We start from the raw sequence: 57,237 nt of genomic DNA on the forward strand, positions 1-57,237 counted from the left end.
AGAGGTGCAGTCCCTTTGCCATCAGCCCACCGGGCGCTTCAGTAACAAAAGGTTACCAAGTGCTGGCCCATTGCAATTAGCTATCGATCAGGCCCGGCCTAGACTGGCTTGATCCCTTGCCCGAGTAGCCATCATGACCGCTTCGCCCTTGCTTACCGCCTTCCTGCCTTTGGCCCTGGGCATCATCATGCTAGGCCTTGGTTTGTCGCTGACAGTGGCCGACTTCGCGCGCGTGGTGAAATACCCCAAACCGGTGGTCATCGGCCTGGCCTGCCAGATTCTTCTGCTGCCGCTGGCCTGTTTCCTGATTGCCAACGGTTTCGGGCTGGAAGCGGCCCTGGCCGTGGGCCTGATGCTGCTCGCCGCCTCCCCCGGAGGCACCACCGCCAATCTGTTCAGCCACCTGGCTCATGGTGACGTGGCCCTGAACATTACCCTTACGGCGGTCAACTCGCTGATCGCCATCCTGACCATGCCGTTACTGGTCAACCTGTCACTGATGTGGTTCATGGCGTCGGACCAGGCCATCCCGCTGCAATTTGCCAAGGTCATGCAGGTATTTGCCATCGTTCTGCTGCCAGTCGCCTTGGGCATGATGATCCGCCGCTGGGCGCCAGGCTTTGCCGCTCGCATGGAAAAGCCCATGAAACTGGTGGCGGCGCTGTTCCTGGTCTTCACCATTGCGCTGGCCCTGGCCAAGGATTGGCAGACCGTGGTTGCCTACGCCCCGGTGGTCGGCCTGGCGGCACTGCTGTTCAACGTGATCAGCCTCGCCGTGGGCTACTGGGTGCCGCGCCTGTTGAGCATTCCCAAGCGCCAGGCCATAGCCATCGGCATGGAGATCGGTATCCATAACGGCACTCTGGCGATCGCCGTCGCCTTGAGCCCATCGCTGCTCAACAACGCCACCATGGCGGTGCCGGCGGCGCTCTATAGCTTGATCATGTTCTTCACGGCGGCGGGGTTTGGCTGGTGGGTGAGCCGTGGGCACCACACGGGGGAGGCCCAAGGCAAGGGCGAAACGGTGAATTGACGCCTCAGTCGCGCCGGCGTCGGGCCTGTAACTGGCGTTTGAGCACCTTGAGGGGAGGTGCGTAGAAAAAGCCGAACGACACACTGCCTGTACGCCCCTTTACCGCATGGTGCAGGCGATGGGCACGATCCAGGCGCTTGAGGTAGCGGTTGATCGGTCGCGGCTTGCGAGGCCAGTGCCGGTGGAAGAAGCCGTCGTGGGCCAGCACGTACAGTATTCCGTAACCCGCCACGCCGCCGCCCACCCACTGCAAGGGCGCATGGCCGGCCTTGCCCAGGGCCATCAAGACCGCTGCGATGATGCCCAGGGCCAGCAGATAAAAGTCGTTGGTCTCCAGCATGCCCAGATGGGGCTCATGGTGCGAACGGTGCAGCCACCAGCCCCAGCCATGCATGATGTACTTGTGGGCCAGCGTGCCGACACCTTCCATGGCCACCAGCGTGCCGATCAGCACAACAAAATTGAGCAGCATGTAACGGTCCGGGGGATGACAAAGAATGGCGCAAGGGTAACGAGTAACGGCGGGTTTTTCCATTCGGCCGTGGCTTGCTGTAGGGCATTTCCTTATGAAGCCATTGTCATGTTATCGCCCTTGACCCTACACACACTGCGGCGTATGTTCGCCCCGCAATTTCGCATCCCTGAACAGGAGTCCTGCATTGGACAGTAGCCCCAGTCGCTTGCGACAGGCCCACACGGCGAGCTAGTCCGGCAGCTTCCTGCCACTGTCTCGCTATTGGCCAGACGGTGGATTTCTCAGCCTCTGCGGCTTGAGCCCTCCTCTTTCCTCCTCTCGTGGTCCTGCGCATTCCTGGTTTTTCAACCACGCCATTTGCGATGGCGTTAGAGCGGGCATGTGCCCGCGCAAGAGGTTCGCTATGGATTGGAAAGTATTTTTGCTGCGTGTCAGCATCGCCCTGCTGCTCGGTGCCCTGATCGGTGCCGAGCGCCAGCTGCGCCAGCGCCTGACCGGGCTGCGCACCAATGCGCTGGTCAGCACGGGTGCCTGCCTTTTCGTGCTGATGACCCAGGCGGTGCCGGGCATGGCCCCTACCGATGCGTCTCGGGTTGCCGCCTATGTGGTCTCGGGCATTGGCTTTCTGGGGGGCGGTGTGATCATGCGCGACGGTTTCACGGTGCGCGGGCTGAACACTGCCGCCACCCTGTGGTGCACGGCAGCTGTCGGCGTGCTGTGCAGCCTCGGCCTGCTGCTGGAGGCGGCCCTGGGTAGCCTGGTGGTGCTGTGTGCCAACATACTGCTGCGCGACATCGCCCAACGTCTGGACGGCCAAGGCGTGGTGCCGGCCAGCGAGGCCGAACACCGTTTCGAGGTGCGAGTGGTGTGCCGTGCCGAAGATGAAATTCAGGTACGCAGCCTGATGCTGCAAAGCCTGAGCGACCCGCAACTGCGCCTGCAGTCGCTGCACAGCGAAGACTTGCCCACCCCCGCACGGCTGGAGGTGCGCGCAGAGTTGCTCGGTAACCCACAAGCACCGGCGCAGCTGGAGCGCCTGGTCAGCCGGGTAAGCCTGGAGAAAGGTGTCAGTTCGGTATGCTGGCAGCTACAGGCCTAATGACCGGCATTCATCGCCATGCCGCCAGCAACGACATAGCCATCGCGCCCTTGGCGTTTGGCCTGATACAACGCCCCGTCAGCCGCAGACATCAGGCTTTCCGGGCTGCTTGCGTCCACTGCCGGGTGCCCTACGGCGATGCCGGCACTGGCAGATACGCGGCCTAGCGGGCTGCCGGCATGCTCGATCATCAAGCGGCGCAACAGTTGCAGGATGTCATCGACGACCTGTTCGGCGCCCTGTACATCGGTGTCAGGGAGCAAAAGCGTGAACTCCTCCCCGCCATAGCGCACTGCCAAGTCCGCCGGGCGCTTCAACACCTGCTGCAGCAAGTCGGCAAAGCGGCGCAAGCATTCATCGCCCGCAGGGTGTCCATAGCGGTCGTTGTACAGTTTGAAAAAATCCAGATCGACCATCACCAGCGCCACGGCCTGCCCCTGTCGCCGCGCCCGGCGGATTTCCGCATCAAGCACCGCGTCCAGCCTGCGGCGGTTGCCCAGGCCCGTCAGGCTGTCGGTCAGGGCCAGCGACCTGAGGGTCTGGTGGGCCTGGTACAGCGACCTTTCGATAGCGATTCGCTCACGCAACTGGCGCAATACCACCCAGCCGAAGCCACTCAACCCCACCAGCAACAGCAGCAGGATCACGGCTGACTTGATCACGTCTTGCCGCCAGGGCGCAATGATCGACTCGCGCGACAAACCCGCCTCTACCACCAACGGGTATCGCGCCAAGGCGCGATAGGCGTACAGACGGGGCGTACCGTCAACCACCGCCACCGCTTCTACCAGCCCTTCGCTCGCATGGGGCAGGTGGTGGCGAAAGACTTCGCTATTTGCCAGGCTGCGGCCGACGACGTCCTCCACGAAGGGCCGGCGTACCAGGATCGTGCCGTCCCGCTTGGCCAGCACCAGAGCGCCCCGCTTGTCGATCTTGAAATCACCGTAGTAGCGCACGAACCAGTCCACCTTGATCGTGCCGAGCAGCACCCCGGCAAAGCTGCCATCGCGATTCTCCAGCCTGCGCGAGATTGGAATGATCAGGTCACCGGTGGAACGGCTACGTACCACCGAGCCAATATGCACGGCACGGTCGGTGTGGGTCTGGTGGTAAGCGAAGTAGTCACGGTCGGCATTGTTGGCCTTTGCCGGGATGGAAGCCTGGTCAGTGACGATCCACGTGCCATCGGGGCCGTACACGAACAAACCGTGCAGTTGCGGCATGATGGTTTTCTGTTGTGCCAACAGCGTGTGCAAGCGTGGGCGATCGAGATGATCGAAGCCATCTCCTTCAAGGCGCTCTGCCAGCACAGCCGTAATCGCGTCCACTTGGCGAATGGCGTCCTCGGCGTGCTGCGCCGTGGCCCTGGCCAGGTTGCTGACAGTGTTTTCGGCATTGACGAAAGCTTGCTTGTAATCGCGCCAGATCCGCCACCCTTCGATCGACACGAAGGTCAACATCACAACTGCCATGAACGACAGAACCAAGCGAAACAGCGCCACCGCGCGTACCTCGCTGGGTACGCTCAAGAGCCCGTCTTCGTCCTGTGTTCCGCCCGCCCTCATGGAAATCCTTGCCTTGACGCGTTTGCCGTCTGTCACTATAGATCACTGCCGTTTGCGCGCACCCAACTCGATCCATGCCGGTGCATGGTCGCTGGGCTTGGGCTCGTTGCGCACCCACGCATCTACGCCGCCGGCCTTGAGGTGCGAGGCGATATCCGGGCTGAGCAACAGGTGATCGATACGCAAGCCAGCGTTGCGCGCCCAGTGGTTACGGAAGTAGTCCCAGAAGGTGTAGATGCGCTCGTCGGGGTACAGATGACGAATGGCATCGGTCCAGCCCTGCTCGAGCAACGCCTGGTAGCAATTGCGCGACTCGGGTTGGAGCAAGGCATCCTTGAGCCAGGATTTGGGGTTGTAGATATCGAAGTCGGTCGGCACTACGTTGAAATCACCGGCCAGAACAGTCGGGTGGCCACTCCTGAGCAAGTCCCGCGCATGCTCGACCAGGCATTGGAACCAGCGCAGTTTGTAATCGAACTTCGGCCCCGGTTGCGGGTTGCCATTTGGCAGGTACAGGCAACCTATCAGCACACCCTGTACCGCAGCTTCCAGGTAGCGGCTCTGGTCGTCCTCCTCCATGCCTGGCAGGCCGCGCCGGACTTCCAGCGGCTGGCTGTCGCGCGCCAGGATGGCCACCCCGTTCCACGAAGGCTGCCCCCTATACAGGCAGCCATAGCCTGCAGCTTCCAGGGCTTCGCAGGGAAACTTCGCGTCAGCTGCCTTGAGTTCCTGAAGGCAGGCGACATCTGGCTTTTCCCGCTCCAGCCATGCCAGCAGCGCCGGTAGCCGGCTGCCGATGCCGTTGATATTGAAGGTGGCGATGCGCAAGGGCTTCATGTGCCAGGGTCATCCACGTGGCTCTGCACCGCCGCCTGCAGCGCACCCACATGGGCCTCGTCTGCCAGGGCCTTGAGGGCCAACCAGTCATCCCAGTCGATGGCGCCGTCATCACGCAGCGCTTCGGCGGTGCGCAGTAATTCGTGATGGTAGGCATCCGGGGATTCGCGACGGTAACTGTCATCATCGTATTGCGCGTACCAAGCCTCAAGTTCGGGAATGCTGCGCTCTATGCTCATGCCCTGCTCCTTCGCGGCAACCTTTGAATGTGTGAGCGCTAGCACTGCGTATCGTTCAACCGTGGCGCCGCGGTGCTGGCTCGCCCAGACAAAAACCTGAAAAAAATTTAAACCTATACCCACTTCCCCGGCTCAACCGTACGCGACACTGAGGTCGCGCCACCGATAGCAAGGAGTGAAACATGGGCAATCTGTTCATCAAGCGCGCAGGTTTGTCGCTGGTGCTGGGCATGGCGTCGCTGCAGGCACTGGCGGCTTCCTCCGATGACTTCGTCGATGCCGCTACCGAGGCTGGTATCGCCGAGGTGGTCACCGGCAATCTGGCTCTGGAAAAGAGCCAGAACCCTGACATCAAGACCTTCGCCCAGCATGTGGTCACCGATCACACCAAGGCCAACCAGAAGCTCGGCGACATCGCCCGCAAGCTGGACATCAGCGTGCCCGATGAGGCGGCGCTGACCGACAAAGTGAAGAAAATGATCCTTGAATGGCGCGAGGAGTCGTTCGACAAGTCCTACGTCAACAACCAGGTCGATGCCCACGAAAAAACCGTGGAGTTGTTCAAGAAAGAAGCCGCGTCATCTGACAAACCAGAGCTGAAGGCTTTCGCCAGCGAAACCCTGCCGACGCTCGAGAAACACCTGGAAGAGGCCAAGGCTCTTCAGGCCAAACATGGCAAGTGATCGGAGGACACACATGAGCAACGATACATTGCGCAGCGAAATCCTGACGCGCCTGCTGCACGCCCACCCACAGGGCTTGGGCAAGGAAGTGCTGGATAATTACCGTGGTGAAAATGCCGTTGCCGATGCGCTCAAGACGCTGCAGGAGCATGGGCTGATTCACGATGGCAGCGTAACGGTCGACAGCAATCAGCAGTTCAGCGTCAGCTATCCGATCAAGCTCTCGGCAGCGGGTGTCGAGGCTGCGAAGCGGGTGGAAGGCTAAGTCAGCCTTCCAGCCTTTCAATGGTGCGTTGCGGGGGCCGGCTTTCCGCCCCCCGCAACGTGCCCGTCACGGCTTGGCGCTCTCGCGCAGCGCCTTCAGCGCCTCGTCGCGCCTGAGCAGTTCAGCTTCCAGGAACTGCAACTGCCTGCCCTGCTCCGCACATTGCCCACGTTTTTCTTCCAGGGTTTGGCCTTGGGCCTGCCATTGCCTGCGCATCTCGTCACTGGCGCCCTGCGCTTGCGCCAGGATCGTGCGCAAGCCCTGAATCTGTGTATCACGCTGCTCCAGCAGTTCATCCAACGCCTTGCGCTCGCTGCTGGCCTGGCGATGCTCGCCAAGCAGGCGCTCGTTGTCCCGGTGCAGGCGCGTCAGTTCATCCTGCTTGACGATCATGCCTTGTTGAAGCTGGCGCAGTTCGAGCTGCAACTGTTGCACCTGTGCCTCGTGGCGCCGCTGGTCTTGGTCACGCTGTTCGCGGCTGGCGCTGCGGTAATGCTCCAAGGCATCCCTGGCATGCTGGTGTTTTTCTTCCAGCGAGCGCACCTGTTCGTCCTTGTCGGTTAAACGCAGCTGCAGCTCACCTAGCGCCTGGTTCAGGCTGGCGCCCCGCAGCTGCTCGGCTTGCAGCGTGCTCTGGGTGGCGCTGAGCCGCTCCGACTCGGCGGCCAGTGCCGCCGCCTGGATCTGCTGTTGCTGATGCGCTGCGGCCAAGGCCTCCTGCGCCAGTTTTAGCTGCCCTTGCAACTGCTCCTTTTGCTCGTTGTGGGCCGCTTCGATCTGCTCGATCCGCCCATCGGCCTCATCCTGCAGCTGTTCGGCCAACTGCGCCACCAGCTTGGCCAGCGTATCGCTCAGCGCTGGCGCGCCCTGAAGCGCCGCAGGTTTCTGGCCTTCCAGCTCTTTGAGATAACGGTGAATGGTGGTCTTCGAGCCCGTGTTGCCCAGTTCGATACGTACAGCATCGATGCTGGGGTACTCGCCCCGGGCAATCAGCACTTGCCTTGCCTGCTGCACTACCGCCTTGTTGATACCACCCCGGGCCATGTTTGCTCCTACGATTTCGTATCATGGTACGTACCATGTATTTACGTACTAATTCTGGCGGTTTTGATGCCTCAGCTCAAGCCATTTCTAAGGTGCAATAATCACGGCTTATCGCATGAGATGTCGGTATGAGCGGGATTCGAAGCGCCTGGCGTAGCACAAGCAGTACGAAAGGCCCTGAAAAGAGTTCTGGCCCATGCCTTGAAGTTGAATCGTGCTTGCGTCCACCATGGACAAAATGGCTACCCGCCCAATCAAGCACCTACCCCGGCTCAAGATGAACATCGAAAACTACAAGGCAATCGCCGATAGCATTGCGCTGCTGCTCTTTCCCCACGCCGAAGTGATCGTCCACGAGGTACAGAGTCAGACGGTCGTCCACATCGCCAACAACTTTTCCAGGCGCAAGGTTGGCGATGACTCGGCACTGGACCTGGAGCTTGGCGACTTCCGCAACGCCGCCAAGCTCGGCCCTTACGAGAAGCTCAACTGGGATGGTCAAAAGATCCGCTCCATTACCACGGTGCTGTACAACCAGGACGGTGAAGCCCAGTACCTGCTCTGCATCAACCTGAACTTCTCTGTGCTGGAACAGGCACGTGAAGCGCTGGATGCATTTTTCCAGGTCAGCCGCCTGGTACCGCAGCCCGATGCGCTGTTCAAGGATGACTGGCAGGAACGGATCAATACCTTCCTGCACGCTTGGCTCAAGGCGCGCAATTTGTCCCTGCGTACGCTGAAGATGAAAGACAAGCGCACGTTGGTGGAGGCCCTGCATGCCGAAGGGGCATTCGAGGGGCGCAGCGGGGCGGACTATGTGGCCAATGTACTGAGCATGGGCCGGGCGACCGTTTACAAGTACCTCAAGGAACTGAGGGGCCAGGCCGCTGAATGAATGACTAGCACTTGTGCAGCGTGGATATTGGGTCTATCGTGGACGTACAGTCCATATACGAACGGTAGCCACAATGCCTGTCGATGCCCCCAACCTGTCTTCCCTGTATCAAGCGATCGCAGATGCACACCAGGCACTTCGCCCTGAGGTGAGTGTCACCCCGCTCAACTTCAGCGCCGGGCTTTCGGCGATGACCGAATGCAGCGTGTATCTGAAATGCGAGCACCTGCAACACACAGGCTCGTTCAAATTCCGCGGTGCCAGTAACAAGCTTCGCCTGCTACCCGCCGAGCAGCGCGCACTGGGCGTCATCACGGCCTCCTCTGGCAACCATGGGCAAGCGCTCGCGCTTGCCGGCAAGGTGATGGGGGTGCCGGTCACCGTCTATACCACCACTTCGGCGTCTGCTTACAAGCTGGGTGCAATTCGCGCGCTCGGTGCTGAAGTGGTCAGCCTGGATCTGGACCCTTTGGGCGTGGAGCTTGAAGCGGGGCGTCAAGCAGCCCTGCAGGGCAAGCCGTTTGTCTCGCCCTACAACGACCTTGAAGTGATCGCCGGCCAAGGCACCATCGCGATGGAGCTGTTTGAACAGGCACCGGACCTGGACGCCGTATTCGTCGCAGTCGGCGGCGGCGGGATGATTTCGGGTATCGGCGCAGCACTGCGGGCGCTGAACCCAAGCATCGACATCATTGGCTGCTGGCCAGCGAATGCCCCTACCCTGCAGCGCTCGCTGGAAGCCGGGGAAATCATCGACATGCAAGAGCAGCAGACGATCTCCGACGGTACGGCAGGCGGGGTCGAGCCAGGCTGCGTGACTTTCCCGCTCTGCCAGGCGCTGCTGTCGCGTACCGTGCTGGTGAGCGAGGAGGAGATAAAGGCGGCGATGCGTGATGTGGCCGCACATGAGCGCTGGATCATCGAGGGTGCTGCCGGTGTCGCGGTGGCAGGCATGCAGAAGCTGGCCAAGGCATACCGCGGCAAGCGCGTCGCGGTCGTCATTTGCGGCCGCAACATCGTGCTGGATAAATTCCTCGAGGCCGTACGATGAACATTTTCAGCAAGCAACAGATCACCTCCCGGCTCGATGTGGAGCAGGCAGTGCAATGGCTGGAGCACGGTTTCATCGCCTTCTCCCAAGGCAAGGCCCAGGTGCCACCGGTACAGGCATTCACTTTTGCGCAGGCCAATGGCGACTGCTGCATCAAGGCTGCCTATATCGAGGGCAGCGACACGTTCACGGTCAAACTGTCGACTGGCTTTTACGACAATCCGTCAAAGGGCCTGCCAAGCAATGATGGCTTGATGCTGGTCGCCTCGGCCAGCACCGGGCAGCCGCTTGCCTTGTTGCAGGATGAGGGCTGGCTGACCTGCATCCGCACCGCGCTGGCCGGGCGCATCGTCGCCCGCCTGTTGGCACCAGCAAATGTGAGAGCGATCGGTATTCTGGGGACCGGCACCCAGGCGCGCATGCAGTTGCAGCAACTGGGTGCAGTTACGTCCTGCCGCAGCGTAGTGGTGTGGGGGCGCAGTGATGCGGAACTGGCAGCCTACAAAACCTTTGCCGAAGCCCTGGGCTATGAAGTGCGGATAACCCGTGACGCTGCAGAGGTTGCACACGCCGCCAACCTGATCGTCTGCACGACACCTTCCCGCGAGCCACTGCTGCAGCGTGAATGGGTGCAACCTGGCACCCATATCACCGCCGTTGGCGCCGATGCGCCGGGCAAGCAGGAGCTCGATACTGCGCTGGTGGCATGTGCCGACCGTATCATCGTCGACTCCCTCTACCAGTGCAGCCAGTACGGCGAAGTCTCCCATGCGCTGAAGGCCGGCCTGATCGGCGAACAGCAACTGGCCGAGCTTGGTGCCCTACTCGAGGGCCGCGCCACCGGCCGTGAGCATGACGCCCAGATCACGCTCGCCGACCTGACCGGGGTGGCCGTGCAGGACGCCCAGATCGCAAGCTGCGTGTTGGCATCGCTCACCGCCGGTTGACGGCCGCAGCCGCGCCCGGTCGATCAAGGCTCTGTCACCCGGGCTTTGCCGGGGGCCGGTTTGAACGAGGGTTTCTTTTCCTGCACCACGATGTAGAACTCCTCGCCGTGCTTGACCGCGCCGTACAGCACCGCTTTTTCGATCAGCTCGCTGCCGCGCAGATGGCGCAGCATCATCGGGTCCTTGCGCAGGTCGCGGTACAACGCCAGGCACAACAGCACCATCACCACCACAAATGGCAACGCCACGACAATGGTCAGGTTCTGCAGGCCGGTAAGCGCCTCCCCTGGGTTACCCGGGTCGCCCAACGCAAGCATGATGGCCGCGACTGTGCCAGTCAGTGCCCCCCAGAAGATCACTGTCGCACGCGAGGGTTGCGTGGTGCCGTGTTCGGACAAGGTACCCATCACGAGCGACGCCGCATCTGCCCCGGAGACGAAGAAGATCGCCACCAGGAGCATGACCAGCACCGAAGTCGCCGAGGCCCATGGGTAGCTGTCGAGCAACTGATACAGGGCATGGTTGCTGTTCACCGCACCGTCGATAAGGACGAAGCTGCCTTCGCGCAGGGCATCGATGCCGGCGCCGCCAAAAATGCTGAACCACACCAGGCTGACCAGCCCTGGCACCAGCAACACGCCGCTGACGAACTGGCGGATGCTGCGGCCGCGGCTGATGCGGGCGATGAACATGCCCACAAAAGGTGTCCAGGAAATCCACCAGGCCCAGTAGAACACGGTCCAGCCGGCCAGCCAGGCGTCCATCGCATCCCCCCCACTGGCGCTGGTGCGCGCCATCATCTCGGGCAACATCTTGATGTAGACACCGATCGACGTGGGCAACAGGTTGAGCATCAACAGCGTCGGCCCGACCAGGAAGACGAACAGCGCCAACGCCAATGCCAGCACCATATTGATATTGGACAGCCACTGGATCCCCTTACCGATGCCAGACACGGCCGAAGCAACGAAGGCGATGGTCAGCAAGGTGATGATGGCGATGTAGAACAGCTTGCCGGGGTGCTCGATCCAGCCGTTGTATTCCAACCCACCGGCAATCTGCAGGGCGCCGAGCCCTAGCGAGGCCGCTGAACCGAACAGGGTGGCGAAGATCGCCATCATGTCGATCATGCGGCCGACAGGGCCGTTGGCGTGCTTGCCGATCAAGGGCCGGAACGCGGTGGAAATCAACTGCGAACGGCCGCGGCGGAACGTGCCGTAGGCGATTGCCAGGCCGACGATGGCGTACATTGCCCAGGGGTGCAGCGACCAGTGAAACAGCGTGGTCGCCATCGCCACCTGCAGTGCTTCGTCGGATTGGCCTGCGGCAGTGCCGGGCGGTGGTGAAATGTAGTGCGACAGCGGCTCGGCGACCCCGAAGAACATCAGGCCGATGCCCATGCCCGCACTGAACATCATGGCAACCCAGGACACCGTGCGAAACTCCGGTGCTTCGCCATCGCGCCCCAGCGGGATTCTGCCGTAGCGGCTGGCGGCCAACCACAGCACGAAGATGACGAACACGGTGGAGGTCAGCACGAAGAACCAGCCAAAGTTGACGATGACCCAGGATTGCGCAGAGGTTGCGCTTGCAGCGAGGCTGGCCTGGTTGACGACACCCCAGGTGATGAAAGCGATTGCCAGCAGGCTGGTGACGCCGAACACCGCCCAGTCGAGCTTGCCTTCAAGGTGGCGGTCCTGCCTGGCCTCGGCAGTCTTGGACGGGTCGGTGACGCCTAGCGGCGGTGTTTCAACGTGCTCTTGCGTTGCCATCGATGGGCCCTTTTCAGTTTTGCTGCAGGCTTTTGTTGTTGTAATTGCTAGCGATGCCTGCGCAAAAACCGGGGGCGGCCGCGCTGGAGGCCCCGCGATTATCCTGTGAGCGAAACAGCAGCCCCTATTCCAGGACCGTCCTGGCCCATCCTCTGAACGACCAACCGGTCACATCGTGCAAACCCCGATGTAACCGGCACAGAACCTGAACGGGCTCAGGCAGCCACATCCAACCCCATTTGCCAGAAGTCCGCCTCCAGCCTCGACGCCTGGCCAAAAATCGCCGCCAGCTCCACGAACCGCTGCTCGGTCATGCTGCGTGCGGCCAGCTCATCGAGGTGCTTGCGTGCCGCAGAGGCCACGCTCTGGTAGCCCTCCCCGGCGTATTCGGCAATCCACTCTCGGTAAGGGTGAGCACTGAGGTCACCGATGTGCGCCGCGAGGGTGCGGCCGATCTCGGCATAGCCGATCACGCACGGTGCCAAGGCCACATGCAGTTCGAGCAGGTCGCCGGCAGCGCCGCAGTCGAGCACGTAACGGGTGTAGGCGACCGTGGCCTGGTGCTCCGGCGCGGCCTGGATATCGGCCTGCGACAAGCCCCAACGGGCGCACAGGCGCAAGTGCAGCTCGGTTTCGTCAAGGATTGCCGCCAGGCCAGCTTGTGCCGCGCGGATGTCGGCCGGCAGCCTGCTTTTATAAGCGGCAAGCGCCCAGGCACGGGCGAACTGGATGAGGAACAGGTAGTCCTGCACCAGGTAAGTCCGGAACGCTGCTTCGCTCAAGGTGCCCTCACCCATCTGCCGAACGAAATCGTGCTCCACATAGCTCGACCACTGGTGGGCGCTGGCCGCTTTCAGGCGCTCGAAGATATCCATGCTCAGGCCTCCTGGTCGTAGATGGCGTCGAAGAAGGCCAGTTCCAGCGCCACGGTGCGCTGGTAGAAGTCACTCGCCAGTGCCGGCTCCTGCGGGCCTACGCGGTCCAGTTCGGCCTGCAGGAAGGCGACAAAGTCTTGGAATGCCGCATTGTCATGCAGGGTGATCCACTCGGCATGGACGAAGTTTTCCGGCAAGGGTTTCGCTGCCTTGAGCGCCCAGTCCAGGTACAGGCCTTCGGCAACGTTGAGCACTGCCAGCGCCGCCGCATAGGAGCGGGTCGCGGCGGCTTCGCGCATGATGGCCTTGAAACCTTGGGTCGGCAGCGTGTCCCTGGGTTCGGTGCGTTGCTGCGGGCTCACGTCCAGCGCCTGGAAAGCGCGCAGGAAATAGGTGTTTTCATCGCTGCTGATCATCCCGGCAAAGCGGCCGAAACGCAGGCGCGCCTCGAAGGTGTCGGCTGTGGCGATGGCGGCGCCGAGCAAGGTCAGGAAACTGTCGAGAAAACGGTGGTCCTGCACCAGGTAGCGGACCATGATCGGGTCCGCCACGCTACCGTTGCACAGTTCAGTGACGAAGCGGTGGCCGACTGCAGCCGACCAGGTCGGTTCGTTCTGGCGGCGTAAGGCGTGGGTGAAAGGTTCGTTCATGGTGCTGCCCTCCCTAGGGTGACAGCGAGGCCTTGACGGTGGCGCATGGGGCGGCCTCGCAATGAGGCCGGCAAAAAGGCAGGTCGGCAGTCCCATCCCTTCGCCGGCATGATCCGGATCAGGTTCTAAGGGTCACCGCGCTGCAGTGCCAGCGGTTTCTCAGCCCGTTGCCGGGCTCCCCTTGGTGGCGTGAAGGTATACAGCACCTCCGGTGCCTTTGTCACGGAGCAGATCACCCCGAGCAGCCCGCGACAGCCGCACCTTCAAGGGCCTTGGCAGCAAAAGAGACAGCGTAGAAGCAAATAGCCACCAGTCATTAGCCTGTCATCTTATTGTCGTATTTTCCGGCCTTCACCCAGGGTCGGGAATACCAGCCGTGATACGCCGTTTTCTCTCGTCAGCAGGCCTGCTGCGCCTATTGATCCTGATGCTCTGTGCCGCCACCCTCACCTTCCTTTGGGGGGTGCACTTCAGCCAGAAGGCCGCCGCGCGTCAGGATGCGCTGATGGCCAAGGCAGCCGAGCACCAGAACCTCGCCCGCATCGTCGCTGAGAGCCTGCGTCAGCTGGTTGATCGTGCCCAGGCCGTGGGCCGCGTCACTCAGGACGACATGAAGGCGCTACCCCAAGGCAGCCTGAGCCTGGCGCGGCTGCTTGCCGAGGACCCGGTGTTCAAACGCATGGGCCTGTACGACCGTAATGGCAAGTTGTTGTCAGCCAGTCACGTCAACGAAGTGGCGGCGCTGCCGGACGGCTGGCTGCAGCAGTTGAAACTGCATGTCGCGCACTACGGTTTCAAACCCTTCATGCCGCGTGTGGAACCGGGCCTCAGCCCTTCGGCCCTGCCCACCTGGCGCTTGCCCTTCCTCTTGCCGCTGACCAGCCTGCCAGGCCGGGAGATCGACAAGATCCTGGTGGTGCAGCTCGATATCGGCTACCTCGCGGTGCTGTTCCAGCACATTGACCTGGGCACCACCGGCCTCATGCGCCTGCTGCAGGACGACGGCCAGGAGCGCCTGCGTATCGACACCCGCGGCGTGGTCATGGCCGATGTCGATTTCGAACCCGGTTTGCCGGCATCTGCCAGCGAGTCGGGGCTGCTCATCCAATATGCATCCGGCCAGCCCTACCAGAGCCTGTACCGGCGCATCGACGAGCGCGGTTTCAGCATCATCGTCAGCCAGCGCATCGACGAAATCCTCGCCCCCACTGCCCTGGCGTATTCACGTCAGTTCTGGTTGAACTGGAGCATGACGGTGATGATCCTTGCCAGCCTGGTCTGGACCTTGCGTCTGCTGCACAAGCGTCAGGAGGCTTTCAGCGCCCTTGAGCATGCGCAACAGGTCAACCAGCAACTGATCGGGCGCCTGGAAGATGCGCACCGGCGCAGCAGCCACGCCGCCGCCACCGACCACCTTAGTGGGCTGCACAACCGCCGCCAGTTCGTCGAGGTGGCGGGCCTTGCGCTGACCCGCCAACGCGGCAAGCGCCGGCTGATGGCGATCCTGTTCATCGACATGGACCGTTTCAAGTCGATCAATGATTCGCTCGGGCACAAGATCGGCGACTTGCTGCTGCAAGCCGTGGCCGGGCGCATTCAGCGCCTGCTTGAGCAAGGCGACGAAGCCTCGCGCTTCGGCGGTGATGAGTTCGTGGTACTGCTGGCCGGCGAACGCAGTGAAGAACAGATCGATACCTGGGTGCGCGAACTGGTGCAGAAACTTTCGGCCACTTACTCCCTCGACGGCCAGGAGGTCAATACCAGCCCTAGTGTGGGCATCAGCATCTGCCCACGCGACGGCCAGGACATCGACAGCCTGATCCGCTGCGCCGACGCAGCCATGTATTCGGCCAAGCAGGCCGGGCGTGCCCAGTACCGTTTCTTCGACCCCTCGCTGAATCTTTCCGACATCCACGCCTTCACCCTTGAACAAGCCTTTGGCAGTGCCCTGGCCGAACGTCAGTTCATACTGCACTACCAACCGCAAATCCGCCTGGATACCCAACGCGTGCTGGGCTATGAAGCCTTGGTGCGCTGGGACCACCCAGAATTCGGCCTGCTCTACCCCGACCGCTTCATCGGCCTGGCCGAGCGTAGCGGTTTCATCATCGAGCTGGGCTGGGAAGTGCTGCGCCTGGCCTGCGAGGAGCTGGCACGTTGGGATCTGCAGGGCCGCGACAACCGCCTGGCGGTGAATGTATCGGCATTGCAGCTGCGCCAGGCCGATTTCAGCACCCGCCTGCTGGCCAAGTTGCAGCTGTACGGCATCAGCCCGCAGCGGCTGGAGCTGGAAATCACCGAAACCACCATTCTGGACCCGGAAGGCACGGCGGTTGAGCATCTGCACCGCCTGCGCGCGGCCGGCCTGGGCATCAGCCTCGACGACTTCGGGCGTGGTTACGCCGGCTTCGCCCACTTACAGTCACTGCCGTTGAGCAAGCTCAAGATCGACCGGTCGCTGATCGCACCGCTGTGCAACAGCCACGACGACAGCCCGATCGTATCCTCGACCATCATCCTGGCCAAGCGCCTGGGGCTGGAGGTAGTGGCCGAAGGGGTCGAAACGCGCGAGCAGGTGGTGTGCCTGAAACTTGCCGGCTGCGATATTGCCCAGGGCTACCACTTCAGCCGCCCCTTGTCGCCGGCGCAACTGCGTGAATACCCGCCCTTCAACGGCATCGAGGAAAAGCCATGCGTGCTCTGAAGCCTTGGGCGGGCGCCCCCGTCAAAGAGCCGGGACAGACCAGACGTTAGGGTTTATTGTGGTGGCAACACACGCTGACACCACCCTCACATGACCGACATAGAGCGCTACGTCCGCGCCGCCACCCGTGACAACACCCGGCGCAGTTACCAGGCTGCCATCGAGCATTTCGAAGCCCACTGGGGCGGGTTCCTCCCGGCCACTGCCGACAGCATTGCCCGCTACCTGGCCGATCACGCCGGGCAGCATGCGGTCAGCACCCTGCGCCAACGCCTTGCGGCCCTCAGCCAATGGCACATCAGCCAAGGCTTCCCCGACCCGACCAAGGCCCCGCTGGTGCGCCAGGTGCTGCGCGGCATCCGCACCTTGCACCCGACACCGCCGAAGCAGGCCGCCCCGCTGCTGTTGCAGCACCTGCAAACGGCGGTCGAGCGTTTTGAACAAGAGGCCAGGCTGGCCCGCGAGCAGCATGACCTGCCAGCACTGCGCCGCGCCCGGCGTGACACTGCACTGTTGCTGCTGGGCTTCTGGCGTGGGTTTCGTGGTGACGAACTGGCGCGCCTGCGGGTGGAACACATCCAGGCCGAAGCCGGCGTGGGGATCAGCCTGTTCCTACCACGCAGCAAAGGTGACCGTGAAGCGCTAGGCGTACAACACCGCACCCCGGCCCTGAAGGCGCTGTGCCCTGTCGCAGCCTACCTGCAGTGGCTCGAAGTGGCGGGCATCGCCCACGGCCCGGTGTTTCGCAAGCTGGACCGCTGGGGCAACCTGGGCGACACAGCGCTCAACAGCAACAGCCTGGTCGGCCTGTTGCGGCGCATGCTCGAACGAGCCGGCGTGCCGGCGGCGCTGTACACCGGCCATTCCCTGCGCCGTGGTTTTGCCACCTGGGCCACGGCCAACGGCTGGGAGCTGAAGTCGCTGATGAGTTACGTGGGCTGGAAGGATGCCAAATCGGCGTTGCGCTATATCGACTCGGGCCAGCGTTTTGGCGAACTGGCCGTATTACCGGCCAGCCAGGGGCAAGCGCTCATTCCGTGAACGTGTAGCGGGCAACACCGCCCACTTCCGGGCGAATCGCATACAGGTCGCCAGCGTCCGGGTAATGCCGCAGCTCGGTCGGCGACATGCCGACCCGGGCCGTGGTGATGTACAGCGTGCTCATGCCTTCGCCACCGAAACAGCAACTGGTCGGGCGCGGCACTGGCATCACCACCTGTTCGGTCAAATGGCCGTCGCGGTCATAGCGCAGCAGGCAGCTGCCATTGAACTGACACACCCACAACCCACCTTCACGATCCAGCGCGATGCCGTCAGGGCGCCCCAGTTCGGCAGGCGTCTCGGCAAACAGGCTGACCTGCTCCAGGCGCCCTTCAGGCAGATACGCGGCGCGGTAGATCGAGCGAGCAGCGGAGTCGACGAAGAAAACGGTATTGCCATCGGCGGACCAGGTAATGCCATTGGGCAACGCCATGCCGTCATGGATCACCACATCGTGCAGTTCCCCGTCAAAGCGCAGCAGCGCGCCGGTCTTGCCGCTCGGGCCCTCGTCCATCAGGCCGGTGACGAAGCGCCCTTGCGGGTCGCAGGCGCCGTCGTTGAAGCGGTAGCTCGGGCGGTGATGCACAGGCGCCGAGTACTGGCGCACCTTGCAAGAGGACATATCCAGAATGGCAACGCTGGCATCTTCGGTGAATATCAGGTTGCCTTGGTCGGTCAGTGCCAAGGCACCGATACGGGCAGCCGATTCATAGAGGGTCTCGACTTCGCCATCCGCTAGCAGCCGGTGAATCCGCCCGCCGGTGATATCGACGAAATACAACGCGCCGGTGCGCGCATCCCACACAGGGCTCTCACCCAGGTCGGCCCGGGTGTTGGCGACCTTGGTCGGCACGTAGTGGCATTCCTTGATGAGGCTCCAGCGTTCGGCCACTTCGCCCAGGCTGGAAGCCTCGACGCGCGCCAGGTCACGCGGGTAGCTCACGCCGCTGTTCTCGCTGAAACGCGTGGCGGTGAACTGGCCATTGCTGGCCCGCAGGATGTACCCGGTATCCCGGCAAAGCGGGCTGGCCAGGTACAGAACGCCCGGTGTGACCCATTGCGGCTTGAGTTCTTCCGGTGGCTGGGTCACGCCCCACATCCTGGTTTTGGCCACCGGCGAGACCGCATTGACCAGGATGCCGTGTTCCAGCCCTTCCATGCTCAATGCGTTCATGATGCCCACCTGGGCCATCTTGCCCGCCGAGTAGGCGACCAGGCCTGGCTGGGCATAGCGCTGGTACATGGCGCGGTCCGAGGTCGTGAGCACTATGCGCGGTGCCTCGGCTTGCTTGAGGTGCTTCCAGGCATGCTTGGCCAGCCATACCGGGGCGTGCACGCTGATGCCCAGTGCGCGGTCGAGAAACGCCTGCTCCTGGGTCTCGATGCCTTGGTAATCGACCCAACCGGCGTTGTGAATGAGGATATCCAGCGCGCCGAAATGCGTGATGGCCAGTTCCACCAGTTCGCGGCAATCGTCTTCGTTTTCCAGGTGGCCGGCATGAGCGACCACCTCGAAACCCTGCCCCCGCAGCGTTTCGAGCGCGACGCTGACCGCCGCCGGGTTCTGCCCTTCACCTGAGCGGTCAGTGCCCAGGTCGCTGATGACTACCCGCGCTCCCCGCGCGGCCAGCGCCATGGCGTAATCCAGGCCCAGGCCCTGGGCGGCACCGGTGACGATGGCGACTTTATCTTTGAATGGGTCTGTGCTTGGCATTGTAGCGCCCTTCCGATTCTCCTTTTTTACGATAACAATAAAAAAATCAATGACTTAATATTAAAAGCATGCAACTTTGATATCTGCTGGATATCACCTGAGACCTGCCCTCTTCCGATGCACCCCGACCTGCAACCTCAGGCCCCCGGATCAGCCGTTTGCAGCAGAGGCTTTGTCGCCGCGATGCCACGCACTATCATGGCCGCCTTGCAGGGTCGGCCGCCGGTGAACGCTTTCCCGGCCCCCGTTCGACTCGATGAAGGAACGTAGAATGATCGAGACACGTTTGCTCAGGCAGTTCATTGCCGTGGCCGAGGAGCTGCACTTTCACAAGGCAGCCATCCGCCTGCACATGGCACAGCCGCCCCTGAGCCAGGCGATCAACCGACTCGAAGAGAAGCTGGGCTTCAGCCTGTTCCTGCGCAACAAGCGCGGGGTCAAGCTCACCGCCGCAGGCATGGCCTTCCTGGAAACCGCCTACCGTACCCTCAAGGAGCTGGAGCAAGGCATCGAATACGCCCGTAACGTGTCCGAGGGCATCTGCGGCAAGCTGACCATCACCGCCATCTCCATCGCTTACTACGAGTCGCTGCTCAATACCCTGAAGAAATTTCGCGAAACCTACCCGAACGTGCGGCTTACCATTCGCGAAATGCCGTCAGCCTCCCAGGCCAAGGCGTTGATGGCCGGTGAAGCGGACATCGGTTTCATGCGCAAGCTGCCGATGCCCCCAGACACCATCGAATCCAGATTGCTGCTCAATGAGCAGATCGTCATGGCGCTGCCCGCCAGCCACGCCAAGGTGCATCAGCCTGTGGTCGACCTGCGCGATTTTGCCGAAGAGGATTTCGTCTTCACCCCGCAAGCGCTTGGCAGCGGCTACCACAGCCAGCTGATCGCGCTGTGCGAATCGGCCGGTTTCTACCCTAAAGTGGTGCAGGAAGCGGCGCAGATCCACACCCTGATCGGGCTGGTGGCGTGCGGTTTCGGGGTTGCCCTGGTGCCTGAATCGATCGCCTACTCGACGCTGCGCGAGCGCGTGCAGTTTCGCCCTATCCGGCCGATCAAGGACCAGCCCACGCCGACCATGGGGCTGTACATGAACTGGAACATCCAGAACGCCTCCCCAGCCTTGGGCAGTTTCATATCGATGCTCGACCTGGGGGCCCCTCGTCGATTCGTCGACACCATCCAGCAACCGTTCATTCTGGATGGCAGCGACAAGCGCGAATCACACCGCTAAGCGGTATTCGCGCAGCCAGGCATCCAGTGCCAGAGCGGTCTCAAGGTTGTTACGGCGCAACTGCGTGTTGAAATAGCCCTCGGGCTGATGCAGCTCAGCGCCTAGTCGACCATGGTCGATCACCTGGAACACCGGGCTGTCCGCCCGCCCAAGCAGGCGTCTGGCCCGCTCACGCAGGAACCGTTCGTAGCCCAGGTTGGCCGATGTCGGATAAGGGCTCTTGCGCCGCTGCAGCACGGCCGGTGGCAGGATATCGACGCAGGCCTGCTTGAGCAGCCACTTCTCCACACCGTCCTTGCCTTTGATCGACCACGGTACGTTGTAAACGTACTCGACCAACTCATGGTCGGTGAACGGAACACGCACCTCCAGGCTGGCGGCCATGCTCAGGCGGTCCTTGCGGTCGAGCAGAATCGGCAGCCAACGTTGCAGGTGCATGTGGCAGATCTCACGCATGCGCCGCTCTTGCGGGCTGTCGCCGGGCAAGTGCTCGACGCTGTCCAGCGCCTGGTGATAGCACCCGTCCTGGTAACTGGCAAAGTCACACAGCCGGTTGAAGTCCGGGTTGATCAGCTCAGGCTGCAGCAGCTGCATGCGCGAAAGCCAAGGGAAGCGCTGCGCCGCCAGTGCCTGCGGGTCGCGGAACCAGGCGTAGCCGCCAAACACTTCGTCTGCTGCCTCCCCGGAAATGGCCACTGTCGAATGGCGGCCGATGGCCTTGAACAGCAGGTACAACGAAGTGTCGACATCGCCAAAGGTGGCCGCCGAATCATTGGCCCGGTACACCGCGCTGCGCGCAGGCTCGGCCACCAATTCGCCGTTGTCGATGAGGATGGTCTGGTGATGGCTGCCAATGTGTTCGGCAGCTGCCAGCGCATAGGGCTGATCGCGTTCCGGGCGAAAGCTGTCGCTCTGGAACTGCTCGGCCTGGCCAACGAAATCCACCGAGAACGAATTGACCCTGCCGCCCTGCTCTGCCGTCAGGCGCTGTTGCGCCATGGCCGTGAGGATGGTCGAGTCCAGCCCCCCGGAGAGCAGCGAACAGACCGGCACATCGGCATGCAACTGCTCGCCCAGCGCTTTGCCGAGCAGCGCGCGGGTGCGCGCCACGGTGCCGGGCAGGTCATCCTGGTGTTCGCGGCGCTGCAACTGCCAATAGCGGCTGAGTTTGGCGCGCCCGTTGGGCCGCCAGGACAGGCGATGCCCTGGCGGCAGTTCGCTGACCCCGCGCAAGGCCGTGCGCGCCGTGCCGCGAGAGAGGCTCAGCGCGTCCACCAGGCCGACCACATCGAGCGCACTGGCGAACGCTGGGTGCGCCAGGATTGCCTTGATTTCCGAACCGAACAGCAGCCCCTGCTGGTGGTGGGCGTAGTACAGCGGCTTGACCCCCAACCGGTCACGCACCAGCAAAAAGTGGCCGTCGCGCCCGTCGAACACCGCGAAGGCGAACATACCGCTCAGGTGCTCACAGCAGTGTTCGCCCCATTCCAGATAAGCGTGCAACACCACTTCGGTGTCGCTGCGCGTCTGGAACTGGTGGCCCGCCAGGCGCAGACGCTCACGCAGCGCGTCGTGGTTGTAGACCTCGCCGGTGTAGACCAGCGCGATTTCCTCGCCACTGGCGCAGCGGTAAGTCATCGGCTGCACACCACCGCTGAGGTCGATGATCGCCAGCCGCCGGTGGCCCAGCAGGGCATTGCGATGCCGCCAGCTGCCACTGGCATCCGGCCCGCGCAGTGCCAGGGTATCGGTCATGGCGTCGATGATCTCGCCGGCCTGGCTCAGGTTGCGGGTGTAGTCCACCCAGCCTGTGATTCCGCACATGCTGTGCTCCTTACACGTGAAGACGACGGGTTGGCAGCAGGCCGGTCAGGGCCTGCAGGCGCTTGGCGATATCCAGCAACTGGCGCTCGCTGTCACGCCGGCCCATGATCTGCACGGCCAGCGGTGCCTTGCCGTCGGCACTCAGGCAGATCGGCACGGTGATGGCCGGCAGGCCGCTGAAACTGGCCAGCGGAGTGAAGCTGATTTTCTGCTCATAGCCTTCGTCCGCGGGCGAAGGGATGGTCGAGTCGCCTGGCTGCGGGTTGCGCCGGTCGAAGGGTCGGTTTGGGTCCATGGGGAATACCACGAAGTCCACTTGGGCCTCGTTGAACCAGGCGTCGATACCGGCGCGGACGTTGTCCATGCGCTGGTGGATGCGCCGGTAGTCAGCATCGCTCACGCCCTCACCCACCTTCAGGGCGCTGAGCGTGGACCAGTGCAGCTCGCAGTCGAAGCGCCGTGCCCAGGCAGCCGAGGCCAGCCACGCATCGCGCGCGCACAGCTGCCAGGCGTCGCCACGGCAGGCCCACAGGTCCGGCATGGCAACCTCACCGGGCGTCATGCCCAGGTCTGCCAGCGCGTTGCGCGCCTGGCCCAGCATGTCGAGCATGGCCGCGCTGGTCAGCGCCGGATCCAGCGCATGCTCCAGCATGGCGACCCGATAGCGCTCTTTGAGTGGCTGTTGCTCGCCGAGCAGCGGCTCCAGCCCCAGCAACGGGAACAGCAGGCCAAGATCGTCGGCGCTGCGGGCCACCCACCCCAGCGCGTCCATACGCGGTGACAGCGGAAACACGCCGGCCAGGCTCTCCGGCTTCTGGGTCATGCGCAGGCCGACCATGCCGCAGTGCGAGGCCGGCCAGCGTACCGAGCCGAGCACATCGGTGCCCAAGGAGATATCGCACAGCCCTGCTGCCACCGACACGGCCGAACCGGTGCTGGAGCCAGACGGATCGATGCTCGGGAAGCGCGGGTTTCGGCAGCCTGCGCCAAAGGCAATGTTCAGCTCGGTAGTGGCGACCTTACAGGTCAGGGCAATGCGCGGGTCGAGAAAAGCCAGCGCCTCGGCGCTGCGCTGGGGGTAGTGGCGGTAGCTGCGCAGGCCCAGGCGGGTCGGCAAGCCTTGCACATCGACGGTGTCCTTCACCCCAAGGCGGTACCACGCCGCCTCGACCTCGCGGGTGCTGGTCAGGCAACGGTAGTGGCTGTCGGCATGCACGCTCCAGTGTGCGTACTGCTGCGCCCAGTCCGCGGCAAGCTCGGGGTTGCGCTGCAGCAATTCGTGGCGTTTGCGCAGGCTCAATCCCAGGTATTCGGGCTGCTCACGTCCGCGGGTGGCGTAGGCGCCGCAGTTGCTCAGGTAGTGGGCGATGGCGTCTTGGGTGTCAACGTGGTTCATGGGTGCATTCCTTGACTGAGGTAGAAGCCGCCCACGGCAGAGGCTTGCCGGTGGCGGACAAAGGCAGGTCGGTGACACGGCGTACCGCAACCGGCCATGGATGGCCCGGCGGTAATTGGCGCAAAGCCTCCCGCACCGCGTGCTCGGTGAGGGTCTCGCCGCTGTACAGCACCTCGAACGCTTCGCCGCGCAACGCATCGGCCACGGCAACGCAGGCCAACGTCGGGCAGTCCAGGCGCTGGGCGAGATCACTGGCCACGCGGGCCAGATCGACACGCAGGCCATTGACCTTGATCAGGCTGCTGGCCCGCCCCAACCATTGGAAGCGCTGTGCGTCCAGCACCCGTACCAGGTCATCGCAACGGTGCGTCGCGGCAGCGCGTGCCTGGCCCGGCTGGCGGGCGATGCGCGGGCTGGCCACGTTCAGCGCACAGGGCTGGCCAGGAGGGCTGAGCAGTGTCACATCGTCCAGCAGCGTCCAGGGCTGCTCTGCGTCACTGTGCGCATCCAGCTCGCGGTAAGCCATGGCCCCGGTTTCGGTGGAACCGAGCAGTTCGATGAAACGTACCTGGGGCCCGGCATGGCGCTGCACAATGGCCATGGCACCGGCGGGCAGCAGCGAGGCGCTGTGCACCACCAGTACCTGACGCCGGGTGCTCAGCCGGGCCAGCAGCGCCGGCAGCACGCGCCAGGTACTGGCAATGGCCAGAATCACGCACGGCCCGTCGCCCTCGAGCGCTGGCAGGCGCTGCTGCTCCAGCGAACAGGCGTGCAACCGCGCATGCAAAACCCGCGCACCGACCTCGCCAAGGATCATGCCGTAGCTGTGGCAGGCCGGCGCGAACGAGAAAATCTCCCGTGCATCAGGCGCCCAGCGGCCGAGGATCAAGGCCGCTTCGCACGCCATCTGCGCCTGGCTGCGCAGCCATTGCCGGGGCGCACCCGTTGAGCCGGAGGTGGTGAACAGATGCTCGGCGTTCACTTGGCGGCCTGCAGGGTCAGCTGATCTTCCAGTTTTTGCCCGACGAAGCGTTCCATCTTTTCCAGGGTTTCGAACCAGAAGCGCACATCGTCGCTGAGGTAGTCCACTTCGATGTCGAAGCAGCCTTCGATGGCGGTGATCACTTCAACAGCCATGAGGCTGTCGAAGCGTTCACCAAGAAAGTCACGAAAGCTGTCGTGCTTGTCGATCGCGTCGACGTGCTCGCCAAGCAACTGGCCGAGGGTTTGGCGGATACGCTGTTCAATGCTGAGGTCGTTCACGAGCCGGTCTTTCCTTGTTGGTGGGCAGCGTTGGTCAATTCCGCTCCGGCACTGAAGAACACGTGCTCGGGCAGGATCGGATCGAAATGCAGGTAAATGAAGGCGTTGGGGTACTGCGTGCGCAGGCAGCCGTGCAGCCCTTCAGCCAGCGCCTGGTGGGCGTGACGATCGCGGGCCTGCGACAGGGTGATGCGCACATGGAACTGCGCCGGTGCGCCGTCGCGGTCGGCAACCGGCATCGGCATGCCGGCACTGAACACACTGGCCTCAGGTAATGGGTTGAAGAACACCATGCAATGCGCAGTGTCAGCGCCCAGTTGCTTGAGCTGGCGGGTAAAGGCCAGTGCCAGGCGCTTGCGCTCCAAGGATTGCAGCGGTGCACAGCTAACAGTGAGGGTGGGCATGGCGGCTCCTTACGACAACTGCAAGCTGGGCAGCTGTTGGTGCAGGCCTTGGGCAAAGGCGTCGAGCAGGCGGCCCAGGCAAATGGACAGCGCGTCCACCCCTTGCAGGAACAAGGGCGACCAGGCGTGGCCGGCGTCGCCGTGCACCTTGTCGAGGAAAAAGCGCAGGTGGGCAAGGTCCACCGGCAGGCCCAGTTCGGCAGCCAGTGCCACCGCCTGGTAGGTACTGAGCAGGTCAGGTATGCGCTGCCCCTGGTTGGCGAAGCCCCCCTGGCGCACTTTGTGCGCAGCCAGTAACGCGGCGGCGGCCTCAGTGACGTCGTTGCCGGTGTGGGCCAGGCAGGCCAGGGCCTGCAACCCGGCACGCAGTGACACTTCGCCCCGGGGGAACGATGCGTAGCCATGGGCTTGCCGGCAGCTGCCGACGAAGCGTTCGATGGCCGCGAGGTCCACGCCGTTGTCATCGCCCAACTGCCGCACGATCGACACGGCCGATGCGGTGGACACCATGTCCGAGCCGCGCCCCTCCCAGAACCCGAAGCCGCCGTCAGGGTTCTGCAGCGAGGCCAGCCAGCGGCCGATCGCCTGGCGAGGCCCGGGCTGGCCACCGAAGGCGCCCGCTGCAAGGCCCCAGTTGGTGCACCGCACCTCGGCACCGCGGCCTGGCATGTACATGATCCCCGCTTCGTTGGGCATCTGGCAGCCTTCGATCCAGCGCAGGGCTGCATCGCGCTGCTGCGGGGCCAGGCGCTCGCCCAGCACAGCCGCCGCAGTGGTCAGCACGTCGGCGGCGGTGTCGGCGCGGCGATACGAATAACCGCCTTGGGGCATGCACAACGTGGCGATGAATGCAGCCACGTCATCGGCCAGGTGCGCCACCGGCTCGCCCAGTGCCTTGAGTGAACCCACTGCGCAGAATGCCGCCCAGACGTCCTCACCGTCATAACCGGCCCAGCGTACGAACGCACCGGTCGGGCCGCGCAAGGCATCGATCCATTCGGCGCAGCGCTGACGGCCCAGCGGTTGCGCCTGCAATGCAGCAAGGCTGGCGGTGGCGCGATACGTCGCCCACAGGCACGGCACAGCCGCCGCTTCGCTGAAGCGAAAGCCGCCACAATCCAGCTGCTGCGCCTGCAGCCAGCCGATCAAGCGTGGCAGGTCCCATTGCGGCGCTGGCAAGCCCTGGCGCGCCAACGCTCGCGCAGCCATCACGCCGTAGAAACAGGCGCGGGTGTCGGCCTGGTTGCGTCGGGCGAAATCCGCCGACCAGCTCAGGCCACCATTGGCACACTGCAACCCTTCGAGCCATTCATACAGGGGCGCGGGGTCCGCTACCTGGCCCTGGCACACTTCGATCAGGGTGCGCAGCGCGTAGTGGCTGGCCCACACGTCCGCCGTCTGCCCCGGGCACATGGCATAGGCGTTTCCATCGAACAGGGTAGTGATCCAGGCCGCTGTCTCGTCGCTCTTTTCAATCGCAACGCCCAGGTCGTGCAGGGTTTCGGTGCAGTAAAACGTCGCCCAGGCATCGGACGGCATCCCCTTGCTCCAGGCAAAGCCGCCATCGCGGTTACGCCGAGACAGGATGTAGGCCTGCAATACCGGTGCATCGGCTTGCTCAAGGCGCTCGACCCAGGCCAGGCTGCGTATGGCCGCATAGGTGCACCACAAATCCGCCTGGCCGTTGCCCAGGCCCTGCCCCGCAGGGAAGCGTGGCGGCGTCATTGCTGGCCACCGACGTAGCGCAGGTTGGTTTTCTTCCAGCTCTTTTGCGACCCGCCACTCTTGTTCAGCGCCGACAGGTTGTTGACGAACAGTACACGGCTCCAGCGCAGCCCCATGTGCTGCTCGGAGCGCTCCAGCAGATGCGCTTGCAGGCGCGCTTCCTGGCTGGTGTCCCAGACCACGTCACGTTCGAGAATCAGCGCGGCGCTGTCAGCCTGGCGGTCCACTTCGATGACATACCCGGTGGCATCGCAACTGCCGTAGACCACCTCCTCGACCGCGCGGATTTCAAGGCCTACCCCCGCCACCCGGACGCTGTCGCTGTCACGCCCGTTGACCTGCAGTGTCGGGCTGATCCGGCCTGGCGCCCAAGGCGAGGTGATGGTCACGCTGTCACCGGTGTCCAGACGCAATAGCGGCCGTGCATAGAGGTTCAGCGGCGTAACCACCAGGCGGCCCGTGAGGCCCTCGGCCGGGGTCACCAGCTTGCCGTCGGGCAACAGCAGCTCGAAATGATTGCTCGCTGTGGCCAGGCGCATCTGCAGGTCTTCGCCCACTGCGGCCAGGGTGCCTGTTTCGGTACTGCCGTAGCTGGCATCGAACACCTCGCATTGCCACCAACGCGCCAGGCGTTCACGGAACGGCTGGGTGTTGACCTCGCCAAGCAACATGATCGAGCGCACCGACCCGGCGAAGCTGTGCAGCAATTCGCGCTGTTTCAGGTAGCGGGTCAGTTGCACCAAGACACCCGGCGCGATGAACAGCACCGTAGGCCGATACGTGTCGAAGGTCTTGCACACGCGCTCCCAGTCGGTAATACCGGTGGTGAAGGGATAGAGGCGCACGTGGGAAACGTCCAGGTACTCGCAGACATTGGCGATCAGGTCACCTACCGGCACGATGTCCGATGGCATCAGGTTGGCCACCCGAGCCCCCGGGCGCAGCACTGTCCGCCAATGGCTGGCGACGCTGACGGCGTTCCAGATGATGTCTTCTTTCAAACGCGGGGTTGGCGTCGGCTCGCCAGTGGTGCCGGTGGTCGCGTAATACTTGGCCGCCTCACCGAGTTCTACGGTGCAGAACTTGAGCGGTTGATCCTTGAGCAATGCCTTGGCGGTCACGGGCAACTGCTGGAAGGCCGTTGCACTGTAAGGACCTATGTTTGCGTAATGGGCGCTGTGTTGTGCTCGCGTCCAAACTGCTTGCAACTTGCGTTCATAAAATGCGGCGTCGGGCACCTGCCCCGCTTGCAGCTGAAGCTCGCGTTCCGCGGCCTGCAGCACGCCGTAATCCTGGTCGCTATGAACTAACATCGACTCGCCCTCTCGAATGAACAGCGCAGAGAATTGGCGAGCGTCCGGCTCAAGTAAAATACTTATTTGAAACCGCCGGTGATAGGCGCGGGGTATTATTCAGCAACTTCAGCAGGTAAAACCTGATCATTAAGTGCGCTTTTTCCGAACGCATTTCCCTCATCGCGCCGTGGATCCGGCGGGATATCAGACAAAGATGATTTTGGTATTTCCCAAGGGGTGTCCGGCTGCAGCACTATCGCCACGCAGCCAGGCAGGCGGTCGAGCAGGTGAGGTATTTAGGGCATGCCACGGGCTTTATCAGCATCTTTGCGATCGTGCGCCGCCCACGCGGCGCATCGCCATGTTTGCCGCAGAGGCTTCAACGCCCTTGGGCGCACCGCCATACCCGCGCGATATCGTTTGCCCGGGCCTGCAACAAGTGCGCGGCGTCGGCGCACGCCTGCTCCAGGGTCATCGGCCCGCTGGCCAGGGCAAAGGCCGCATCGATGCCATGCGCATACAACTGCTGATAGCCGTCGCCCAACGTGCCCGCCAGCACCACCACCGGCACCCCGTGGCGCTTGGCGACCCGGGCCACGCCCATCGGGGTCTTGCCCCGCAGGGTCTGAGCATCGAAGCGGCCCTCACCTGTGATCACAAGGTCGGCGCCTTGTACCAGCGCATCGAGGCCGGCCAGCTCCGCGACCACTTCCACGCCAGGGCGGAACTGCGCCTGCATGAAGGCCTTGGCAGCGAAGCCCATGCCGCCGGCCGCGCCACACCCTGGCAGTGCTCTCACGTCTTGGCCCAGCAGCTGCGCACAATGGTCGGCAAAGTGGCTCAGCGCTTTGTCCAGGGCCTGGACCTGCTCGGGGCTGGCGCCCTTTTGAGGCCCGAAGATCGCCGAAGCACCATTGGGCCCGCACAGGGGGTTGTCGACGTCGGCCGCCACGTCGACCTGAACCTGCGCCAGGCGTGGGTCCAAGCCACTGGCATCGATGCGTGCCAGCCCGGCCAGGGCCAGGCCGCCGTCTGCCAGTGGCTGGCCGTCGGCGTCCAGCAAGCGCAGGCCCAAGGCCCGCAGCATGCCGCTGCCGCCATCGTTGGTCGCACTGCCACCAATCGCCAGGACGATGCGCTGTGCCCCTGCGCTGAGCGCAGCGTCGATCAGCTCGCCGGTACCCCAGGTGCAGCTGCGGCAGGCATCGCGCTGCGCACTCGGCAGCAGCTGGATACCACTGGCCTGGGCCATCTCGATGATTGCCGTGCGGCTGTCGGCCAGCCAGCCCCAGCTGGCCTGCACGCGCTGGCCCAGTGGCCCGCGTACGGTTTGCCGGCGCAGCTCGCCGTGGCTGGCAGCGACAATCGCCTGCATGGTGCCTTCGCCACCATCGGCCATGGGGCACTCGAGCAACTCGGCGGTCGGCAGCGCTTCGGCCAGGCCGGCGGCAATGGCACGGGCGACACCGGCAGCATCGAGGCTGTCCTTGAACGAGTCGGGGGCGATGACGATTTTCATGGGGATTCTCCTGTCCAGATAGCCGCATGCTGACAGTTGTCTGGCGTGCGGGCCTCGGTCGGATGCACAAATGGCCGGTAGCTTGTTTGGGCAAATGCCTTTTTTGCCCCGCTCAAGCCGCTGGCAACAGCTGCAACCCCAGGTACAGGCTCAACATGCCTTCCAGACGCAGCGGGTCGACCTCGCCCAGCTCGGCAATGCGTTCCAGGCGGTAGCGCAGGCTGTTGCGGTGGATGCCAAGAGCATCGGCGCAGGCTTGGCTCTGGCCATCATGCGCACACCACGCGCGCAAGGTGGCGAGCAATTGCCCGCTGGCATCCTTGGCGCCAATGCGGCGCAGCGGCTCAAGCAGCTCATCCAGCGCATCTTCATTGCGATGGCGCCACAGCAAAGCCGGCAGACGGTAACGCGCAAGGCTCAACAGGCGCTCGCCCGGCAACACTTCGCGGCCATAGGCGAGCAGGTCACGGACCCGCCGGTAACCGCGGCGCAACTGCTCAAGGCTCTGCGCCGGGCTGCCCAGCGCCAGGCGCTCGATCTGCCAGCCGCTGCGCTGCACGCGCTCGAACAGGCGCTGATCGTCCAGCACGACACCGGCCGGGCGGCACCATAGCAAGGAATCGCGCGCCGGGCTCACGCACCAACTGTCTGGGTAACGGTTCATCAACCAGGCGGCCAAGGCCTCGGCCGCCGGGCCGGCGCTCAGTTCGAACAAGCACGGCACCCGTGGCAATTGCGGTTTCAGGCCCAATTGCTGCGCTTCGTCCAGCAGCCGCGGCGAGTCGCCGGTGCCACCGAGCAGCAACGCCAGCAGGTCGTCACACCGCTGGCGCCGCCATTGCTGTTCAACCTGCAAGTGGCGCTGAGCCAAGAGCATTTCGGCGGTCATGCGCACCAGTTCGCCGTAGGTGCGCAGCTGTTGCGGCTCACCCGTCAGCCCCAGCACCCCGATCAGCCGCCCATCGAGCATCAGCGGCAGGTTCACCCCCGGTTGAACACCTTTGAGGCACTTGGCGGCCTCTGCATCGAGCTCAACGATTCGGCCGTTGGCCAATACCAGTTGCGCGCCTTCGTGGCGGGTATTGATGCGCTCCGGTTCGCCACTGCCCAGGATCAGCCCCTGGCTGTCCATGACATTGACATTGCACGGCAGAATGGCCATTGCCCGATCGACAATATCCTGCGCCAGGTCATGGTCCAGTTCGAACATTCGGGGATCCTTGAGGATGTTAGGTTTTGTTCGCGAGCACAGCGTCTTGCCCAGATGGCTGTGCAAAAGCACAAAGACAGCTGCGTCGCACTGCCCGAGACTCATCAGGGCGAGCGCCGGCACAGGCGACGCGGCGACAACCATAACAATAGAGAACCCGATCATGGCACACAGCCCTGCCCCTGACCAAGGCACAGACATCACCCGCAACGCGCTTTACCGGCGCATCACCCTGCGGCTGATTCCGTTCATTTTCATCTGCTACCTGTTCAACTACCTCGACCGCGTCAATGTCGGCTTCGCCAAGCTGCAAATGCTCGACGCGCTCAAATTCAGCGAAACCGTCTACGGCTTGGGTGCCGGGATCTTCTTCATCGGCTATGTGCTCTGTGGCCTGCCAAGCAACCTGGCGCTCAACCGCTTCGGCCCGCGGCGCTGGATTGCGGCGATGATGATCGCCTGGGGCAGTCTCTCGACCTGCCTGCTGTTCGTCACCACCCCGACCGAGTTCTACACCCTGCGCTTGCTGACCGGCGCTGCTGAAGCAGGCTTCTTTCCGGGTGTGGTGCTGTACCTCTCGCGCTGGTTCCCGGCAGACCGCCGTGGCCGGATCATGGCCTTGTTCATGTCGGCGATCCCTGTATCGGGCCTGCTCGGCGGGCCTTTCTCCGGCTGGATTCTCGAACACTTCGCCACGGGCCAGCATGGCCTGGCAGGCTGGCAGTGGATGTTCCTGATACAGGGCCTGCCAACCGTGGCGCTGGGTTTCCTGGCCATTGGCATGCTCAGCGATGGTTACCACAAAGCCGCCTGGCTGAGCCCCGCCGAACGCCAGCTGATCGAGGCCGACTTGAAGGCAGATGCCGCCAGCAAACCCGTCGCCAATGGCGACGGTGTGCTCGCCGTGCTGACCAACCCATTGATCTGGACCTTCGGCTTCGTTTATTTCTGCATTCAGAGCGGTGTCTACGCGATCAACTTCTGGCTGCCGTCGATCATCAAGAACATGGGCTTCGACAACCCGCTGCTGATCGGCTGGCTGAGCGCCATTCCGTACCTGCTGGCGGGTGTGTTCATGATCCTCTGTGGCCGCTCGGCGGACCTGCGCAACGAACGCCGCTGGCACCTGGTGGTGCCGATGCTGATGGGCGCTGTCGGTTTGCTGATTGCGGTCAACTTTGCCGCTACCCCGGCCATCGCCATCCTGGGCCTGTCGATCGCCACCATGGGGGCCCTCACCGGCCTGCCGATGTTCTGGCCGTTGCCCACCGCACTGCTCAGCGCCAGTGCCGCGGTCGCGGGCCTGGCGATCATCAACTCGGTGGGGCAGATGGCCGGGTTCCTTAGCCCGTACTGGGTTGGCTTCATCAAGGACCAGACCGGTTCGACCGACGCCGCTTTGTATTCACTGGCAGCACTGATCGTGCTGGGGAGCCTGGTGGCGCTGCGGGTGACGCGCGCCAGTGCCCTGGCGGCGGCCCGGGCCCATTGAGTGCGTGGGGCCGCTCTGCGGCCCCGTTGACGGCAAGGCGGCTGCCACATCGGGCATGTTTCGCCGGGAAGCGACTCGGCGTTTCCGGTCGTCAGGTCAACGCATCACCCTCCCGTCCGAGGCGTCAAATGATTCCAAAGGCCCCCTTTGGAGACTCCCATGACCGCCTACGCCGTGGCCCGCCTCAACCAGCTGGACCCCAACCGCCCCCTGCGGGTACAGGCCGGCAGCGAAGAAGTGATCCTGATCCGCAGCGCCGGGCAGGTCCGCGCCTATCAGGCCTATTGCCCGCACGCCGGCGCGCCGCTGGATGAAGGCGTGGTGTGCAACGGCCTGCTGGTCTGTCCCTGGCACAAGGCTGCTTTCGCCATCGACGAGGGTGTGGTCTGCGAGCCCCCGGCGTTGGCAGACCTGCGCCGCTACCGCGCCTGGGTCAAGGATGGCGAAGTCTGGGTCGATGACCAGCCTCTGCCGCAACCCGAGCCACCGCGCCACAGCGATGCGCGCTGCTTCGTCGTCATCGGCGCCGGTGCCGCAGGCTCGGCGGCAGTTGCCACGCTGCTGGCCCATGGGTTCGGCGGGCGCCTGGTGTGGCTCGACCAGGAACGGCAACCGGCGTATGACCGGACCGCGCTGAGCAAATTCGTGATTGCCGGCGAAATGCCGCCGGACGAGGTGCCGGCGCTGCTTGACGCTGACCAGTTGCGCACCGGCCAACTGGAACGGCGCTCGGCCAAGGTGCGCCTGCTGGATGCCAAAAAACGCCAGATCATCCTCGCTGACGGCCAACGCATCGATTATGACGCAGCATTATTGGCCACCGGCGGCAAGCCAAAACGCCCAGACCTGCCCGGTGCAGGCCTGGCGGGCATCCTCACGCTGCGTTCGCGCGAAGATGCAGCGCGCCTGCTCGATGCCACCGAACCCGGCCAGCCCGTGGTGATCGTCGGTGACGGTTTCATCGGCCTGGAGGCCGCATCGGCACTGTGCGCATACGGCGCACAGGTCCACGTGGTCACCCGCCACGAAGTTCCGTTACGCACGCCGTTGGGGGAGCGCATTGGCCGCTCCATTCGCGCGCTGCATGAGGGCAAGGGCGTGGTGTTTCATGGCCCGACCGAGGTCGAACGCTTCGTCGGTACGCAGCACGTCGAAGCCGTGCAGCTGAGCAACGGTGAGACCCTCGACACGTCACTGGTCTTGCTCGGTACCGGCGTCACCCCGGCCACTGCCTTCGTGCAGGGCGTGCAATTGGCGGAAGACCGGTCCATTTCAGCGGACGCCCACTTGCAGGCCGCCGATCGGCTATGGGTTGCCGGCGATATCGCGACCTTCCCCCTCACCGGCCGCCCGGTGCGCATCGAGCATTGGCGCCTGGCTCAGCAACACGGTGTCATCGCGGCTGCCAACATGCTGGGCGAGCAGCGCCGGTATGACGACGTGCCGTTCTTCTGGACCTATCAGCATGGGCTCACTTATGAAGTACTGGGGCATGCGCGCGACTGGGACCGCATCGAATTTGTCGGGCAGCCGGAACAAGGCGACTTCATTGCCTTGCAATGTGCAGGTGAGCAGGTGCAAGCGGTGATCGCCAGGGGCTATTCCGATGCCATGGCGCAGCTGTCGCAGCGCATGAAGCGGTCATTGAGCCTGGCGCAGGCGCTTGAGCTGATCGGTTGAACGCTTTCGCCCCGCGCCAGCCTGGCTGCCGAGCCTGCAAAAATCAGCTATGGTTTTCCCCACCTCCAATAACAAGAATTTCGTGGAGCGCCCATGGCCGCGCACACCGCCTCACCCCACGCCAGTGAGCTGGCTGCGTTCGTCGATTGCCATTTCGCCGAACGCGGCCTGATGCCGGAACCTGTTATCGCCGAGTCCTGGTACCGCAGCATCAACCAGCATCACCTGGACCCTGAACTGCGCCATGTCGACAACATGCTCAGTGCAACCGAAATCCGCCTGCACCAAGCCCAGCATGAGGCCTACCTGGCCATCGCCAGCCAAGGTGTCAGCGGCCTGGCGCGGCGGGTGGTGGATGCAGGCTTCGCCGTGCTGCTCAGCGACGCCGAGGGTATTACCCTCGATGCCCGCTTGCCGCCCGCCCCGCAACGCTATACGCGCTCGGGGCTGATCGTTGGCGCGCGCTGGGACGAGTCGGTAGCCGGCACCAACGGCATCGGCACCGCGCTGGCGTGCGGCCAGGCCCTGACCATCCACCGTCAAGAGCACTTCCTGGCCGCCAACGCGCGCCTGAGCTGCTCGGTGTCGCCGATCTTCGATGCCCACAATCAATTGCTCGGTTGCCTCAATGCCACCTGCCTGTACAACGATGGCCCCAAGCAAGCACAGCACCTGACCTTGCAACTGGTGACCCTCTACGCCCGGCTGATCGAGAACAGCCATTTTCGCGAACGCTACCGCGACCGCCTGACCCTGGCGCTGAAACCGCGTGACGAGTTCTCGGACCTGGCGGCCGAGCAGTTGCTGGCGCTGGATGAGGCTGGCCGGGTGATCGGTGCCAATCGGGCAGCCTTCCTGGCGTATGGCGGCACGTTACTAGGGGCGCCTGTCGAACAGCTGTTGCACGCTGATATCGACCAATTGCTTGAGCTCACCCGTGGCGGCGCCCGCGGTACCCAGTTGCGTGGCCCGGCTCAGCCGCTTTTACTGGACGTGGGCCTGCGCGTCCCGGCAGGCTACCGCCCGCTACGGGCTGCACCGCCGATGCAATCGCGGGCTGGCCACCCCGGCCTCGATCAGTTGGCCGGCCAGGACGCGCAACTGCAACAAGGCGTGCGCCGGCTGCGCAAGGTGCTGGACAAGGACATCGCCATCCTCCTCAACGGCGAAACCGGTACTGGCAAGGAGGCGTTCGCCCGCGCCCTGCACCAGGCCAGCCAGCGCCATGCCAAGCCGTTCGTGGCGCTCAATTGCGCCGCGATACCCGAGTCATTGATCGAAAGCGAACTGTTCGGCTACCGCGCTGGCAGTTTCACCGGTGCCAGCCGCAAAGGCATGAAGGGCAAGCTGGAGCACGCCAATGGCGGCACGCTGTTTCTCGATGAGATCGGTGACATGCCCGCACACCTGCAAACGCGGCTGCTGCGAGTGCTGGCCGAACGTGAACTGGTACCGCTGGGGGCCGAAACGCCGGTGCCGCTGGATATCCAGGTGATATCGGCGACGCACCAGGACCTGCAGGCCATGATTGGCGAGAAGCGCTTTCGCGAGGACCTTTACTATCGCCTGTGCGGGATGCGCATGCGGTTGCCGGCCCTGCGTGAACGCAGCGACCGCCGCGAGCTGATCGATACACTGCTGTGTAGCGTGTCGGCGGGGTCGCGTTTGCGTTTGAGCACAGAGGCGCATCGTTGCCTGCTGGAGCATGCGTGGCCGGGAAATGTGCGCCAACTGCTCAACGCATTGCGCCAAGCGGTGGCGCTGGCCGAAGGCGGGGTGATCGAGCTGGCCGACTTGCCCCAGGAGTTGCTGGACAGCCCAGCGCTGGCGCAGCCTGGAGCGCTCGAGCAGCGGGTGGAAGACCTTCAGGTGCGGCACTTGTTGGAGGTTTTGAAGCGTGAGCGCTGGAACATGAGTGCAGCGGCGCAGGCGTTGGGTATTTCGCGCTCGACGCTGTACCGCAAGATGAAGCGCTACGGGATCGTGCAGCCGAACCTGATGGTGTGACCCGTGCGGCCCAATCGCCGGCAAGCCGGCTCCCACCTGGATTGCGCCGAGTTTTAGAAATGGGTAAGACCGTTGTTTCCACAGGTAAAGCGCAGGCCTGAACAACTACGCGGTCTCGGTGTGAGCTGGCTTGCCGGCTCCCACTTGGATTGCGCCGAGTTTTAGAAATGGGTAAGACCGTTGCTTCCACAGGTAAAGCCCAGGTCTGAAGAACAGCGCGGTCGGGGTGGGAGCCGGCTTGCCGGCGATGGGCTGCGCAGCAGCCCCCATAGCAGAGCTGTAATAGCCCGAGCGCGCTCGACGGGACCAGCGAGCATTTGCGCCGGCTTTGCAGCCCGTCGCCAACCCCTACTCAGCTGGCTGGCGACAGGGAGATGCCGTGATCGCTCACCCCTGGATATACACCACCTGCGTACGCGTGTACTCATACAACCCGTGCTTGCCATCCGCCCCGCCGATGCCAGACTTGCGCGCACCGGCGTGGAAGCCCTGCATGGCTTCGAAGTTCTCACGGTTGATGTAGGTCTCGCCAAAGTCGATCTCGCGGCAGGCCTTCAGCGCGGCATTGAGGTCACGGGTATAGAGTGACGAAGTCAGCCCGTACTCGCTGTCATTGGCCAAGGCAATCGCCTCGTCCAGATCATCGACCACCTGGATCGGCAATACCGGTCCGAAAACCTCCTTGCGCATGATCTCCATGTCCGCCGTACACCCGGCCAACACGGTCGGCTGGTAATGGAACCCGGCGCCGAGGTCGGCCACCTGCCCCCCGGTCACCACCTGCGCGCCCTGCTCTACAGCCGTGCGCACCATCTGCGCCGCCTTGTCGAGGCCGGCCTGGTTGATAAGCGGCCCCATGTCCAGGTCGGCCTGGCGCGAGGGGTCGCCATAACGGGTGGCCGCCATGGCTTGGCCTACCTTGTCGACGAAGGCGTCGGCCACCTTGCGCTGCACATACACCCGTTCGGCACAGTTGCAGACCTGGCCGGTGTTGATCACGCGCGAGGCTACGATGGCTTTCACCGCCAGCTCCAGGTCGGCATCAGCCAGCACGATCGCCGGCGCCTTGCCGCCCAGTTCGAGGTTGAGCTTGGTAATGTTCGGTGCCGCCGCAGCCATGATCCGTGCACCAGTCGCCACGCTGCCGGTGAAGCTCACCAGGTCGACACCGGCATGGCTCGACAGGCCGTGACCAACGCTCGCCCCTTTGCCACCGACCACGTTGAATACCCCCGCAGGCAGGTCTGTCTCGGCCACCAACTGGGCGAACGCGTAGCAATTGATGGGCGTTTCCTCACTGGGCTTGACCACGATGGTATTGCCGGTGAGCAGCGCCGGCGCCATCTTGCGTGCGATGAGGAAGAACGGGAAATTCCACGGCAGAATCCCCGCCACCACACCCAATGGCTTGCGCATCAGGAAGATGTGTTCGTGGGCGCGGTCGCTGCTCAGTACCTCGCCTTCCAGGCGCCGCGCCCATTCAGCCATGTAGTCCAGGTAGTCAGCGGTAAAGTTGACCTCGACCTGGGCCAACGCCGGCACCTTGCCGCCCTCTTGGGTAATGATCCGCGCCAGGCGGTCGGCAGTGGCCCGCACCTTGTTGGCGATCTGGCGCAAGTAGCCTGCCCGTTCGATGGCTGTCTTCGCCGCCCAGCCCTTTTGCGCCTTGCGCGCCGCGGCAATGGCGCGCTCCACCTGTTCAGCCGGGGTTTCCGGCACCCGGCCGAGCAACTGAGCGTTGGCCGGGTTGTACACCTCGATCAGCGCCTCGCTGGGCACGAACGTGTTGTCGATGAAGTTCTGGTAGGTCGTGTCAGTCATGCTCGTGTCACTCCTGTGGTGTGTTGTCGGCCAGGGGCGGCTGGGCGACGGGCTTGGCGCTGAAGCGCTGCCACGCATCGCCTTCGGCCTTCAAGTCATGGGCGCGCTTGATCAGGTACTGGTGCACCTGCTCGACCTGCTCGGGGTTGAGGTTGTCGGCGAACGAAGGCATGCCATCGGGGACCCGGCCGCCATAGAGGATGCCAAGGAACATCTGGTGCTTTTCGGCAGTGAGCTTGCGCAAGTCGGGCAGCACGCCGCCACTGACGGCGTGAATGCCGTGGCACTGCGAACAGTTGCCGTCATACAGCGCTGCCCCGACAGCGACCGTCTGCGCATCGGCGCTCAGCGCGGGCGGCTCCGGTGCATCGGCCGGTGGCGCCGGCTCACGCAACTTGGCGGTACCGCCGATCTTGTAGGTCAGCACCTGGGCGAACGGCTGCACCCCGGCGCGCAGCGACAGCGCCCCGGCAAAGGTGGAGAACGCCCCGCCCCAGCCGGCCATGAACGTCACGTACTGCTCGCCGTCCACCGAATAGGTGATCGGCGCTGCCATCACGCCACTGGCGGCGGGCGACTCCCAGAGCTTTTTGCCTGAATCGGCGGCATAGGCGATCACCCGGCCATCGGCGCTGCCTTCGAACACCAGGTTACCGCCAGTGCTCAGGGTGCCGCCGTTGAAGATGGTGATGTACGGTACTTCCCACGCCGGCGCCTGCTTGACCGGGTCCCAGGCGATCAGCTTGCCCGACCAGCTCTTGGCCATGTCCAGCAGGCCTTCAGCGCCTTCGGGCATCATGCCGGTACGCAGCCCCAGCTGGTAAACGCTCTTGAACGGGTTGCGCTTGGGCGCCTCGGGGATGTGTTCGTAGTAGGCCGACATGATATGCGCCGGGATGTACACCAGGCCCGTGTCGGGGTTGTAGGACATCGGGTGCCAATCGTGGGCGCCCCAGAACGCTGGGGTCACCAGCTTGCGCTTGCCGTCCTTCCAGTAGGCCGCCGCCTCATCGTCGAGGATCGGCCGCCCGGTTTTCATGTCGATACCCTTGGCCCAGTTCACCGGCACGATGTTCTTCGCCGACAGCAGCTCGCCGGTGGCACGGTCCAGCACGTAGAAAAAGCCGTTTTTTGGGGCCTGCATCAGCACTTTGCGTGGTTTGCCGTCAATCGGCAGCTCGGCCAGGATCATGTGCTGAGTGGCGGTGAAATCCCAGGCATCGCCTGGCGTGGTCTGGTAGTGCCAGGCGTATTCGCCGGTGTCAGCGTTGACCGCGACGATCGAGGACAGGAACAGATTGTCGCCCTTGGCCTGGCTGCGCCATTTCGGGTCCCACATCGAGCCATTGCCCACGCCGATATACAACAGGTTGAGTTCCGGGTCGTAGGCGAACGAGTCCCAGGCGGTACCGCCGCCGCCCCACTCGACATAAGCGTCGCCGTGCCACGTCTTGCTGGCGATTTCCATGGCTTTGTTCTCGGGCGGCAGCTTGGGGTCGCCCGGTACGGTGAAGAAGCGCCAGGCCTGTTTGCCGGTTTCGGCGTCGTACGCCGTCACGTACCCGCGCACACCGAATTCGGCGCCGCCATTGCCAATGATCACCTTGCCATTGACCACCCGCGGTGCCCCGGTGATGGTGTAGCTGCGCTTGGTGTCATCGCGGGTGTCCACCGACCACACGCGCTTGCCGGTCTTGGCATCGATCGCCTCCAGGCGGCCATCGAGCACGCCAACGTAGACCTTGCCCTGCCACACCGCCACCCCGCGGTTGACCGCGTCACAGCAGGCTTCACCGGCGCGGTGGCGGTCGGACTGCGGGTCGTACTTCCACAGCAGCGCGCCATTGCGCGCGTCCAGGGCATATACCACCGAGAACGGCCCGGTGGTGTACATCACCCCGTCAACCACGATCGGTGTCGCTTCCACACCCCGGTCAAGGTCTAGCTTGTAACTCCAGGCAAGACCGAGCTGGTTGACATTGTCCTGGTTGATCGCCTTGAGCGGGCTGTAGCGCTGCTCGTCATAGGTTCGGCCGTGGCTCATCCAGTTGCCGGGTTCCTTGTCGGCGTCGATGATGCGCTGGCCGTCGACTTCGGCGGCCAAAGCAGGTGCGCTGCACGCCAGGCTCAAGGCCAGGCAGCTCAGCAAGTGCGGCAGAGGCCGACGGTGTGGGCCTGTTCGATTCATGCTCGGTTCTCCGTTCTTGTTATGGACACCGCATCAGGCGTCGGTAACACACAGAGCAACGGCTGTGCCACTGATAGCACGCGCTCGCCAAACCTCCATGCCAGAGCGGTTCGGCACTGCACTGCAGGGAAACACCAGGCCAGTGCCACTGGCGCAGCGATGAAACAATTGCTGCAGGCATGACACAGGTGTGCCAGCCGTTCGCCGGCCCAAAAGGTGCCGAACTGCATCAACAAAAACCATTGGGGAGCCCGCAGCCGGGGTGCCGGTCCCCCCATTCCCCAATCATCCCGGTATCGTGCGCGCCATTGGTTTTTCACCTTCGGAGCGGCAATGAAACTCTTCCAACCCTTGCAGATCGGCCCACTGACGTTGCCCAACCGCGTGTTCATGGCGCCCCTCACCCGCCTGCGCAGCCGGGAGCCCGGTGATGTACCCACGCAGATGATGGCCGAGTACTACGCCCAGCGTGCCAGTGCCGGCCTGATCATCACCGAGGCTACGCAAATCTCCTTCCAGGCCAAGGGTTACTCGGGCTCGCCAGGCATTCACAGCGCCGAGCAGATCGCCGCCTGGCGCCTGGTGAACGAAGGCATTCACGCTGCAGGCGGCCACAGCGCCGTGCAGGTCTGGCACACCGGCCGTGTTTCGCACACGTCCTTGCAGCCTGGTGGCCAGGCACCTGTAGCGCCCAGTGCCCTGGCTGCCAATGCCCGTACCACGTTGCGGGACGAACAAGGCAACCTGGTGCGCACCGAGACCTCTGCACCGCGTGCGCTGAGCGAGGAAGAAATCGCCGGCATCGTCGCCGATTTCGGCCAGGCCGCGGTCAATGCTCGCGAAGCCGACTTCGACTTCATCGAATTGCATGCCGCCCACGGCTACCTTTTGCATCAGTTCCTCACCCCCAGCGCCAACCAGCGCGAGGACCGTTATGGCGGCAGTGTCGAGAACCGCGCCCGTATCGTGCTCGAAGCGGTGGATGCCGCCATTGCCGGCTGGAGCGCCGAGCGCGTCGGTATCCGCATTTTCCCGTTGGGTGGCTTCAATGGCGTGGACAATGGCGAAGATCAAGAGGCCGCAGGGCTGTATTTGATCAAGGAACTGGCCAAGCGCAACCTGGCCTACCTGCACCTGTCCGAGCCGGACTGGGCGGGCGGCAAGCCGCTGCGCGATAGCTTCCGTGAGGCTATTCGGGCGGCTTACCCAGGCGTGATCATTGCCGCAGGCGCCTACACCGCCGAGAAAGGCGAAGACCTGATCGGGCGTGGGTTGATCGATGCCGTGGCGTTCGGCCGCAGCTTCATCGCCAACCCGGACCTGGTGGAACGCCTGCTGATCAAGGCGCCACTGAATGAACATCGGCCACAGTTCGACTATGCGAACGGACCGCAGGGGTATACGGATTACCCGTTCCTGCAACAGGCTTGATGGCATGACCGGCCCCGCATCTACGGATCAGACGCCGTAGATGCACCCGGCATGAACCCGGCTTCAGGGGCCTGACGTGCGCAATCATTGTTCCCAGGGCACGCCCTGCTCCCAGCTCGCCACCAGCAGATCGATGAACCCGCGTACTCGCGGCGACAGGTGGCGTTTGCTGGGGTACACCACCCGAATGGGATCCGCCGGCGGCCTGTAGGCGTGCAGCACTTCCACCAGGGTGCCGGCGCGAAGGTCCTCCCCGGTGATGTAGGTGGGCAGGTGAATCAGCCCGAACCCTGCCCGTGCACCATCGAGCATGGCTTCGGAACTGTCGATATTCAGCCGCCCCGGCTCCTCGCACAGGTGCAGGCCCTCCTGGGTGTGAAAGCGCCAGGGCATGGATTTTTCACCTGTCAGGAAGGCGATCTTGTCGTGCCCGTAAAGGTCTGCCGGCACCTGCGGCACCCCGTGCCGGCGCAGATAATCGGGCGAAGCGCAGGTGACGAACTGCTGCCAGGCCACAGTGCGTGTGAGCAGCTGTGAGTCTTCCTTGGGTGCACCGATCCGCACGGCCACGTCAATGCCCTCCTCGACCAGGTCGACGAACCGGTCGGTAAAGCGGATGTCGGCGCGCAGTTCCGGCCATTGCTTGAGGTAAGCATCGAGCACCGGTAGCACATGGCGCTGGCCCAACGACAACGGCGCGGTCAGGCGCAGTGTGCCGCTGGGCTTGCCGCGCCGCTGGGCCATGGTGGTTTCCACTTCGTCCAGGTCATCCAGAATCTGCCGCCAGCGCTCATACGCCACCAAACCCTCATCGGTCAGGCTCAATTTGCGCGTGGTACGGTTGAGCAGGCGTACCGCCATGCGCGCCTCCAGCCGCGCGATGCTCTTGCCCACGGCGGAGCGGGTCAGCCCCAGGCTCGCCGCTGCAGCGGTAAAGCTGCCCGCCTTCGCGGCACTGACGAAAGCGGTGATGTCGCCGAAGCGGTTGGGTTCCATGTCCGGTACCTGCAGATACTCAAGACCCGCTTAGATGGGTGCATATTGCAGTAATGCAAGGGCCTCGTTACAGCATCCACCGCAGGCCCTTGATGACCAGCAGGTGCACCGGGTAGAACAGATACCCCCAACGCCCCACCGCAGGCACGGGCCAATGGTCGTGGCGCAGCAATCTGCACCCGACAGGGATGGCCAGGGCTGCAGCGGCCATGGTCAACAACGTGACCGGTGCCAGCAGGTGTTCGAACAACCAACTGTTGGTCAGGTTGCCCGCCACAGCCAACAGGCACGGCAGCAGCCAGGCCACGCCCCCTCGGCTGCGCGCCATCAGCCAGGCGCTAGGCAGCAGGACGCCGGGCAACCCATACATCAGCTGCGCGCTGCCCAACGTTGCGATCACCAAGGCGACAAGGCCGATCAGCCGCGCTGCCGCCGTTGGGTGGTGCACCGCCCACGCCACCAGCAGCCCCAAGGTCAGTGTGGGGATCACGCTGAAGGTCTGGGTGGTGGCGTCCAGCCAACGGTAAGGGCCTTCAGACAGGACCATGAACGTCAGCATCCAGCCCAGGTAGCGCAGGTTGGTGCGGGTGAACAGCCGACCCGCTGGGCTGCGCCCGACATTCACAGCGATCGCCAGGCAGAACAAGGGGAAGGCCAGGCGACCGACGATGAACAGCCCGTCCGCGGCTGGCCAGATGAAACGTAGATGGTCGGCGACCATGGTCACGATCGCCGTCCACTTGACCAGGTCCAGCCCTGCCGAACGCACGCCTCAGCGCCCGGGGCCGTCGGCCTGATGCAGGTATTGGGTGGTCCAGGCGGCCAACGGCAGCGGGGGTTGCTGGTCCAGGATGCGGCGCCAGATCAACGCCAGGTCGTGGCGGTTGAACATCGAGCCTGCTCCGCTGCCACGCCACGCGGTGGGCGTGTCGGCAACCCATTGCCCCTGAGCATCGCGGTGGCCCATGTTGAAGCGGAAGGTGTAATTGCCCGGGATCCCCATGCGCAGGTCGGTGACCACCAGCGCACCGCCCACCTCGTCGTAGCGCAGCCAGTCATCGGTAAACCAGCGCAGCCGCTGCAACAGGGGGTTGTCGGCCAATGCAGCGGCAAGCTGCAGGTTACGCGGCAGACGCTGCATTTCCGGGGGCGCACGGTCGAACACACTGCTGATGCCCTCGTAATAGTCACCCTCCGGGGTCTTGGCCAGCACGCGCCAGACCAGGCTGTTGAACGCGATCGGCACCGCACGCACGTCGCTGGCGACAACCCCCTGCTGGTCGAGGGCCGCCTGGAAACGCTGCTCGGCTGCCATGCGCCCGGCCAGACCGAAACCCAGGTAGGCCGTGCTGAACACCAGGGCCAGGCTCATCAGCCGCAGCGCCTGGGCGCTGACACCCCTGACCGCAGCGTAGAGCACGGCCGCCAGCAGTGGCACGGTATAGACAGGATCGATGATGAACACACTGGCCCAGCTTTGCGGGGTGAACTGCAATGGCCAGAACAGTTGCGTGCCGTATACCGTGAATGAATCGAGGATCGGGTGGGTGACCAGCACCAGCCAGAACGCCAGAAACAGCCTGGGCAAGGTATAGCCTTTGTCAGGCCAGCGCTTGCGCCCCAGCCAGTTGACCAACCAGGCGAGCACCAGGGCCAGGCCGGTCAGCACGAAGATCGAGTGGGAAAAGCCCCGGTGGTAGGTCATTTGCGACACCGGGTCGGCGTAGCGGATGACCACGTCCAGGTCCGGCACGGTGCCCAGTACGGCGCCATAGATCAACGAGCGGCGGCCCTGGATACGGCCGAGCACTGTGCCTTGCAGGGCGGCGCCGAGTACGGCTTGGGTAATGGAGTCCAAGGGAAGGTTTCCTGAGCGGGCAATACTGGAAACCTAACCCTGCGAACCCCGGTGATGCAATTGCTGCTGTGTGACAACGCGTGGCCGGTACGGCCTCAGAACAGCTGCCAGGTGTATACCAGGATCAACCGGTTCTCATTGATGTCGCTGCGGTAATTGGACCGCGCCATGGCATTTCTCACCCGAATCCCCAGCCCTTTGAGCACACCGCTCTGCACCGCATACCCCAGATCGATGTCTCGTTCGCGATCCTTGCCCTCGTACCCTTGGCCAGTGTCGACGTTGTTACCGGTGATGTAGCGCACCGTCGCCGTCAGCCCCGGGATGCCCATGGCCGCGAAGTTGTAGTCATAGCGCAGCTGATAGGAGCGCTCATCGGTGTAGGCGAATTCATAGGTCGGCACCTCATTGCCCAGCGGGGAAATATTGGCGAATACCCTGGGGAACGGGCTATCACCGTACATGGCCTGGTAGCCCGCGTGAAAGCTGTGCCCCCCTCGCCTGGCTGTGAGCAGCGAAAAAAAGGCCTGGTTGTCGATGCTGCCCAGCAAGGCGTCACCTTGCTCACGGGCGGTGAAATAGCCCAGGTTGGCACTGAGCACCCAGTCGCCGATCGGTTTGCTGTGCTTGAACCCGGCAAAGCCCTGGGCATAGATGTCCTGCAGTTGGCCGTACCAGAGGCTGGCACTGGTCTGGTTGCCATTGAAGGCATAGTCGCCGCCCACATAGTTGAACGCGTCGCTCTCGACCTGGCGCTGGGGCACATGGCCGAGCATGGCGTTCATTTTGCCGTCGCCGCCTTCGTTACGCAGGTGCGAGCCGCTCAGGTGCCCGGCCTGCACCGTCAGGCCGTCCAGTTCGGATGAGCTGAGGCTGACGCCTTGGTAAGTGGGCGGCAACAGGCGGATATCGCTGAAGGTCAGCACCGGCAGGTTGGGCTGCAGTTCACCCACGCGCAGCTCGGTTTTCGACACCTTGGCCTTGAACGTAGGTGCCAGGCGGCTGTACTCGTCGGCGGCTCTGCCATCACCGTGCACCGGCAGCAGCCCTGTATTGACCCGGTCGGGGCTGCTGTCGAGCTTGATGCCGAGCACGCCCAGCGCGTCGATCCCAACACCTACGGTGCCAGGTGTGTAACCAGACTTGAAATCAAGAATGAAGCCCTGAGCCCACTCCCGGGCCTTGGACTGCTGATTGGCGCCGACGATGTCGGAAAAGTCACGGCTGAAGTAGTAGTTACGGGCGCTGAGGCTAGCTTTGGCATCCGTGAAGAAACCGCCTTCGGCGGCGAGTAACGGTTGGCTGAGCAGGGTCAGCCCGATGGCGACGCAAGGGGTTGGGTTCATTCCGAAGCTCTCTTGATCTTGTTGTTATGGGTAAAGCGTTGGCGGTACGGACTTCACAGTGAACGGCGCAAGGCCTCGCGGGCATGGGGGCGACGCAGCCTGAGCAGCGCGTGGGCCAGCAGGCCGAACAGCAGCCCCCAGAACGCCGCCGAAAGGCCAAGGAAAGACACCCCCGAAGCGGTGACCAGGAAGGTGAACAAGCCAGCGTCGCGCTCCTGCGGCTCAGCCAGGCTGCGGGCCAGGGCGTCGCTGATCGCGCCATACAACGCAAGCCCGGCCAGCGCGGCAATCAACGCAGCAGGAAAAGCGGCGAACAGCGACATCAGCGTCGCCCCGGCGATGCCCAGCAACAGGTACAGCGCACTGCCGGCGACCGCCGCCACATAGCGCCGGCGCGGGTTGTCATGGGCCTCGTGCCCCGTGCACAGGCTGGCGGTGACGGCAGCGAGGTTCAGCCCATGGCAACCGAACGGCGCCAACAAGGCTCCGCCGATGGCACTGGCGCTGATCAACGGGCTGGCAGGCGTTGCGTAGCCGGCGTTACGCAGCACTGCCATGCCCGGCATGAATTGCCCGGTCAGCGCCACCAGCACCATTGGCAGTGCCAGGCTGAACAGCGCCGCCAGGCTGAACTGCGGGGTGATCCATTGCGGCGAGGCCAGCTGCACTACCAGCGCCTCGCTGCGCAGTGCGCCACTGGCAAAGGTGACAACGGCACCGACACCCAACACCGCAGCCACGGCGTAGCGCGGTTGCAGCCTGCGCATCAGCACATAAGTAACGAACATCGCCAGCACCAGCCCCGGCTGCAGCGGCAATGCCCGGAACACCTCGATGCCGAAGCTGAACAGAATGCCGGCCTGCATGCCGGCGGCGATCGAGCCCGGCAGGCGCGCGATGATGCGGTCGAAGGCCCCGCTGATGCCGATCACCAGCAGGACCAGGTTGGCCATCAGATACGCCCCTACCGCCTGCTCCAGTCCTAGCTGGGGCAAGGCCGTGACCAACAGTGCCGAACCCGGGATGGACCAGGCGATCACCACCGGCACCCGGTAGTACAGGCTCAACACGCCGCCGAGTACCGCGCTGCCCATGGAGATGGCCCACACCCAGGAAGAGAGCAGGCCTTGGGACAGACCGGCCGCTTCGGCGGCGTGGAAGATGATCACCAGGGGGCCGGCGTAGGAAATCATCGTCGCCAGGCAACCTGCGACGATGGCGGAAAGGGAGCAGTCCTTGATCAGGTTTTTCATGGGCCTCTCGCTGCAGTGGTGGGTTGCAAGGGCTTTGCGCTCGATCGCCGGCAAGGCGGCTGCGACCCAGTCGCCGCTGAGTCGAATGCCTGCGCTGGACCTGCAGACGCCGACGTGCCCGCGATCGCGGCTTAGCCTTCCTGCAAGGCCCGAGGCCGTCCGCTACGCTGCTCATCCGCGCCTTGCAGCGCCTTCTGCAACTGGAAGTCGAACGTCAGTTCGGCAAAACGGCCGTCGGCCCCCTCCCGGAACACCACCTCACCGACCAGCCCATCGCGCGTGGCATAGGCGAAGTCATCCCACAGGTACTTGTCGCCAGACAGGTTGATCTGGGTGGTCAGGTGCCGATGCCCCGGCGCCGAGATGAAGAAGTGCACATGCGCCGGGCGCTGGCCGTGCCGGCCCAACAGGTCCAGACATTCCTGGGTCGGCCCCTGCGGGTCGCAGCCGTAGCCCGAGGGCACGATGGAGCGCGCGCGGTAGCGGCCTTCGGCGTCGGTGACGATGCGCCGGCGCAGGTTGTAGTCGGACTGGCCAGGGTCGAAGAACGAGTAAGTGCCTCGGGTGTTGGCATGCCACAGGTCGACCACGGCGCCGGCCAGCGGCTGGCCCTGTGGGCCGAGCACCTGGCCTTCGAGGAACATGACCGTGGCCACACCCTCCTCGCTGCCGTCATCCATGCGCACCTGGCCCTGGGCAATCGGCGCACCGGCAACGTACAGCGGGCCTTCGATGGTGCGCGGGGTGCCGCCGCTCAGGCCTGCCTCGGCATCCTTGGCATCCTGCAGCAGGTCGAGAAAGTGCTCGATGCCCAGCCCCGCTACCAGAAGCCCGGCCTCGCCCCGGGCGCCAAGGCGGTTGAGGTAGTCCACGGCCAGCCAGAACTCGTCCTCACTGATTTCCAGGTCTTCGATCAGGCGTGCGGTGTCTTGCAGCACACGCTGAACGATACGTTTGAGGCGTGGGCTGCCGTCGTCGTTGCCAAAGCCTGCTGCCTCCTCGAAAAACTTCTGGGCGTCGGCAGTGTGGGAAATTTTCACGGTCATGATGCTCATCTCGTCTTGTTGTTGTGCCTAAGGCGTGTTGCAGCAGTCGTCGCCGTGGATCGACCACGAGTGACGACACAGGCCGTCGAGCAGGATGTCCCTTCAGGGACACAGAAGGTTCAGGCCGTCACGGACAAGGCGTGACGCCGGCTGCTGGCCAGGTGCACGGCCATGGCCAGGGCGGCGATTGCGCCGGGAATGGCGAAGGCGATGAAATTGAGTTGCAGCGGCAGGTTGATGCCCATCAGCGCACCGCCCAGCAGTGGCCCGACAATGGCGCCGTTGCGGCCTATGCCCGAGGCCCAGCCCAGGCCGGTGGAGCGCACCGCCAGGCCGTAAAGCTGGGCAGCACCGGCGTACAGCAGGATCTGCGTGCCAATGGTGGTGGCGCCGGCGATGAAGATCAGCAGGTACAGCACCGGCATTGGGCTGTTGACCCCGAGCAGGCTGATCGATACGGCAGCTGCCAGGAAAAACGCGACTTTCACTTTCACCAGGTTGTAGCGGTCGCCCAGCCAGCCCCCAAGAATTGCCCCGGCCATGCCGCCGAAGTTCAGTGCCAGCAGGAAGGACAGGCTCGAGCCCAGGCTGTAACCGGCGTTGGCCATCAGTTTCGGCAGCCACGAGCTGAGCGCGTAGACCATCAGCAAGCAGCAGAAAAACGCCAGCCACAGGGCCAGGGTGCGGGTTGCCAGGCCGTTACGGAACAGGTCCAGCACAGACCCACCCTTGGATTGACGGTCATTGGCCTGCAACTGGTCGTCAGCATGCACATCGCAGTCAGGGTCGAGGCGCTTGAGCAGCGTGCGCGCCTCGTCGGTACGGCCCTGGCGCACCAGAAAGCCGATCGATTCGGGCAGGTAATACAGGATCACCGGCAACAGCAGCAGCGGCACCGCGGCGGCGAAGAACATCGACTCCCAGCCAAAGCGCGGCAGCATGAAGATGCCCACGCCTGCCGAAAGCATACCGCCCAGCGAATAGCCACTGAACATGATTGCCACCAGCGTGCTGCGCAGGCGCTTGGGCGCGTATTCATTCATCAGCGCTACGGCATTGGGCATCAGGCCGCCGCAGCCAAGGCCGGCGATGAAGCGATAGATGCCGAACTCGCTGGGGCTGCTGGCGAAGCCGTTGAGGATGGTCGCCCCCGAGAACAGGGCGAAACAGATGGCAATCCCTTTCTTGCGCCCGATGCGGTCGGCCAGGCTGCCAAAGGCCAGAGCACCGAACATCATGCCGAACAGCGCATAGCTGCCCAGGGCGCCGGCCTGCAACGGGGTCAAGCCCCATTCTTTCATGATGACCGGCAGCACCACGCCGTAGATGAACAGGTCGTAGCCGTCGAAGACCAGGAGCAGGCCGCACCAGGCCATGACCATCCAGTGGAAGGCGGTGAAACGGGCGTTGTCGATGATCGGGTGAACGTCAAGGGTTCGCATGGCATATGTCTCTGTTGTTTTTGTTGTGGAGTAAAACTGCCTTTGGGGTGCTGCTCAGCCGAGGTCGCCGCCCCCCACCGGCAGGGTCACACCGGTGATGTAGGAGGCTTCGTCGCTGGCCAGGAAAAGGATCGCGCCAACCTGTTCGTCAATGCTGCCGTAGCGGTGCATCAGGCTGCTGTCCAGGGTCTGGTCGACAATCTGCTGGTACCAGCGCTTGTCCTGCTCGCTCTGCGCCGCCTCATTGCGCGGCACCCGCCGAGGTGGCGCCTCAGTGCCGCCAGGGGCGGTGGCGTTGACGCGGATGCCGCGCCCGGCGGTCTCGAACGCAAGGCACGCGGTAAGTGCATTGACGCCGCCTTTGGCTGCGCCGTAGGGCACACGGTTGACGCCGCGGGTGGCAATCGAGGAAACGTTGACGATGGCGCCACTGCCGCGTTCGAGCATGTAGGGGAGCGCCGCGTGGCAGCACCACAGCGTGGGGAACAGCGAGCGGCGGACTTCGGCTTCGATCTGCGCCACTTCATAGTGTTCGAACGGCTTGGCCCAGAGGGTGCCGCCGACGTTGTTGACCAGAATGTCGATGCGACCGAACGCCTCTACCGCCGAGGCCATGACGCGGGCGCAGTCGGGGTATTGCTCAAGGTCGGCGGTGAGTGTCAGCACGCCCTCCCCGGCCAGTTCGTGAACCAGTTCGGAGCGGTCCACAGCAACCACCTGCGCGCCCTCGGCCTTGAGCCGCCAGCACACGCCACGGCCGATGCCTTGGGCGGCGCCGGTGACCAGGGCTACTTTGTTATGGAATCGGTTGTTCATCTGCTACTTCCTTATCCTGTTTTCAGGCGCAACCTTGCCTTACCTGCACTGGCCCGATCGCCGGCAAGCCGGCGTTCACAGGTACAGCGGTGCTATCAGGCCCAACTGCCGGCTTTGGAAGAAAAAAAGGCCACCTTCACCCGCACGATGGGGTGGCCCCAAGGAAACTCAGGCTGCGGCTGCAGCGAACTTCTCGTAGTAGAAGTTGGCCGGTGTGATGCCCTGCTCGCGGATGTACTGGCTGACCGCCTCGACCATCGGTGGCGGGCCGCACAGGTACACATCGACATCGCCATCGTTGAGGTGGCACGGCGCGATGTGCTGGGTCACGTAGCCCTTTTGCGGGTACTGGCTTTCGGGGTTGGCCACGCAGGCGCTGAAGGTGAAGTTGGGGATGCGCGCAGCCAGGGCGTGCAAACGGTCCAACTCGACCAGGTCGAAATCATTGGTCACCCCATAGATCAGGTGCAGGGGATGCTCGCTGCCCTGTTCGGCGATCTTTTCCAGCATCGCCGTGAACGGTGCCAGGCCCGTGCCACCGGCCAGCAGCAGCAAGGGGCGCTGGATCGGGCGCAGGTAGAAGCTGCCCAGGGGCCCGGCCAGGCTCATGTTGTCGCCGGCCTTGGCCAGGCTGGTGAGGAAGCTGCTCATCAGCCCGCCCGGCACGTTGCGGATCAGGAAACTGACCTCACCGTCCTTCTGCAACGAACTGAAGGAGTAGGCGCGGCTCTGGTCGCTGCCCGGCACCCTGAGGTTGACGTACTGCCCTGGCAGGAAAGCCAGCCTGTTCAGCGATTCACCCTTGATCGACAGGGCGATGGTACTGGCTGACAACTGGCGTACATCACTGATGGCGGCCTGGAAGCTCGCCTGTTCGGTCTTGCACAGTTGCGAAGACGCCGGGATGCGTACCACGCAGTCGCTTTCGGCGCGCATCTGGCAGGTCAGTACATAGCCTTCGGCGATTTCGTCTTCACTGAGGGCGTCTTCGATGAAGTTGTCGCCCAAGTCATAACGGCCGGATTCGGCCTTGCACTTGCATGTACCGCAGGCGCCATCGCGGCAGTCCAGCGGAATATTGATGCCTTGGCGGTAAGCGGCGTCGGCCACGGTTTCATGGCCGCTGGCCTCGATGAAGCGGGTTACCCCGTCTTCGAAATTAAGCGCGATCTGGAAGCTCATGTTGCACCTCGCGGGCGAACCTGGCCACGGTGCGCCATGGGGCACACCGGGCCGTTCGCGTAACCTCGGTTCAGATGTGGTAGATGTCGATGACCTGGCGCACGTAGTCGTTCTTCAGCACCACCTTCTTGGCCTTGATCAGCGGCTGCTCGCCGCGCAGGTCCAAGGTGTAGAAGCTCGTACCGAAGTAGCTGTCGGTGGTCTTGTAGCGAAAGCTCAACGTGTGCCAGTTGAAGCGCACCTGGCAATGACCCTCGCCCTGCTCGACGATCTCGATGTTGCTGATGTTGTGCGAAGTGCGGGTGTCGGGCACGGTCGCGCTGGAACGCTCGGTCTTGATGCGGAACACGCGGTCCTCGAGGCCGCCACGGTTGCCGTACCAGATCAGCGAGATCTCGCTTTGCGGGTCGGTCGTCAGGCGGTCGTCGTCATCCCAGGCAGGCATCCAGAAGCTTGCGTCGCTGGCATACAATTCCAGCCACTGGTCCCACTGTGCATCGTCCAGGTAGCGCGCTTCGCGGTACAGGAAGTCGCGCACGGTCTCATGAAGGCTCATTGCACGGCCTCCACGGGGATCAGTCGCTGCTCGTCCTCGAGGGCCTTGAGCATGGTGTCCTGCCAGTACTTGTGCTGCAGGACGAACAGGCCCTCGTCCTCGGTACGCACGCCCGACAGCAGCGGGCTGAGCTCGATTTCGCGGGCGGCCTCGTCGGCGCCCTCGACCCAGTGTGCCGCGCCACGCGACATGTCGTTCCATCCGGTACCACCGCCGTAACCGGTCTGGCAGGAGCGGAATTCCTCGAGATCGTCCGGCGTGGCCATGCCACTGACGTTGAAGAAGTCTTCGTACTGCCGAATCCGGCTGGCCCGGGCCTCGGCACTCTCGCCTTTTGGCGCGATGCAGTAGATGGTGATTTCGGTCTTGTTCACCGATATCGGCCGCGCGATGCGGATCTGCGAGCTGAACTGGTCCATCAGGTAGACGTTGGGGTACAGGCACAGGTTGCGCGAGTTCTCGATCATCCAGTCGGCACGCGCCTGGCCGAAGTCTGCGGCGAGTTGTTCGCGGCGCTCGAAGGCCGGGCGGTCTTCGGGATTGGCCCAGCGGGTCCACAGCAGCAGATGGCCGTGGTCGAAGGAGTAGAAACCACCCCCCTGCTTGGCCCATGCACCCGCGCTCATGGTCTTTATCTCTTCACCCGCTTCGCGCTGCTTGCGCTGGTTTTGGGTGGCGGCATAGTTCCAGTGCACGGAGCTCACATGGTAGCCATCGGCGCCGTTCTCGGCGGTCAGCTTCCAGTTGCCTTCGTAGATGTACGAACTGGCCCCGCGCAGCACCTCCAGGCCCTCGGGGGACTGGTCAACGATCATGTCGATGATCTTGGCCGACTCGCCCAGGTGTTCGGCCAGCGGTTTGACATCGGCATTGAGGCTGCCGAACAGGAAGCCACGGTAGGATTCGAACCGGGCAACCTTGGTCAGGTCATGGGAGCCGTCGCAGTTGAAACTGTCGGGGTAGCCGGCGTTGCTCGGGTCTTTGACCTTGAGCAGTTTGCCGCTGTTGTTGAAGGTCCAGCCATGGAACGGGCAGGTATAGCTTGCGCGGTTGCCGCGCTTGTGCCGGCAGAGCATGGCACCGCGGTGGCTGCAGGCATTGAGGAACGCATTGAGCTCACCGTCTTTGTTGCGCGCGATGAAGATCGGCTGGCGCCCCATGGACAGGGTGAGGAAGTCGTTTTTCTCGGGGATCTGGCTTTCGTGGGCCAGGTAGATCCAGTTGCCCTCGAAGATGTGTTTCATCTCCAGGTCGAACAGGCGTGGGTCGGTGAACATCTCGCGCTTGCAGCGGTAGATGCCCTTTTCACGGTCGTCCTCGAGCATGGCATTGAGGTAGTCGAATCCCAGGGGCATGGCCAGGGTCTCCATTGTTATTGTTCAGACCGGGTCAGGTTAGGGCAGAGATTCGAGGGCGAATATCCAGATCGTGCACGTGGCTATCCAGTTCCTGCAGGCCTGTGGCCCGCTGGGTGCGGCGCCTTGGCCCGGCCAAGGCGAATGACGTTTGTGCAGCCATCGCAATTATCCATTGAACGCCCCGTGCCACCTGAAGTAAGCTCGGGCTCATCAACTGGAGAGCAACATGCCGAAACACCCCCGCAACCACGCCAACCACACCGGTCGCAACCTGCGCCCTGTGCTGGCCGTTGCCGGCTGCAAGGCTGTTGCCTGCTTTTATTTTGGGTATTGGTTTAGCCACTAGGCGCCGCTGATACCCACACGGCGCCCACTTTCGAGGGGCCGCCGAACATGAGAATACTCAAACCCCCGGTCGGCTCCCCGACCGGGGGTTTTGCTTTTCTGGCCTTTGAACATTACCGAATCACACTGAGGACACTTTCATGAACTACGCCACTTATTACTACGCAAGCACCTACGCCTGGCGATTTAGCCAATCCCGCTCGGGCCAGCCTGCCGCCTCCGACCGGTTCGTCCACGGTGGCAATGCTGCAGCCAATCTGAATTCAACGATCAGTCGAACATCTCGATAGGGGCCGACTGCGCGGGTCAGAACCCGCCGTCCGCCCAGGGAACTTACGCCATGCAAGCCTCGAACCTCGCTCTGCCCCTGACCCAGCCAAACGCTGCCAACACCATCGTCAGCCGTCGCCTGCCCAGCCCGCACCTGCTCAAGCAGCAGATGCCGCTTCCAATCGAACATGCCCAGCAAGTCCAGGCCCAGCGCCAGGCCATTCGCGCCATCCTCGAAGGCCGCGACCCGCGCCTGCTGGTGGTCGTCGGCCCGTGCTCGATCCACGACCCGCGCTCGGCCCTTGAATACGCCGACCGCCTGGCGGCCCTGAGCCGCGAAGTCGACGACAAGTTGCTGCTGGTGATGCGCGCCTATGTGGAGAAACCGCGCACCACGGTGGGCTGGAAAGGCCTGGCCTACGACCCGCACCTCGATGGCAGCGACGACATGCATGGCGGCATCGCCCTGTCCCGGGGCTTGATGCTGAACATGATCGAACGCGGCCTGCCGATCGCCACCGAGCTGCTGCAGCCGCTGGTGGCCGGTTACTTCGATGACCTGTTGGGCTGGGCGGCGATTGGCGCGCGTACCACCGAATCGCAGGTCCATCGTGAGATGGTCAGCGGCCTGGAGTTGCCGGTCGGCTTCAAGAACGGCACCGATGGCGGTGTCGCCATCGCGTGCGACGCAATGCGCAGCGCCGCCGCCGCCCACCGCCATTTCGGCATGGATGCGCAAGGGCACCCGGCAATCATCGAGACCCTGGGTAACCCGGACACCCACCTGGTGCTGCGCGGCGGCCACAAAGGCCCGAATTACGACAGCACCAGCATTGCCCAAGCCCGCCAAGGGCTGGCCAAAGCCGGATTGCAGGCGCGGATCATGGTTGATTGCAGCCATGCCAACAGTGGCAAGGACCCCGCGCGTCAGCCGGCGGTGTTCGAGGATGTGCTGGCCCAGCGCCTGGCCGGCGACACATCGATCGTCGGGGTGATGCTTGAAGGCCACCTTTTCGACGGCTGCCAGGCGCTGGGCAAAGGCCCGCTGAAGTACGGCGTGTCGATCACCGATGGCTGCCTGGGCTGGGAAGCGACACAAACCCTGCTGCGCGAGGCTGCGACACGTATGTAGGAGCTGTACAGCAAGCCTTGCGAGACTTTTCCCAAGCAAGTGCGCTAGGCTTGCCCTTTTCACCCAAGGAGTAGTACCCATGGCACGCGCCACTGCCCGCCACATCCTCGTCAGCAGCGAAGACAAGTGCAACGAACTGAAAGCCCAGATCGAAGCCGGTGCCGACTTCGCTGAAATCGCCAAAGCCAACTCCACCTGCCCGTCCAGCCGCCAGGGCGGTGACCTGGGCTCGTTCGGCCCAGGCCAGATGGTCAAGGAGTTCGATACCGTTGTCTTCAGCGCCCCGGTCAACACCGTGCAAGGCCCGGTCAAGACCCAGTTCGGCTACCACCTGCTGGAAGTGACCAGCCGCCAGGACTAAGTCCACGCTGACCATGACCACCTCTGGGGGAGCGGCGTTGCCCGCGAATGCGCCCGTGCAGGCAACACCGTTGCCTGGCCAGGCCTTTTCGCGGGCACGCCAGCTCCCCCAGGCGTTTTTGGGGCTCGTGCTGGCCTGCATGGGTTTTACTGCCCTAGCCGAACCGACCCACGCCCTCACCGTCTACGGTGAAACCCCGCGCTACGCCCAGACGTTCCGCCACTTCGACTACGTCAACCCCAACGCCCCAAAGGGCGGCACCCTGCGCCGCTCAGCTACCGAAATCGGTCAGTTCGACCACATTCTGCCGTACATCGACAAAGGCATCGGCGTCAGTGAGGTCGATGGCTGGCTGTACGCGCCCTTGGCAGTGCGTTCGTTCGATGAGCCCTACACCGTCTATGGCCTGATCGCCCGGCGCATGGAGCGCGGCCCCCGGGACGCCTGGCTGCGTTTCGATATCGACCCCAGGGCAACCTTCGCCGACGGCAAGCCCGTGCGTGCCGAGGATGTGCGCTTCAGTTACGACAAACTGATGAGCGAGGGCAGCCTCAAGTACCGGACCCAGTTCGCCGATGTGGCGGGTGTGACGGTCGAAGGCCCACACCGCGTGCGCTTCGACTTCAAGCAGCCCCATGGCCGCACCTTGCCCCTGGACCTTGCCAGTTTGCCGGTCCTGCCCGAACACGACTGGAAAAACCGCGACTTCGCCAACGGCGCCGGCTTTGACACCCCGGTCGGCAGCGGCCCGTACCGCATCGGGCGGATCGACAATGGCCGCAGCATCACCTTCGAGCGTGACCGGCACTGGTGGGCAAAGGACCTGCCTGTCAGCCGCGGTCGTTTCAATTTCGAGCGCATTCGCGTCGAATACTTTGGCGATACCGAAGTGGCGCGCCAGGTGCTCAAGGGCGGTGGCTACGACTACAACCGCGAGTTCTCGGCCACGGCATTCACCCTGGGTTACAACGGTGCACAACTGGATGACGGCCGCCTGCAGCGCGCCCACCTGGGCCCGGCCAAGCCACAGACCGCCCAGGGCTTCGTGTTCAACCTGGACAGGCCGCAGTTCAAGGACCGCCGCGTGCGCCAGGCGCTGGCCATGCTATGGGACTTCGAGTGGAGCAACCGGCAGATGATGCGCAACCTGTACATCCGCCAGCAGAGTATCTTTTCCAACACCCCGCTGGCGGCGCGTGAACTGCCGGACGCCGGTGAACTGCAATTGCTTGAGCCGCTGCGCGGCAAGGTACCGGACGAAGTGTTCACCCAAGTCTTCACGGCACCGGTAACCGACGGTTCGGGGATCGTGCGCACGCAGCAGTTGCAGGCCCTGGCCCTGCTGCAGCAGGCCGGCTGGCAGCCTGAGGGTGATCACCTGGTCAACGCCGAAGGCCAGCCGCTGACATTCACTTTCCTCAATGGCCAGGCCGGCCTCGAGCGCCTGCTGCTGCCCTGGAAGCGTAATCTGGCGCAGATCGGGGTTACCCTGAACATCCGCAATGTCGACTCGGCCCAGTACGTCAATCGCCTGATGGCCCGTGACTACGACCTGATCGTCACCGGCTACCCGGTCACCCTGTCGCCGGGTGCCGAGCTCTACAACTATTTCGGGTCTGCGGCAGCCAACGACCCAGGCTCGAACAACCTGATGGTGCTCAAGGACCCTGCGGTGGACAGCCTGATCGACGGGCTGGTGCGCGCCGACACCCAGGCTGACATGCTCCATCACGCCCATGCGCTGGACCGTGTGCTGCAATGGAACTACTACTGGATCCCCAACTACTACCCGCCAGGCAGTTCGACCGTGTGGTGGAACCGCTTCGGCCTGCCCAAGGTCCAGCCTGCCTATGACGAAGGGCTGGACAGCTGGTGGGAAGTCAGCCCTA

The 57,237-nt window shown here is 63.8% G+C and carries 48 protein-coding genes, 1 pseudogene and 1 riboswitch (1 of these 50 running past the window's edge); of the genes and pseudogenes, 17 read left to right on the top strand and 32 right to left on the bottom strand.

Features of this window, described 5'->3' with window-relative positions:
• Positions 1 to 133 precede the first annotated feature (133 nt).
• Positions 134 to 1,033, top strand: a complete 900-nt coding sequence (locus ACIPZC_RS16370; protein WP_267815979.1) for a bile acid:sodium symporter family protein — start codon at positions 134 to 136, stop codon at positions 1,031 to 1,033.
• A gap of 4 nt (positions 1,034 to 1,037) precedes the next feature.
• Here the strand turns inward: ACIPZC_RS16370 and ACIPZC_RS16375 are convergent, their stop codons facing one another.
• Positions 1,038 to 1,505: a sterol desaturase family protein gene (locus ACIPZC_RS16375; protein WP_241803438.1), complete on the bottom strand. Its 468-nt coding sequence runs from the start codon at positions 1,503 to 1,505 to the stop codon at positions 1,038 to 1,040.
• A gap of 406 nt (positions 1,506 to 1,911) precedes the next feature.
• Here ACIPZC_RS16375 and ACIPZC_RS16380 point away from each other — a divergent pair, with 406 nt between their 5' ends.
• Positions 1,912 to 2,607 carry an MgtC/SapB family protein gene (locus tag ACIPZC_RS16380; protein ID WP_400628140.1) on the top strand — a complete coding sequence of 232 codons (696 nt, stop codon included), beginning with the start codon at positions 1,912 to 1,914 and terminating at the stop codon, positions 2,605 to 2,607.
• Here the strand turns inward: ACIPZC_RS16380 and ACIPZC_RS16385 are convergent.
• The 3 genes from ACIPZC_RS16385 to ACIPZC_RS16395 are packed head-to-tail and all read right to left on the bottom strand — an operon-like array spanning position 2,604 to position 5,248.
• On the bottom strand, positions 2,604 to 4,172 hold the full coding sequence (locus tag ACIPZC_RS16385; RefSeq protein ID WP_400628142.1) for a diguanylate cyclase: 1,569 nt from the start codon (positions 4,170 to 4,172) through the stop codon (positions 2,604 to 2,606). The two genes, ACIPZC_RS16380 and ACIPZC_RS16385, sit on opposite strands and share 4 nt — an antisense overlap.
• 42 nt (positions 4,173 to 4,214) lie before the next feature.
• Positions 4,215 to 5,009, bottom strand: a complete 795-nt coding sequence (gene xth / locus ACIPZC_RS16390) for an exodeoxyribonuclease III (protein WP_400628144.1) — start codon at positions 5,007 to 5,009, stop codon at positions 4,215 to 4,217.
• On the bottom strand, positions 5,006 to 5,248 hold the full coding sequence (locus ACIPZC_RS16395) for a hypothetical protein (RefSeq protein WP_241803442.1): 243 nt from the start codon (positions 5,246 to 5,248) through the stop codon (positions 5,006 to 5,008). The genes xth and ACIPZC_RS16395 overlap by 4 nt, the downstream gene beginning before the upstream one ends.
• A 182-nt stretch (positions 5,249 to 5,430) precedes the next feature.
• On the opposite strand from ACIPZC_RS16395, the gene ACIPZC_RS16400 reads away from it, so the two are divergent.
• Both ACIPZC_RS16400 and ACIPZC_RS16405 read left to right on the top strand, forming a co-directional pair.
• Positions 5,431 to 5,931, top strand: coding sequence for a DUF4142 domain-containing protein (locus ACIPZC_RS16400; RefSeq protein WP_241803443.1), 501 nt, complete (start codon positions 5,431 to 5,433; stop codon positions 5,929 to 5,931).
• Positions 5,932 to 5,944: 13 nt separating this feature from the next.
• Complete coding sequence (locus ACIPZC_RS16405) at positions 5,945 to 6,196, top strand: hypothetical protein (RefSeq protein WP_241803444.1); 252 nt, start codon at positions 5,945 to 5,947, stop codon at positions 6,194 to 6,196.
• A 66-nt stretch (positions 6,197 to 6,262) separates the two neighbouring features.
• Here ACIPZC_RS16405 and ACIPZC_RS16410 read toward each other — a convergent pair whose 3' ends face one another.
• The gene (locus ACIPZC_RS16410; protein WP_400628147.1) at positions 6,263 to 7,240 is read right to left on the bottom strand and encodes a DNA-binding protein; all 978 of its coding nucleotides are present in this window, start codon (positions 7,238 to 7,240) and stop codon (positions 6,263 to 6,265) included.
• 277 nt (positions 7,241 to 7,517) lie between these two features.
• Between ACIPZC_RS16410 and ACIPZC_RS16415 the strand changes: the two genes are divergently transcribed.
• The 3 genes from ACIPZC_RS16415 (at position 7,518) to ACIPZC_RS16425 (ending at position 10,133) form a co-directional block, all read left to right on the top strand.
• A complete protein-coding gene (locus ACIPZC_RS16415; RefSeq protein ID WP_267823966.1) occupies positions 7,518 to 8,135 on the top strand; it encodes a transcriptional regulator in 618 nt (205 codons plus the stop codon).
• Positions 8,136 to 8,208: 73 nt separating this feature from the next.
• On the top strand, positions 8,209 to 9,186 hold the full coding sequence (locus tag ACIPZC_RS16420) for a threonine/serine dehydratase (RefSeq protein ID WP_400628149.1): 978 nt from the start codon (positions 8,209 to 8,211) through the stop codon (positions 9,184 to 9,186).
• On the top strand, positions 9,183 to 10,133 hold the full coding sequence (locus ACIPZC_RS16425) for an ornithine cyclodeaminase family protein (RefSeq protein ID WP_400628152.1): 951 nt from the start codon (positions 9,183 to 9,185) through the stop codon (positions 10,131 to 10,133). Before ACIPZC_RS16420 ends, ACIPZC_RS16425 begins: the two co-directional genes overlap by 4 nt.
• A 23-nt stretch (positions 10,134 to 10,156) precedes the next feature.
• Here the strand turns inward: ACIPZC_RS16425 and ACIPZC_RS16430 are convergent, their stop codons facing one another.
• The 3 genes from ACIPZC_RS16430 to ACIPZC_RS16440 all read right to left on the bottom strand — a co-directional run bounded on the left by ACIPZC_RS16430 (position 10,157) and on the right by ACIPZC_RS16440 (position 13,430).
• On the bottom strand, positions 10,157 to 11,905 hold the full coding sequence (locus ACIPZC_RS16430; RefSeq protein WP_400628154.1) for a BCCT family transporter: 1,749 nt from the start codon (positions 11,903 to 11,905) through the stop codon (positions 10,157 to 10,159).
• Positions 11,906 to 12,120: 215 nt separating this feature from the next.
• Entirely contained in the window at positions 12,121 to 12,786 is a 666-nt protein-coding gene (gene tenA / locus ACIPZC_RS16435; protein WP_400628286.1) for a thiaminase II, read from the bottom strand.
• Entirely contained in the window at positions 12,783 to 13,430 is a 648-nt protein-coding gene (locus ACIPZC_RS16440) for a TenA family protein (RefSeq protein ID WP_400628155.1), read from the bottom strand. The genes tenA and ACIPZC_RS16440 overlap by 4 nt, the downstream gene beginning before the upstream one ends.
• 78 nt (positions 13,431 to 13,508) lie before the next feature.
• Positions 13,509 to 13,622: riboswitch (TPP riboswitch) on the bottom strand.
• 184 nt (positions 13,623 to 13,806) lie between these two features.
• Here ACIPZC_RS16440 and ACIPZC_RS16445 point away from each other — a divergent pair.
• Positions 13,807 to 16,134 carry a putative bifunctional diguanylate cyclase/phosphodiesterase gene (locus ACIPZC_RS16445; RefSeq protein ID WP_400628157.1) on the top strand — a complete coding sequence of 776 codons (2,328 nt, stop codon included), beginning with the start codon at positions 13,807 to 13,809 and terminating at the stop codon, positions 16,132 to 16,134.
• A gap of 90 nt (positions 16,135 to 16,224) precedes the next feature.
• On the top strand, positions 16,225 to 17,175 hold the full coding sequence (locus ACIPZC_RS16450; protein WP_241803452.1) for a site-specific integrase: 951 nt from the start codon (positions 16,225 to 16,227) through the stop codon (positions 17,173 to 17,175).
• On the opposite strand, the gene ACIPZC_RS16455 is transcribed toward ACIPZC_RS16450, so the two are convergent.
• Together ACIPZC_RS16455 and ACIPZC_RS16460 are read right to left on the bottom strand one after the other, a co-directional pair.
• Positions 17,165 to 18,274: an SMP-30/gluconolactonase/LRE family protein gene (locus ACIPZC_RS16455; RefSeq protein ID WP_400628288.1), complete on the bottom strand. Its 1,110-nt coding sequence runs from the start codon at positions 18,272 to 18,274 to the stop codon at positions 17,165 to 17,167. The genes ACIPZC_RS16450 and ACIPZC_RS16455 overlap by 11 nt on opposite strands.
• Positions 18,269 to 18,889: pseudogene (locus tag ACIPZC_RS16460) on the bottom strand (SDR family NAD(P)-dependent oxidoreductase); the annotation flags it as partial. The gene ACIPZC_RS16455 and the pseudogene ACIPZC_RS16460, both read right to left, overlap by 6 nt.
• 271 nt (positions 18,890 to 19,160) lie before the next feature.
• On the opposite strand from ACIPZC_RS16460, the gene ACIPZC_RS16465 reads away from it, so the two are divergent.
• Positions 19,161 to 20,132, top strand: coding sequence for a LysR family transcriptional regulator (locus ACIPZC_RS16465; RefSeq protein WP_241803453.1), 972 nt, complete (start codon positions 19,161 to 19,163; stop codon positions 20,130 to 20,132).
• On the opposite strand, the gene asnB is transcribed toward ACIPZC_RS16465, so the two are convergent.
• The 9 genes from asnB to ACIPZC_RS16510 form a co-directional block, all read right to left on the bottom strand.
• Entirely contained in the window at positions 20,121 to 21,956 is a 1,836-nt protein-coding gene (asnB, locus tag ACIPZC_RS16470; protein ID WP_400628160.1) for an asparagine synthase (glutamine-hydrolyzing), read from the bottom strand. The genes ACIPZC_RS16465 and asnB overlap by 12 nt on opposite strands.
• Positions 21,957 to 21,966: 10 nt before the next feature.
• The gene (locus tag ACIPZC_RS16475; protein ID WP_400628162.1) at positions 21,967 to 23,352 is read right to left on the bottom strand and encodes an amidase family protein; all 1,386 of its coding nucleotides are present in this window, start codon (positions 23,350 to 23,352) and stop codon (positions 21,967 to 21,969) included.
• Entirely contained in the window at positions 23,339 to 24,334 is a 996-nt protein-coding gene (locus ACIPZC_RS16480; RefSeq protein ID WP_400628164.1) for an AMP-binding protein, read from the bottom strand. Before ACIPZC_RS16480 ends, ACIPZC_RS16475 begins: the two co-directional genes overlap by 14 nt.
• Positions 24,331 to 24,615 carry an acyl carrier protein gene (locus ACIPZC_RS16485; protein ID WP_400628166.1) on the bottom strand — a complete coding sequence of 95 codons (285 nt, stop codon included), beginning with the start codon at positions 24,613 to 24,615 and terminating at the stop codon, positions 24,331 to 24,333. The genes ACIPZC_RS16480 and ACIPZC_RS16485 overlap by 4 nt, the downstream gene beginning before the upstream one ends.
• On the bottom strand, positions 24,612 to 25,019 hold the full coding sequence (locus ACIPZC_RS16490; protein WP_400628168.1) for a hypothetical protein: 408 nt from the start codon (positions 25,017 to 25,019) through the stop codon (positions 24,612 to 24,614). The genes ACIPZC_RS16485 and ACIPZC_RS16490 overlap by 4 nt, the downstream gene beginning before the upstream one ends.
• Before the next feature lie 9 nt (positions 25,020 to 25,028).
• On the bottom strand, positions 25,029 to 26,744 hold the full coding sequence (locus ACIPZC_RS16495; protein WP_400628170.1) for a prenyltransferase/squalene oxidase repeat-containing protein: 1,716 nt from the start codon (positions 26,742 to 26,744) through the stop codon (positions 25,029 to 25,031).
• Complete coding sequence (locus ACIPZC_RS16500; protein WP_400628172.1) at positions 26,741 to 28,057, bottom strand: phenylacetate--CoA ligase family protein; 1,317 nt, start codon at positions 28,055 to 28,057, stop codon at positions 26,741 to 26,743. The genes ACIPZC_RS16495 and ACIPZC_RS16500 overlap by 4 nt, the downstream gene beginning before the upstream one ends.
• 361 nt (positions 28,058 to 28,418) lie before the next feature.
• Entirely contained in the window at positions 28,419 to 29,558 is a 1,140-nt protein-coding gene (locus tag ACIPZC_RS16505; RefSeq protein WP_400628174.1) for a glycerate kinase, read from the bottom strand.
• A gap of 112 nt (positions 29,559 to 29,670) precedes the next feature.
• Entirely contained in the window at positions 29,671 to 30,768 is a 1,098-nt protein-coding gene (locus ACIPZC_RS16510) for a sugar diacid recognition domain-containing protein (RefSeq protein WP_267816017.1), read from the bottom strand.
• Positions 30,769 to 30,931: 163 nt separating this feature from the next.
• On the opposite strand from ACIPZC_RS16510, the gene ACIPZC_RS16515 reads away from it, so the two are divergent.
• The 3 genes from ACIPZC_RS16515 (at position 30,932) to ACIPZC_RS16525 (ending at position 35,947) form a co-directional block, all read left to right on the top strand.
• A complete protein-coding gene (locus ACIPZC_RS16515; protein WP_400628176.1) occupies positions 30,932 to 32,260 on the top strand; it encodes an MFS transporter in 1,329 nt (442 codons plus the stop codon).
• 159 nt (positions 32,261 to 32,419) lie between these two features.
• Positions 32,420 to 33,940, top strand: a complete 1,521-nt coding sequence (locus ACIPZC_RS16520; protein WP_400628178.1) for an FAD-dependent oxidoreductase — start codon at positions 32,420 to 32,422, stop codon at positions 33,938 to 33,940.
• A gap of 93 nt (positions 33,941 to 34,033) precedes the next feature.
• Positions 34,034 to 35,947, top strand: coding sequence for a sigma-54-dependent Fis family transcriptional regulator (locus ACIPZC_RS16525; RefSeq protein WP_400628180.1), 1,914 nt, complete (start codon positions 34,034 to 34,036; stop codon positions 35,945 to 35,947).
• A 387-nt stretch (positions 35,948 to 36,334) separates the two neighbouring features.
• Here ACIPZC_RS16525 and aldA read toward each other — a convergent pair whose 3' ends face one another.
• A complete protein-coding gene (gene aldA / locus ACIPZC_RS16530) occupies positions 36,335 to 37,768 on the bottom strand; it encodes an aldehyde dehydrogenase (protein ID WP_400628182.1) in 1,434 nt (477 codons plus the stop codon).
• A gap of 7 nt (positions 37,769 to 37,775) precedes the next feature.
• Positions 37,776 to 39,956, bottom strand: coding sequence for a PQQ-dependent dehydrogenase, methanol/ethanol family (locus ACIPZC_RS16535; protein ID WP_400628184.1), 2,181 nt, complete (start codon positions 39,954 to 39,956; stop codon positions 37,776 to 37,778).
• Positions 39,957 to 40,289: 333 nt separating this feature from the next.
• On the opposite strand from ACIPZC_RS16535, the gene ACIPZC_RS16540 reads away from it, so the two are divergent.
• On the top strand, positions 40,290 to 41,387 hold the full coding sequence (locus tag ACIPZC_RS16540) for an alkene reductase (protein ID WP_241803468.1): 1,098 nt from the start codon (positions 40,290 to 40,292) through the stop codon (positions 41,385 to 41,387).
• Between the two features lie 84 nt (positions 41,388 to 41,471).
• Here ACIPZC_RS16540 and ACIPZC_RS16545 read toward each other — a convergent pair whose 3' ends face one another.
• The 11 genes from ACIPZC_RS16545 to benA all read right to left on the bottom strand — a co-directional run bounded on the left by ACIPZC_RS16545 (position 41,472) and on the right by benA (position 53,237).
• Positions 41,472 to 42,383, bottom strand: a complete 912-nt coding sequence (locus ACIPZC_RS16545; protein WP_241803469.1) for a LysR family transcriptional regulator — start codon at positions 42,381 to 42,383, stop codon at positions 41,472 to 41,474.
• Between the two features lie 67 nt (positions 42,384 to 42,450).
• Positions 42,451 to 43,152, bottom strand: a complete 702-nt coding sequence (locus tag ACIPZC_RS16550; protein ID WP_400628187.1) for a TraX family protein — start codon at positions 43,150 to 43,152, stop codon at positions 42,451 to 42,453.
• Between the two features lie 3 nt (positions 43,153 to 43,155).
• Positions 43,156 to 44,241, bottom strand: a complete 1,086-nt coding sequence (locus ACIPZC_RS16555; RefSeq protein WP_400628189.1) for a metal-dependent hydrolase — start codon at positions 44,239 to 44,241, stop codon at positions 43,156 to 43,158.
• A 95-nt stretch (positions 44,242 to 44,336) separates the two neighbouring features.
• Positions 44,337 to 45,587: an OprD family porin gene (locus ACIPZC_RS16560; RefSeq protein ID WP_400628191.1), complete on the bottom strand. Its 1,251-nt coding sequence runs from the start codon at positions 45,585 to 45,587 to the stop codon at positions 44,337 to 44,339.
• Between the two features lie 53 nt (positions 45,588 to 45,640).
• Positions 45,641 to 46,840, bottom strand: a complete 1,200-nt coding sequence (locus tag ACIPZC_RS16565; RefSeq protein WP_400628193.1) for a benzoate/H(+) symporter BenE family transporter — start codon at positions 46,838 to 46,840, stop codon at positions 45,641 to 45,643.
• 131 nt (positions 46,841 to 46,971) lie between these two features.
• Positions 46,972 to 47,886, bottom strand: coding sequence for a catechol 1,2-dioxygenase (catA, locus tag ACIPZC_RS16570; RefSeq protein ID WP_400628195.1), 915 nt, complete (start codon positions 47,884 to 47,886; stop codon positions 46,972 to 46,974).
• A gap of 119 nt (positions 47,887 to 48,005) precedes the next feature.
• A complete protein-coding gene (locus ACIPZC_RS16575) occupies positions 48,006 to 49,328 on the bottom strand; it encodes an MFS transporter (protein ID WP_400628197.1) in 1,323 nt (440 codons plus the stop codon).
• Between the two features lie 54 nt (positions 49,329 to 49,382).
• On the bottom strand, positions 49,383 to 50,144 hold the full coding sequence (locus ACIPZC_RS16580) for a 1,6-dihydroxycyclohexa-2,4-diene-1-carboxylate dehydrogenase (protein ID WP_400628199.1): 762 nt from the start codon (positions 50,142 to 50,144) through the stop codon (positions 49,383 to 49,385).
• 168 nt (positions 50,145 to 50,312) lie between these two features.
• Positions 50,313 to 51,326 carry a benzoate 1,2-dioxygenase electron transfer component BenC gene (gene benC, locus ACIPZC_RS16585; RefSeq protein WP_400628201.1) on the bottom strand — a complete coding sequence of 338 codons (1,014 nt, stop codon included), beginning with the start codon at positions 51,324 to 51,326 and terminating at the stop codon, positions 50,313 to 50,315.
• A 70-nt stretch (positions 51,327 to 51,396) separates the two neighbouring features.
• Positions 51,397 to 51,882: a benzoate 1,2-dioxygenase small subunit gene (benB, locus tag ACIPZC_RS16590; protein WP_267816046.1), complete on the bottom strand. Its 486-nt coding sequence runs from the start codon at positions 51,880 to 51,882 to the stop codon at positions 51,397 to 51,399.
• Positions 51,879 to 53,237, bottom strand: coding sequence for a benzoate 1,2-dioxygenase large subunit (gene benA, locus ACIPZC_RS16595; RefSeq protein WP_400628203.1), 1,359 nt, complete (start codon positions 53,235 to 53,237; stop codon positions 51,879 to 51,881). Before benA ends, benB begins: the two co-directional genes overlap by 4 nt.
• Positions 53,238 to 53,925: 688 nt before the next feature.
• Here benA and ACIPZC_RS16600 point away from each other — a divergent pair.
• The 3 genes from ACIPZC_RS16600 to ACIPZC_RS16610 form a co-directional block, all read left to right on the top strand.
• A complete protein-coding gene (locus ACIPZC_RS16600) occupies positions 53,926 to 54,987 on the top strand; it encodes a 3-deoxy-7-phosphoheptulonate synthase (protein WP_400628205.1) in 1,062 nt (353 codons plus the stop codon).
• A 79-nt stretch (positions 54,988 to 55,066) separates the two neighbouring features.
• A complete protein-coding gene (locus ACIPZC_RS16605) occupies positions 55,067 to 55,348 on the top strand; it encodes a peptidylprolyl isomerase (protein WP_003248318.1) in 282 nt (93 codons plus the stop codon).
• Between the two features lie 13 nt (positions 55,349 to 55,361).
• A protein-coding gene (locus ACIPZC_RS16610; protein WP_400628208.1) for an extracellular solute-binding protein crosses the window boundary here: on the top strand, positions 55,362 to 57,237 show its 5' portion. It continues 50 nt past the right edge of the window; the window shows 1,876 of its 1,926 coding nt (coding positions 1-1,876); the start codon lies at positions 55,362 to 55,364; its stop codon lies beyond the right edge, outside the window.

The organism is Pseudomonas sp. NPDC089743, from assembly GCF_044748785.1.
Taxonomy (GTDB): domain Bacteria; phylum Pseudomonadota; class Gammaproteobacteria; order Pseudomonadales; family Pseudomonadaceae; genus Aquipseudomonas; species Aquipseudomonas putida_X.

Coding starts and splice junctions, on each gene's coding strand:
- ACIPZC_RS16375 (WP_241803438.1), bottom strand. CDS start 1,505: ATGCTGCTCAATTTTGTTGTGCTGATCGGCACGCTGGTGGCCATGGAA.
- ACIPZC_RS16450 (WP_241803452.1), top strand. CDS start 16,225: ATGACCGACATAGAGCGCTACGTCCGCGCCGCCACCCGTGACAACACC.
- ACIPZC_RS16415 (WP_267823966.1), top strand. CDS start 7,518: ATGAACATCGAAAACTACAAGGCAATCGCCGATAGCATTGCGCTGCTG.
- ACIPZC_RS16545 (WP_241803469.1), bottom strand. CDS start 42,383: ATGGAACCCAACCGCTTCGGCGACATCACCGCTTTCGTCAGTGCCGCG.
- ACIPZC_RS16605 (WP_003248318.1), top strand. CDS start 55,067: ATGGCACGCGCCACTGCCCGCCACATCCTCGTCAGCAGCGAAGACAAG.
- ACIPZC_RS16400 (WP_241803443.1), top strand. CDS start 5,431: ATGGGCAATCTGTTCATCAAGCGCGCAGGTTTGTCGCTGGTGCTGGGC.
- benB (WP_267816046.1), bottom strand. CDS start 51,882: ATGAGCCTTCATGAGACCGTGCGCGACTTCCTGTACCGCGAAGCGCGC.
- ACIPZC_RS16405 (WP_241803444.1), top strand. CDS start 5,945: ATGAGCAACGATACATTGCGCAGCGAAATCCTGACGCGCCTGCTGCAC.
- catA (WP_400628195.1), bottom strand. CDS start 47,886: ATGACCGTGAAAATTTCCCACACTGCCGACGCCCAGAAGTTTTTCGAG.
- ACIPZC_RS16565 (WP_400628193.1), bottom strand. CDS start 46,840: ATGAAAAACCTGATCAAGGACTGCTCCCTTTCCGCCATCGTCGCAGGT.
- benC (WP_400628201.1), bottom strand. CDS start 51,326: ATGAGCTTCCAGATCGCGCTTAATTTCGAAGACGGGGTAACCCGCTTC.
- ACIPZC_RS16575 (WP_400628197.1), bottom strand. CDS start 49,328: ATGCGAACCCTTGACGTTCACCCGATCATCGACAACGCCCGTTTCACC.
- ACIPZC_RS16600 (WP_400628205.1), top strand. CDS start 53,926: ATGCAAGCCTCGAACCTCGCTCTGCCCCTGACCCAGCCAAACGCTGCC.
- ACIPZC_RS16380 (WP_400628140.1), top strand. CDS start 1,912: ATGGATTGGAAAGTATTTTTGCTGCGTGTCAGCATCGCCCTGCTGCTC.
- ACIPZC_RS16540 (WP_241803468.1), top strand. CDS start 40,290: ATGAAACTCTTCCAACCCTTGCAGATCGGCCCACTGACGTTGCCCAAC.
- ACIPZC_RS16515 (WP_400628176.1), top strand. CDS start 30,932: ATGGCACACAGCCCTGCCCCTGACCAAGGCACAGACATCACCCGCAAC.
- asnB (WP_400628160.1), bottom strand. CDS start 21,956: ATGTGCGGAATCACAGGCTGGGTGGACTACACCCGCAACCTGAGCCAG.
- ACIPZC_RS16475 (WP_400628162.1), bottom strand. CDS start 23,352: ATGAACCACGTTGACACCCAAGACGCCATCGCCCACTACCTGAGCAAC.
- ACIPZC_RS16440 (WP_400628155.1), bottom strand. CDS start 13,430: ATGAACGAACCTTTCACCCACGCCTTACGCCGCCAGAACGAACCGACC.
- ACIPZC_RS16385 (WP_400628142.1), bottom strand. CDS start 4,172: ATGAGGGCGGGCGGAACACAGGACGAAGACGGGCTCTTGAGCGTACCC.
- ACIPZC_RS16410 (WP_400628147.1), bottom strand. CDS start 7,240: ATGGCCCGGGGTGGTATCAACAAGGCGGTAGTGCAGCAGGCAAGGCAA.
- ACIPZC_RS16370 (WP_267815979.1), top strand. CDS start 134: ATGACCGCTTCGCCCTTGCTTACCGCCTTCCTGCCTTTGGCCCTGGGC.
- ACIPZC_RS16510 (WP_267816017.1), bottom strand. CDS start 30,768: ATGTTCGAACTGGACCATGACCTGGCGCAGGATATTGTCGATCGGGCA.
- ACIPZC_RS16490 (WP_400628168.1), bottom strand. CDS start 25,019: ATGCCCACCCTCACTGTTAGCTGTGCACCGCTGCAATCCTTGGAGCGC.
- ACIPZC_RS16465 (WP_241803453.1), top strand. CDS start 19,161: ATGATCGAGACACGTTTGCTCAGGCAGTTCATTGCCGTGGCCGAGGAG.
- ACIPZC_RS16535 (WP_400628184.1), bottom strand. CDS start 39,956: ATGAATCGAACAGGCCCACACCGTCGGCCTCTGCCGCACTTGCTGAGC.
- ACIPZC_RS16525 (WP_400628180.1), top strand. CDS start 34,034: ATGGCCGCGCACACCGCCTCACCCCACGCCAGTGAGCTGGCTGCGTTC.
- aldA (WP_400628182.1), bottom strand. CDS start 37,768: ATGACTGACACGACCTACCAGAACTTCATCGACAACACGTTCGTGCCC.
- ACIPZC_RS16520 (WP_400628178.1), top strand. CDS start 32,420: ATGACCGCCTACGCCGTGGCCCGCCTCAACCAGCTGGACCCCAACCGC.
- ACIPZC_RS16505 (WP_400628174.1), bottom strand. CDS start 29,558: ATGAAAATCGTCATCGCCCCCGACTCGTTCAAGGACAGCCTCGATGCT.
- xth (WP_400628144.1), bottom strand. CDS start 5,009: ATGAAGCCCTTGCGCATCGCCACCTTCAATATCAACGGCATCGGCAGC.
- benA (WP_400628203.1), bottom strand. CDS start 53,237: ATGCCCCTGGGATTCGACTACCTCAATGCCATGCTCGAGGACGACCGT.
- ACIPZC_RS16500 (WP_400628172.1), bottom strand. CDS start 28,057: ATGTTAGTTCATAGCGACCAGGATTACGGCGTGCTGCAGGCCGCGGAA.
- ACIPZC_RS16495 (WP_400628170.1), bottom strand. CDS start 26,744: ATGACGCCGCCACGCTTCCCTGCGGGGCAGGGCCTGGGCAACGGCCAG.
- ACIPZC_RS16580 (WP_400628199.1), bottom strand. CDS start 50,144: ATGAACAACCGATTCCATAACAAAGTAGCCCTGGTCACCGGCGCCGCC.
- ACIPZC_RS16560 (WP_400628191.1), bottom strand. CDS start 45,587: ATGAACCCAACCCCTTGCGTCGCCATCGGGCTGACCCTGCTCAGCCAA.
- ACIPZC_RS16430 (WP_400628154.1), bottom strand. CDS start 11,905: ATGGCAACGCAAGAGCACGTTGAAACACCGCCGCTAGGCGTCACCGAC.
- ACIPZC_RS16395 (WP_241803442.1), bottom strand. CDS start 5,248: ATGAGCATAGAGCGCAGCATTCCCGAACTTGAGGCTTGGTACGCGCAA.
- ACIPZC_RS16420 (WP_400628149.1), top strand. CDS start 8,209: ATGCCTGTCGATGCCCCCAACCTGTCTTCCCTGTATCAAGCGATCGCA.
- ACIPZC_RS16425 (WP_400628152.1), top strand. CDS start 9,183: ATGAACATTTTCAGCAAGCAACAGATCACCTCCCGGCTCGATGTGGAG.
- ACIPZC_RS16455 (WP_400628288.1), bottom strand. CDS start 18,274: ATGTGGGGCGTGACCCAGCCACCGGAAGAACTCAAGCCGCAATGGGTC.